This is a genomic window from Paraburkholderia bengalensis (assembly GCF_037126505.1).
Lineage (GTDB): Bacteria > Pseudomonadota > Gammaproteobacteria > Burkholderiales > Burkholderiaceae > Paraburkholderia > Paraburkholderia bengalensis.
In genome coordinates this window covers 56912-113327 of the sequence record NZ_JACFYJ010000011.1, presented here as the reverse complement: position 1 = coordinate 113327, position 56416 = coordinate 56912, and the positions used below count along the sequence as shown (strand labels likewise).

At 64.9% G+C, this 56416-nt stretch carries 51 protein-coding genes, 3 pseudogenes and 1 riboswitch (2 of these 55 cut by a window edge); of the genes and pseudogenes, 28 read left to right on the top strand and 26 right to left on the bottom strand.

Annotated elements, in window-relative coordinates:
• From H3V53_RS09970 to H3V53_RS09955, 4 genes and pseudogenes are all read left to right on the top strand, one after another.
• Positions 1-1609: pseudogene (locus H3V53_RS09970) on the top strand (NfeD family protein); it begins 183 nt to the left of the window's first position.
• A gap of 27 nt (positions 1610-1636) precedes the next feature.
• Positions 1637-2416, top strand: coding sequence for an SPFH domain-containing protein (locus H3V53_RS09965; RefSeq protein ID WP_054927027.1), 780 nt, complete (start codon positions 1637-1639; stop codon positions 2414-2416).
• A 145-nt stretch (positions 2417-2561) separates the two neighbouring features.
• Positions 2562-2813 carry a DUF4148 domain-containing protein gene (locus H3V53_RS09960; protein WP_054927026.1) on the top strand — a complete coding sequence of 84 codons (252 nt, stop codon included), beginning with the start codon at positions 2562-2564 and terminating at the stop codon, positions 2811-2813.
• A 373-nt stretch (positions 2814-3186) separates the two neighbouring features.
• The gene (locus H3V53_RS09955; RefSeq protein WP_054927025.1) at positions 3187-4488 is read left to right on the top strand and encodes a solute carrier family 23 protein; all 1302 of its coding nucleotides are present in this window, start codon (positions 3187-3189) and stop codon (positions 4486-4488) included.
• Positions 4489-4673: 185 nt separating this feature from the next.
• Here the strand turns inward: H3V53_RS09955 and H3V53_RS09950 are convergent, their stop codons facing one another.
• Together H3V53_RS09950 and H3V53_RS09945 are read right to left on the bottom strand one after the other, a co-directional pair.
• Positions 4674-4964: a DUF1488 family protein gene (locus H3V53_RS09950; RefSeq protein ID WP_054927024.1), complete on the bottom strand. Its 291-nt coding sequence runs from the start codon at positions 4962-4964 to the stop codon at positions 4674-4676.
• 281 nt (positions 4965-5245) lie between these two features.
• Positions 5246-5515 (bottom strand): DUF2964 domain-containing protein, encoded by a 270-nt coding sequence (locus tag H3V53_RS09945; RefSeq protein ID WP_336597806.1) that lies wholly within the window; start codon positions 5513-5515, stop codon positions 5246-5248.
• Between the two features lie 326 nt (positions 5516-5841).
• On the opposite strand from H3V53_RS09945, the gene H3V53_RS09940 reads away from it, so the two are divergent.
• A complete protein-coding gene (locus H3V53_RS09940; protein ID WP_336597805.1) occupies positions 5842-7854 on the top strand; it encodes a sigma-54-dependent Fis family transcriptional regulator in 2013 nt (670 codons plus the stop codon).
• Between the two features lie 187 nt (positions 7855-8041).
• The gene (locus tag H3V53_RS09935) at positions 8042-8401 is read left to right on the top strand and encodes a 2Fe-2S iron-sulfur cluster-binding protein (RefSeq protein WP_336597804.1); all 360 of its coding nucleotides are present in this window, start codon (positions 8042-8044) and stop codon (positions 8399-8401) included.
• A gap of 44 nt (positions 8402-8445) precedes the next feature.
• Here the strand turns inward: H3V53_RS09935 and H3V53_RS09930 are convergent, their stop codons facing one another.
• The 3 genes and pseudogenes from H3V53_RS09930 to H3V53_RS09920 all read right to left on the bottom strand — a co-directional run bounded on the left by H3V53_RS09930 (position 8446) and on the right by H3V53_RS09920 (position 10367).
• Positions 8446-8643 (bottom strand): DUF1653 domain-containing protein, encoded by a 198-nt coding sequence (locus H3V53_RS09930; protein WP_054927020.1) that lies wholly within the window; start codon positions 8641-8643, stop codon positions 8446-8448.
• Between the two features lie 71 nt (positions 8644-8714).
• The gene (locus H3V53_RS09925; protein ID WP_054927019.1) at positions 8715-9359 is read right to left on the bottom strand and encodes a PAS domain-containing protein; all 645 of its coding nucleotides are present in this window, start codon (positions 9357-9359) and stop codon (positions 8715-8717) included.
• A gap of 89 nt (positions 9360-9448) precedes the next feature.
• Positions 9449-10367: pseudogene (locus H3V53_RS09920) on the bottom strand (ornithine cyclodeaminase family protein).
• On the opposite strand from H3V53_RS09920, the gene H3V53_RS09915 reads away from it, so the two are divergent.
• From H3V53_RS09915 to H3V53_RS09905, 3 genes are all read left to right on the top strand, one after another.
• Positions 10266-10484 (top strand): hypothetical protein, encoded by a 219-nt coding sequence (locus tag H3V53_RS09915; RefSeq protein ID WP_336597820.1) that lies wholly within the window; start codon positions 10266-10268, stop codon positions 10482-10484. The pseudogene H3V53_RS09920 and the gene H3V53_RS09915 overlap by 102 nt on opposite strands.
• A gap of 285 nt (positions 10485-10769) precedes the next feature.
• Complete coding sequence (locus H3V53_RS09910; RefSeq protein ID WP_336597803.1) at positions 10770-11549, top strand: ABC transporter substrate-binding protein; 780 nt, start codon at positions 10770-10772, stop codon at positions 11547-11549.
• Positions 11550-11664: 115 nt separating this feature from the next.
• The gene (locus tag H3V53_RS09905; protein ID WP_336597802.1) at positions 11665-12909 is read left to right on the top strand and encodes an NAD(P)/FAD-dependent oxidoreductase; all 1245 of its coding nucleotides are present in this window, start codon (positions 11665-11667) and stop codon (positions 12907-12909) included.
• A gap of 65 nt (positions 12910-12974) precedes the next feature.
• Here H3V53_RS09905 and H3V53_RS09900 read toward each other — a convergent pair whose 3' ends face one another.
• Both H3V53_RS09900 and H3V53_RS09895 read right to left on the bottom strand, forming a co-directional pair.
• A complete protein-coding gene (locus tag H3V53_RS09900) occupies positions 12975-13181 on the bottom strand; it encodes a hypothetical protein (RefSeq protein WP_336597801.1) in 207 nt (68 codons plus the stop codon).
• 100 nt (positions 13182-13281) lie between these two features.
• Positions 13282-14232 (bottom strand): AEC family transporter, encoded by a 951-nt coding sequence (locus H3V53_RS09895; protein WP_336597800.1) that lies wholly within the window; start codon positions 14230-14232, stop codon positions 13282-13284.
• Positions 14233-14355: 123 nt separating this feature from the next.
• Between H3V53_RS09895 and H3V53_RS09890 the strand changes: the two genes are divergently transcribed.
• The gene (locus tag H3V53_RS09890) at positions 14356-15225 is read left to right on the top strand and encodes a LysR family transcriptional regulator (RefSeq protein ID WP_336597799.1); all 870 of its coding nucleotides are present in this window, start codon (positions 14356-14358) and stop codon (positions 15223-15225) included.
• A 56-nt stretch (positions 15226-15281) separates the two neighbouring features.
• Here H3V53_RS09890 and H3V53_RS09885 read toward each other — a convergent pair whose 3' ends face one another.
• A complete protein-coding gene (locus tag H3V53_RS09885) occupies positions 15282-16034 on the bottom strand; it encodes a CbtA family protein (protein ID WP_336597798.1) in 753 nt (250 codons plus the stop codon).
• Positions 16035-16055: 21 nt separating this feature from the next.
• Positions 16056-16280: a CbtB domain-containing protein gene (locus H3V53_RS09880; protein WP_054927318.1), complete on the bottom strand. Its 225-nt coding sequence runs from the start codon at positions 16278-16280 to the stop codon at positions 16056-16058.
• Between the two features lie 44 nt (positions 16281-16324).
• A riboswitch (cobalamin riboswitch) is annotated at positions 16325-16478 on the bottom strand.
• 86 nt (positions 16479-16564) lie between these two features.
• Between H3V53_RS09880 and H3V53_RS09875 the strand changes: the two genes are divergently transcribed.
• Positions 16565-17209 carry a histidine phosphatase family protein gene (locus H3V53_RS09875; protein WP_336597797.1) on the top strand — a complete coding sequence of 215 codons (645 nt, stop codon included), beginning with the start codon at positions 16565-16567 and terminating at the stop codon, positions 17207-17209.
• Positions 17210-17254: 45 nt separating this feature from the next.
• Here H3V53_RS09875 and H3V53_RS09870 read toward each other — a convergent pair whose 3' ends face one another.
• Positions 17255-17662: a hypothetical protein gene (locus H3V53_RS09870; RefSeq protein ID WP_336597796.1), complete on the bottom strand. Its 408-nt coding sequence runs from the start codon at positions 17660-17662 to the stop codon at positions 17255-17257.
• A 203-nt stretch (positions 17663-17865) separates the two neighbouring features.
• On the opposite strand from H3V53_RS09870, the gene H3V53_RS09865 reads away from it, so the two are divergent.
• The 3 genes from H3V53_RS09865 to infA all read left to right on the top strand — a co-directional run bounded on the left by H3V53_RS09865 (position 17866) and on the right by infA (position 19267).
• Complete coding sequence (locus H3V53_RS09865; RefSeq protein WP_054927076.1) at positions 17866-18084, top strand: hypothetical protein; 219 nt, start codon at positions 17866-17868, stop codon at positions 18082-18084.
• A gap of 508 nt (positions 18085-18592) precedes the next feature.
• Complete coding sequence (locus H3V53_RS09860; protein ID WP_054927077.1) at positions 18593-18877, top strand: hypothetical protein; 285 nt, start codon at positions 18593-18595, stop codon at positions 18875-18877.
• 135 nt (positions 18878-19012) lie between these two features.
• Complete coding sequence (gene infA / locus H3V53_RS09855) at positions 19013-19267, top strand: translation initiation factor IF-1 (RefSeq protein WP_054927080.1); 255 nt, start codon at positions 19013-19015, stop codon at positions 19265-19267.
• 178 nt (positions 19268-19445) lie between these two features.
• Here the strand turns inward: infA and H3V53_RS09850 are convergent, their stop codons facing one another.
• Positions 19446-20153 carry a GntR family transcriptional regulator gene (locus H3V53_RS09850; protein ID WP_336597795.1) on the bottom strand — a complete coding sequence of 236 codons (708 nt, stop codon included), beginning with the start codon at positions 20151-20153 and terminating at the stop codon, positions 19446-19448.
• Positions 20154-20332: 179 nt separating this feature from the next.
• On the opposite strand from H3V53_RS09850, the pseudogene H3V53_RS09845 reads away from it, so the two are divergent.
• The 4 genes and pseudogenes from H3V53_RS09845 (at position 20333) to H3V53_RS09830 (ending at position 26462) form a co-directional block, all read left to right on the top strand.
• Positions 20333-21603, top strand: a pseudogene (locus H3V53_RS09845) (cyanate transporter).
• 471 nt (positions 21604-22074) lie between these two features.
• Positions 22075-22650 (top strand): ANTAR domain-containing protein, encoded by a 576-nt coding sequence (locus tag H3V53_RS09840; protein ID WP_054927190.1) that lies wholly within the window; start codon positions 22075-22077, stop codon positions 22648-22650.
• A 10-nt stretch (positions 22651-22660) separates the two neighbouring features.
• Positions 22661-23770: a CmpA/NrtA family ABC transporter substrate-binding protein gene (locus H3V53_RS09835; RefSeq protein WP_336597794.1), complete on the top strand. Its 1110-nt coding sequence runs from the start codon at positions 22661-22663 to the stop codon at positions 23768-23770.
• A 148-nt stretch (positions 23771-23918) separates the two neighbouring features.
• Positions 23919-26462, top strand: a complete 2544-nt coding sequence (locus H3V53_RS09830; protein WP_336597793.1) for an adenosylcobalamin-dependent ribonucleoside-diphosphate reductase — start codon at positions 23919-23921, stop codon at positions 26460-26462.
• Between the two features lie 19 nt (positions 26463-26481).
• Here H3V53_RS09830 and H3V53_RS09825 read toward each other — a convergent pair whose 3' ends face one another.
• The 3 genes from H3V53_RS09825 to H3V53_RS09815 all read right to left on the bottom strand — a co-directional run bounded on the left by H3V53_RS09825 (position 26482) and on the right by H3V53_RS09815 (position 28719).
• Positions 26482-26733 (bottom strand): hypothetical protein, encoded by a 252-nt coding sequence (locus tag H3V53_RS09825; protein ID WP_336597792.1) that lies wholly within the window; start codon positions 26731-26733, stop codon positions 26482-26484.
• 65 nt (positions 26734-26798) lie between these two features.
• On the bottom strand, positions 26799-27545 hold the full coding sequence (locus tag H3V53_RS09820) for an SDR family NAD(P)-dependent oxidoreductase (RefSeq protein WP_336597791.1): 747 nt from the start codon (positions 27543-27545) through the stop codon (positions 26799-26801).
• A 58-nt stretch (positions 27546-27603) separates the two neighbouring features.
• Positions 27604-28719, bottom strand: coding sequence for a porin (locus tag H3V53_RS09815; RefSeq protein ID WP_336597790.1), 1116 nt, complete (start codon positions 28717-28719; stop codon positions 27604-27606).
• A 332-nt stretch (positions 28720-29051) separates the two neighbouring features.
• Here H3V53_RS09815 and H3V53_RS09810 point away from each other — a divergent pair, with 332 nt between their 5' ends.
• Entirely contained in the window at positions 29052-30173 is a 1122-nt protein-coding gene (locus H3V53_RS09810) for a CaiB/BaiF CoA transferase family protein (protein WP_336597789.1), read from the top strand.
• 60 nt (positions 30174-30233) lie between these two features.
• Entirely contained in the window at positions 30234-31379 is a 1146-nt protein-coding gene (locus H3V53_RS09805; RefSeq protein WP_336597788.1) for an acyl-CoA dehydrogenase family protein, read from the top strand.
• Between the two features lie 99 nt (positions 31380-31478).
• Here H3V53_RS09805 and H3V53_RS09800 read toward each other — a convergent pair whose 3' ends face one another.
• The 8 genes from H3V53_RS09800 to H3V53_RS09765 form a co-directional block, all read right to left on the bottom strand.
• Entirely contained in the window at positions 31479-32381 is a 903-nt protein-coding gene (locus tag H3V53_RS09800) for an SDR family NAD(P)-dependent oxidoreductase (RefSeq protein ID WP_336597787.1), read from the bottom strand.
• A gap of 36 nt (positions 32382-32417) precedes the next feature.
• Entirely contained in the window at positions 32418-32873 is a 456-nt protein-coding gene (locus H3V53_RS09795; RefSeq protein ID WP_336597786.1) for a MaoC family dehydratase, read from the bottom strand.
• Entirely contained in the window at positions 32870-34024 is a 1155-nt protein-coding gene (locus H3V53_RS09790; protein ID WP_336597785.1) for an acyl-CoA dehydrogenase family protein, read from the bottom strand. The genes H3V53_RS09795 and H3V53_RS09790 overlap by 4 nt, the downstream gene beginning before the upstream one ends.
• 15 nt (positions 34025-34039) lie before the next feature.
• Positions 34040-35239 (bottom strand): acyl-CoA dehydrogenase family protein, encoded by a 1200-nt coding sequence (locus tag H3V53_RS09785; protein WP_336597784.1) that lies wholly within the window; start codon positions 35237-35239, stop codon positions 34040-34042.
• A gap of 12 nt (positions 35240-35251) precedes the next feature.
• On the bottom strand, positions 35252-36433 hold the full coding sequence (locus H3V53_RS09780) for a lipid-transfer protein (protein ID WP_336597783.1): 1182 nt from the start codon (positions 36431-36433) through the stop codon (positions 35252-35254).
• Positions 36434-36684: 251 nt separating this feature from the next.
• On the bottom strand, positions 36685-37827 hold the full coding sequence (locus H3V53_RS09775) for an acyl-CoA dehydrogenase family protein (protein WP_336597782.1): 1143 nt from the start codon (positions 37825-37827) through the stop codon (positions 36685-36687).
• A 23-nt stretch (positions 37828-37850) separates the two neighbouring features.
• Positions 37851-39092 (bottom strand): thiolase family protein, encoded by a 1242-nt coding sequence (locus tag H3V53_RS09770; RefSeq protein WP_336597781.1) that lies wholly within the window; start codon positions 39090-39092, stop codon positions 37851-37853.
• Between the two features lie 61 nt (positions 39093-39153).
• A complete protein-coding gene (locus H3V53_RS09765; RefSeq protein WP_054926503.1) occupies positions 39154-39924 on the bottom strand; it encodes an enoyl-CoA hydratase-related protein in 771 nt (256 codons plus the stop codon).
• 181 nt (positions 39925-40105) lie between these two features.
• On the opposite strand from H3V53_RS09765, the gene H3V53_RS09760 reads away from it, so the two are divergent.
• On the top strand, positions 40106-42805 hold the full coding sequence (locus H3V53_RS09760; RefSeq protein WP_336597780.1) for a winged helix-turn-helix domain-containing protein: 2700 nt from the start codon (positions 40106-40108) through the stop codon (positions 42803-42805).
• A gap of 40 nt (positions 42806-42845) precedes the next feature.
• Here the strand turns inward: H3V53_RS09760 and H3V53_RS09755 are convergent, their stop codons facing one another.
• Positions 42846-44330, bottom strand: a complete 1485-nt coding sequence (locus H3V53_RS09755) for a DUF1254 domain-containing protein (RefSeq protein ID WP_336597779.1) — start codon at positions 44328-44330, stop codon at positions 42846-42848.
• Positions 44331-44353: 23 nt separating this feature from the next.
• On the bottom strand, positions 44354-45139 hold the full coding sequence (locus H3V53_RS09750; protein ID WP_054926501.1) for an SDR family NAD(P)-dependent oxidoreductase: 786 nt from the start codon (positions 45137-45139) through the stop codon (positions 44354-44356).
• 225 nt (positions 45140-45364) lie between these two features.
• On the opposite strand from H3V53_RS09750, the gene H3V53_RS09745 reads away from it, so the two are divergent.
• Positions 45365-47005, top strand: a complete 1641-nt coding sequence (locus H3V53_RS09745) for a sulfatase-like hydrolase/transferase (RefSeq protein WP_336597778.1) — start codon at positions 45365-45367, stop codon at positions 47003-47005.
• 59 nt (positions 47006-47064) lie between these two features.
• Entirely contained in the window at positions 47065-48216 is a 1152-nt protein-coding gene (locus H3V53_RS09740) for a formylglycine-generating enzyme family protein (protein ID WP_336597777.1), read from the top strand.
• 82 nt (positions 48217-48298) lie between these two features.
• On the opposite strand, the gene H3V53_RS09735 is transcribed toward H3V53_RS09740, so the two are convergent.
• Positions 48299-49987, bottom strand: a complete 1689-nt coding sequence (locus H3V53_RS09735; RefSeq protein ID WP_336597776.1) for an AMP-binding protein — start codon at positions 49985-49987, stop codon at positions 48299-48301.
• 244 nt (positions 49988-50231) lie between these two features.
• Between H3V53_RS09735 and H3V53_RS09730 the strand changes: the two genes are divergently transcribed.
• Entirely contained in the window at positions 50232-50777 is a 546-nt protein-coding gene (locus H3V53_RS09730) for a hypothetical protein (RefSeq protein ID WP_336597775.1), read from the top strand.
• Between the two features lie 152 nt (positions 50778-50929).
• On the opposite strand, the gene fdhA is transcribed toward H3V53_RS09730, so the two are convergent.
• Positions 50930-52129, bottom strand: a complete 1200-nt coding sequence (gene fdhA, locus H3V53_RS09725) for a formaldehyde dehydrogenase, glutathione-independent (RefSeq protein WP_054926497.1) — start codon at positions 52127-52129, stop codon at positions 50930-50932.
• Positions 52130-52325: 196 nt separating this feature from the next.
• Here fdhA and betI point away from each other — a divergent pair, with 196 nt between their 5' ends.
• The 4 genes from betI to H3V53_RS09705 all read left to right on the top strand — a co-directional run.
• On the top strand, positions 52326-52916 hold the full coding sequence (gene betI, locus H3V53_RS09720) for a transcriptional regulator BetI (RefSeq protein ID WP_054926496.1): 591 nt from the start codon (positions 52326-52328) through the stop codon (positions 52914-52916).
• Between the two features lie 27 nt (positions 52917-52943).
• Complete coding sequence (betB, locus tag H3V53_RS09715; protein WP_336597774.1) at positions 52944-54413, top strand: betaine-aldehyde dehydrogenase; 1470 nt, start codon at positions 52944-52946, stop codon at positions 54411-54413.
• Positions 54414-54424: 11 nt separating this feature from the next.
• Positions 54425-56143: a choline dehydrogenase gene (betA, locus tag H3V53_RS09710; protein ID WP_336597773.1), complete on the top strand. Its 1719-nt coding sequence runs from the start codon at positions 54425-54427 to the stop codon at positions 56141-56143.
• Between the two features lie 256 nt (positions 56144-56399).
• Positions 56400-56416, top strand: the beginning of a protein-coding gene (locus tag H3V53_RS09705; RefSeq protein WP_336597772.1) for a hypothetical protein. The gene runs 196 nt beyond the window's last position; 17 of the gene's 213 nt are visible here — the first part of the coding sequence; the start codon lies at positions 56400-56402; the stop codon falls past the right edge of the window.

The following is a 56416-nucleotide window of genomic DNA, read 5'->3' as shown; positions in this document are numbered from 1 at the left end:
ACGCGGTTCGCTTTATCGTTCGCTTCCTGGTTCGCTTCCTGGTTCGCATCGTCATTCGCATCGTCGCTCGCGCTCGCGTTGTGCGTTGCGATCTCGCTCGCTCCTGCCGCCGCTGCCGCGCCCGCCGCCATCGCGCCCGGCAGCGTGATCGTGATTCCCGTCGCTGGCGCGATCAGCCCCGCGAGCGCCGACTTCATCGTGCGCGGTCTCGCGCGCGCCGCCGACGACCACGCGCAACTCGCCGTCCTGCAACTCGACACGCCGGGCGGCCTCGACACGTCGATGCGGCAGATCATCAAGGCGATTCTCGCGTCGCCCGTGCCCGTGGCGACCTACATCGCGCCGGGCGGCGCGCGCGCCGCGAGCGCCGGCACCTACATCACCTACGCGAGCCATATCGCGGCGATGGCGCCGGGCACCAATCTCGGCGCGGCGTCGCCCGTGCAGCTGGGTATCGGCGGGCAGGACGCGCCCCATCCCGGCCAGCCGCCCGCGCTACCCGGCATGGCGCCTGCGTCGAACGCCGCCGCCTCGGGCGCCGCCGCGAAAGATGACGGCGCGTCTGCGCCGCTCGCGATGGACAGCCAGTCGACGGAGCTGCGCAAGCAGCTGCACGACGCGCAAGCCTACATTCGCGGCCTCGCGCAACTGCGCGGGCGCAACGTCGAGTGGGCCGAACGCGCGGTGCGCGAAGCCGTGAGCCTGTCCGCGCGCGACGCGCTCGACCAGAAAGTCGTCGATGTTGATCGCGCGCGATCTACCCGATCTGCTCAGGCAGGTGGACGGCCGCACCGTCGACACGGCGGCCGGCGCCAAGCGTCTCGCGACGGCGCATGCGCCCATCGTCACGCTCGAAGCGGACTGGCGCAGCCGCTTCCTCGCCGTCATCACCGATCCCAACGTGGCCTTGATCTTGCTGATGATCGGCATGTACGGCCTGTTCTTCGAGTTCGCGAATCCCGGCTTCGTACTGCCCGGCGTGGCAGGCGCGATCAGCTTGCTGCTGGGTCTGTTCGCGCTGCAGTTGCTGCCCGTCAACTACGTCGGGCTCGGTCTGATCTTTCTCGGTCTCGCGTTCCTGATCGCCGAGGCGTTCTTGCCGACCTTCGGCGCGCTCGGCTTCGGCGGCATCGTCGCGTTTGCGATCGGCGCGCTGATGCTGATCGACACCGACGTGCCCGGCTACGGCATTCCGCTGCCGATGATCGCCGCCGTCGTCGTGTTCAGTGCGCTCTTCATCTTCGGCGTGTCCGGCATGGTGCTGCGCTCGCGGCGGCGCCCCGTCGTGACGGGCGCCGAGGCGATGATCGGCAGCGTCGGCGTGGTGCTCGACGACGGCCTGCGCGCCGCCGATCCCGCCGACCCGGCCGATGCCACCGCCGTCACCGCCAATATGCCGGCGGACGCCCCGCGCGACAGCCTGTTGCACGGCGAGCCCGAGCGCGTCGGCTGGGCTCGCGTGCATGGCGAGCGCTGGCGCGTCTGCAGCGCGACGCCGCTGGCGGCGGGCCATACGGTGCGCGTCACGGGGCGGCGCGGCCTGATGCTGACCGTCGTCCCGATGATCGACGCGTCAACCGATGCGCCGCAACAGCACAAAACCGCATGACGCAGTGACCAAACAAGGAGAACGCACATGATCGGTTTCACATTCGGCTTCGGCAGCATTCTGATCCTGCTGGCAATCGTGCTGATCGCTTCGGCAGTGCGCGTGTTTCGCGAGTACGAGCGCGGCGTCGTGTTCATGCTCGGGCGCTTCTGGAAGGTCAAGGGTCCCGGGCTCGTGCTGATCATTCCCGTCGTGCAGCAGGTGGTGCGCATGGACTTGCGCACCGTCGTGTTCGACGTGCCGCCGCAGGACGTGATCACCCGCGACAACGTGTCCGTCAAGGTGAATGCCGTCGTGTACTTTCGCGTGGTCGATCCGGAGCGCGCGGTGATTCAGGTGGCGAAATATTTCGAGGCGACGAGCCAGCTGTCGCAAACCACCTTGCGCGCGGTGCTCGGCAAGCATGATCTCGACGAGTTGCTGTCCGAGCGCGAACAGCTCAATACCGACATCCAGCGCGTGCTCGATGCGCAAACGGACGCGTGGGGCATCAAGGTATCGAACGTCGAGATCAAGCACGTCGACATCAACGAGACGATGATCCGTGCGATTGCCCGTCAGGCGGAGGCCGAGCGCGAACGGCGCGCGAAGGTCATTCACGCCGAAGGCGAACTGCAGGCCTCGGAAAAACTGCTGCAGGCCGCGCAGATGCTCGCGCAACAACCGCAGGCGATGCAGCTGCGCTATCTGCAGACGCTCACGACCATCGCCGCCGACAAGAATTCGACCATCGTGTTTCCGCTGCCCGTCGATCTGCTCACGGCCGTGCTGGATCGCATGGGCAAGTCTTCGCAACATATGGGCTAAACGAAGCGTGGCCATCTGCATGAACCAGGCCTTCATTGCGCTCATTGATACAAAGTGAGCAACGCTTCATTTCACCTGCCAATCTTAATCATTGCGAATACAGAACCTAGAATAAAAGGGTCATCCTAACTTTCAGGGCTCTGCCATGAAACTGATTCCTCGTATGGTTCTTGGCGCGCTCATTGGCGCAGCAGCCATGTCTTCCGCGCTTGCGCAAACGGCCCGCGTCTACGATCAGAACACGCCCAAGACACGCGCCGAAGTAAAAGCCGATCTCGTGGAATGGCGTCAGGCGGGCTATGATCCCCTCGACTGGATCAACTATCCGTCCAACGCGATCGCAGCGGGCCGCATCGTCGCGCAACGGCGCGCGCAGGCTCAAGGCGTGCAGCAGTAAAGCCGACGTTTGTATCCGCGATGCGTGCTTTCCGCGCGCATCGCGTCGTGTGATCCCGCCGCTTCCCTTTCTCTCTTCTTCCCCTTTTCCCGATTCGCCTCGATCCGGCCCGACGCGCCGCGTCAGGTATCATCACGGCCCTTCACCCGCAGATAGCCGCTGATATCCGCCGATATCCCGCAGCAAGCGACGCGCATGGCGCGCCTGTGCTCCACCCGGGCGCAAGTGTTGCATCGGCTCAACGCGAGCGAGATGTAGTGGCGGCAAATGCGGAAATTCCGCACCAATCGTGATTAAATCCGCCCGTGGCGCGGCAAAGCGGCACACGACAAGCAGTGACCAACGACATTTCAAACGACGAGAGACTCGGCTCATGGACTCCGTAAAACGGTATTTCGGCTTTGACGAAGCAGGCACGACCCTGCGCGTGGAAGTGCTGGCAGGCATCACCACGTTCCTCACAATGGCCTACATCATCTTCGTCAATCCGGCGATTCTCGGCGATGCGGGCATGCCGAAAGAATCCGTGTTCGTCGCGACCTGCCTCGTTGCGGCGCTCGCGTCGCTGATCATGGGCCTGTGGGCGAACTATCCGATTGCGTGCGCGCCCGGCATGGGCCTGAACGCATACTTCGCGTACACCGTCGTCAAGGGCATGGGCTTTACGTGGCAGGCCGCGCTCGGCGCCGTGTTCATCTCCGGCTGCCTGTTCCTCATCGTCACGCTGTTCCGCGTGCGCGAAGTGATCGTCACGGGCATTCCGCATTCGATCCGTATCGCGATCACAGGCGGCATCGGCCTCTTTCTCGCCATCATTTCGCTGAAGACAGCGGGCATCGTGACAGGCAACCCGGCGACGCTCGTCACGCTCGGCAACCTGCACGATCCGCACGTCGTGCTGGCCATCATCGGCTTCTTCGCGATCGTCACACTGGACTTCCTGCGCGTGCGCGGCGCGATCCTGATCGGCATCGTCGGTGTGACGGTTCTCAGCTTCTTCTTCGGCGGCAACGAGTTTCGCGGCATCGTGTCCGCGCCGCCTTCGATCTCGCCGACGCTGTTCCACCTCGACGTCAAGGCTGCCCTGTCGACAGGCGTGGTCAACGTGATTCTCGTGTTCTTCCTTGTCGAACTGTTCGACGCGACGGGGACGCTGATGGGCGTCGCGAATCGCGCGGGCCTGCTCGTGCACGGCAAGATGCATCGTCTGAACCGCGCGCTGCTCGCGGACAGCACGGCGATTCTCGCGGGCTCGGTGCTGGGCACGTCGTCGACGACGGCGTATATCGAAAGCGCATCGGGGGTGCAGGCGGGCGGCCGCACGGGCGTGACGGCGATCACGGTCGCCGTGCTGTTCCTGATGGCGTTGTTCTTCGCACCGCTCGCGGGGGTCGTGCCCGGCTACGCGACGGCGCCGGCGCTGCTCTATGTGTCGTGCCTGATGCTGCGCGAAATGGCCGACCTGCCGTGGGACGACGCGACGGAAGTCGTGCCCGCCGCGCTCACCGCGTTGCTGATGCCGTTCACGTATTCGATCGCCAATGGCGTCGCATTCGGTTTTATTTCGTACGCGGGGCTCAAGCTGCTGACGGGCCGGGCGCGGCAGGTGAAGCTTGTCGTGTGGGTCATCGCGGCCGTGTTCCTGTTCCGCTTCTTCTATCTCGGCTCGGAATAACGCGCCGCGCGAAGCGCGCAGCAGGCATCGAACAAGAACGCGGCCCTCGAGGCCGCGTTGTCATTTGCACTTGTGGTTCATATGCAGATCGATGTGCGCTTGCAGCAGCCGCGATCGCGCACATGACAACGCCGCACGCGATCGATCACACATCGATCACGCATGATGAACGTGTGCAGATTGACTCAGTTGCGCCAGTTCGCTTCGTAGAAGCGGACGTAGCCGCTACGCAGCACGAGGCATTGCGCGCGCGTCTCCGACAGCAGGCGCCGCGTTGCCGCTTCGATCCGGTCCCGGTGATTCGAGAAGGCGCCCAGCATGTCTTCGATGCGCGGCGAGGCGGCGCCGAAGTGATCTTCGAGCGCCTCGGCGGTGATCATGCATTCCACCCGTTCTCCATCGACCATAGCCGGAAAAGCCAGAGTCAGCTCGCGCCCCGAATACTCGGGGGTCTCTTTCGGGAAAATGATCTGCATGGGAACACCTTGCTGGGACGACATCGCCGGGGAGGCCGCGCATGCCCCTGTTCACGCCTCCGTTATGGATCGCAGCGCGGGCTGTCGACTGCGCGCGCCCACCGTTATCGCGCGCGCCGCAGTTGATCTCAACACTGTAGACGACTTCCCGCGACCCGCAAGTTTTCTTTCGCCACACCCCAGCATGGTGCCGCCATGCACGCTCTGCTGGCATAGCAAAGCGCAACACATCGCGTTATGCGTGGCCCCAATTGCATGCGGCAGCGCAGCGTAGGACGCGCCTAAAACTGGCTCGGCAGATGATGAGCGTGATGCTTGTGCGATGCGGCATCGTCGGCGGGATGTGGGGGCCGCGTCCCGTCGGGAAGATCGCGCGGCCAGAGCGTGAGCATCGTCACGCACCCGGCGATGCCAATTGCGATCGCCACTACGCCCGCCCATATCTCGCGGTCCAGGTAGTACAGCGAACCGTGGATCGACAGACCGATGCCGCCGAGCGCGATAAACACCGAAAGCGTGGCGAGGACCACCCTCATTTCCATGCGCACCATGACGTTCTCCTCGAACTGGCGCTGGCCGGGGCAATCCGCTTGCGCGAGCCCCAGTGCGGCACGCGGCGCGAACGCATGCCTTCTACGATGATTGCACTTCTGCGCCAGAAGGCAAGCGGAACACGCGTCGCGCGTCCTCCTGTAAGATGGGCCGGATCAAACCCGCAAAGACGGGCGGCTCGCGGCCTCGCAGATGCCCGTGCGCATGCGCTGCTGCATCGCAATACGCCGCGACACGCGTTGCGCGTTTTGCGCGCACAAGGCTCTTCCCCGCCGAAGGCGCGCGCAAGCATTCCATCAGCGGAAAACAACAGCGGAGACAAGCAGTGACCCAACGTTTCGTCACGCCGTCCGTCACGGGCCGTGCCGACGCGCTCGCGCAGGCTCATGCGCGTTCGCGCGAATTCGGCCTGCGCGCGTCCGAGGCGCCCGACTTCCAACCGTTGCAGCCGCTCGCGCTGCGCGATCTCGTCGAACGCAACCGCTCGCTGTATGCGCATGCGTTGCCCGTGATGGAAACGCTGCACGCGCAGATCGTCGATACCGAAAGCATGGTGCTGCTCACCGACAGCAACGGCGTGATCCTGCACAGTCTCGGCGACAGCGATTTCGTCGAGAAAGCGAAGCGCGTCGCGCTGTGTCCGGGCGTGTCATGGTCGGAGGCGCATCGCGGCACGAACGCCGTCGGTACGGCGCTGGCCGAAGGCCAGCCGACCGTCGTCCACGGCAGCGAACATTTTCTGCAGGCCAATCGCGTGCTGACCTGCTCGTGTGCGCCCATCGCCGATCCGTTCGGCCGCACGATCGGCGCGCTCGACGTGAGCGGCGATCCGCGCGGCTTCCACAAGCACACGATGGCGCTCGTGCGCATGTCGGCGCTGATGATCGAGAACCAGCTGTTCGCCAACCAGTTCGGCGACGCCATGCGCGTGCGCTTTCATGCGCGCGGCGAATTCATCGGCACGCTGTTCGAAGGGCTGGCCGCGTTCGGCGACGACGGCCGGCTGCTCGCCGCGAACCGCAGCGCGCTATTCCAGTTCGAGCGGCCGCTCGACGCACTGCGCGCACAGCCGTTCGAGGCGCTTTTCGCCGTCGCGTTTCCCGCCGTGCTGCAGCAGGCGTCGCGCGCGCCAGGCGAATGCCTGACGCTCACGCTGCCAAGCGGCGTGCGCGTGCTGGCGCGCGCCGAATACGCGACGCGTCCCGCGTTTTCCGCCGATGCGCGCGGCCAGCGCGCGGCCATGCCGGTATCGGCACCCGCGCCGCGCAGGCCGCGCGCCGACCTCATTACCTTCGCCACGCTCGACACCGGCGACGCGCACATGGCCGCCGTGCTGAACCGCGTCGAGAAAGTGCGTGGCCGCGACGTGCCGTTGCTCGTGCTCGGCAAGACGGGCACCGGCAAGGAATGGCTCGCGCGCGCCATGCATGAAGAGTCGCCGCGGCGCGACGCGCCGTTCGTCGCCGTCAATTGCGCGTCGCTGCCCGACACGCTGATCGAGGCGGAGCTGTTCGGCTACGAGGACGGCGCGTTCACGGGCGCGCGCAAGCGCGGCAGCGCCGGCAAGATCGTGCAGGCCGACGGCGGCACGCTGTTTCTCGACGAAATCGGCGACATGCCGCTCGCTCAGCAGGTGCGCCTGATGCGCGTGCTGCAGGAACGCGCCGTCGTGCCGCTCGGCGGCACGCGCGCGGTGCCCGTCGATGTGCGCATCGTGTGCGCGACGCACCGCAACCTGCGCGCGATGATCGAACAAGGCACGTTCCGCGAGGATCTGTATTACCGGATCAATGGGCTCGTCGTCACGTTGCCCGCGCTGGCCGCGCGCACCGATCTGCCCGTGCTCGTCGAACGGATTCTGACCCGGCTGCGCAGCAGCGAACCGCGCGGCAGCGAAGCGGATAGCGAGCGGATGCCCGCGCGCGTGTCGGCGGCCGTGCTCGAATGCTTTGCACGCTGCCGCTGGCCCGGCAACCTGAGGCAGCTGGCCAATGTGCTGCGCACAGCGGGCATCATGGCCGAAGGCGCAGCGGAAATTGGCATCGAGCATCTGCCTGAAGATTTCCTGCACGACTGCGAGCCGCCGCAGGGCGAGCCAGCGCATGTCGAGCCGCTGCCCAGCGGGGCGCAACGCACGCTGTCCGCTGAAGCGCAGCGCTTGCCGTCTGTGGATGCGCATCCTGCGCCGTCCCAGCCCGCGCGCATGGAAGAACTTCAGGCGACGCTGATCGAGCAGACGCTCGCGCGCAACAACGGCAACGTCTCGGCCGCTGCGCGCGAACTGGGACTGGCGCGCAACACCGTGTATCGGTACATGCGCATGCGCGGGACGCGCTGACGCGTCCACGAAAGCGTGGGCCGCGACGGGTTTCGCGTCAGGCGCTGCATCGGGTGTTGCGTTAAGCTTCGCGTTCTCTCTACTACCGAGCCGGACCACGCATGGCTTCACCGTACGCACACCCTCGACGCCGTGCGAGCGCCGCCCACACGAAGCGGCGCCATTGCTCGTCGAACGAATAAGCGCCATGTCCTGCGATGAACTGCCTCGCAGCGAGCCGCTGCGCGAACCGGGTGAAACGGAACAGCGGACCTTCAAGGTGCGCGTGGAGCCGCTTGGCCGCACCTTCGATGCCCCCGATTCGCTGACCGTGCTGGAAGCGGCCGGCTTCGCGGATCTGTATTTGCCCCGTATGTGCCGCAACGGAACATGCCGCACGTGTCTGTGCAGGCTGGAGTCGGGACGCGTGCGCTACACGGTCGAATGGCCCGGCGTCAGCGCCGAAGAAAAAGTCGAAGGCTACATCCTGCCTTGCGTGGCGATTGCGCAGAGCGATCTCGTGATCGACGCGCCCGAAGCGGCCGAGGTTTCGCCGGCACGGCGCTGAACCCGCGCGCCGCTCGAACGTGCCGTCGCCGCTCAGCGCGGACGCTAGTTGATGGGCGCGAACCGCGGCACGCTCTGCCCTTCGTGCTCGATCATTTCAAAAAACACCGATGCGGGTCGCGTCCAGATCGTGCCGTTCGCGGCGCGATAGACGATCATCGTGACGCTCGGGTCCGATTCGAGTGTCGCCTCGCAGATCAATTCGTAAATGCCGCCTTTGTAGTGTCGATAACGCACGGTCACGGTTGAGTCCTCGAAGATGGATCGATTGCGAACGTCACAGTGAAACGAGGCAATGCAGAACGCCGCTCGCGTCAACTCGCGCTCTCTTTCATCTGCTTCAGGTGCTTATAGACGGTTGCACGTCCCATGCCAAGCACGTTCGCGACATAGTTCGCCGAACTCTTGCCGCGAAACGCCCCTTCCGCGTAGAGCGCCTCGACCAGCTCGCGCCGATGTTCGCGCGTGAGCCCATTCAGGCCAATCTGGCGGTCGCGCAGCCAGCCGTGCAGGAACGTGTTGATGCGCTCCTGCCAGTCGTCGCGGAACAGCTCCTCTGGCTGCGCGACGACACCCGCGCCCTTGATGAACAGATCGAGCGTCGAGCGAACGTCCTCGAACACCGCGATGTTGAAGTTGATGCACATCATGCCCGCGGGCTGACCGTTGTCGTCGAACAGCACGTTGCTCACGCAGCGCATGCGGCGGCCGTCCCAGTTCAGCTTTTCGTACGGGCCGATCACGCGCTCGCGCGCGGAGTGCTCCGTCTCTTCGAGCGCGGACTCGTCGCCGATCTCCCGCTTCGACAGGTTGTTCGCGAGATACAGCACGGTCTGGTCGTGCAGGTCGTGAATCACGACTTCCGCGTACGGAAAGAACAGCGCGGCAATGCCGTCCGCGATGGGCGCGTAACGGGTCAGCAGCAGGTCCTTGACGGGTGACGTTTTCTTCTTGCGCATCGGCGGGCAGTGGTTTCGCAGTGTCGCTCGTGATGCCGCTGCGTCGCGCGGTGCATTCGACGTCGAGCGGCGGCTGACCGACATTGTAGCTATTGCGCCTCGCCTCGACGACGCAGCAGATGACGATACAGCGCGTTGGCCATCGCGACGTCCTCGAGCCCGAGGCCGATCGAGCGGAAGAACGCGTGGCGTTCGTACGCGGGCGTTGCGCACTCGCCTGTCAGCAGCGACGGCAGATCGCCCTTCACCTGCGCCGACGACCAGCCGTGCTGCGCGGCCGCCAGCTTCATCTCGCCGGCGCTGGCGGGCGTCGTCGCGCGATAGTCGCAGTAGACGTCCATCTGCGGCAGCCAGGCCGGGTCGATTTCGTGCGCATTCGCGGCGTTCGTGCTGATCGACGTGATCAGCGCGGGCTTCGTCAACGCGTCGCGCGGCAGCACGGGCGCGCCCGACGACGTGCACAGCATCACCACGTCGGCATCCCGCACGCATCCCTCGACGCTCGCGCTGATCTCGACGCGTGCATCGGCGGATAGCATCGCCGCGCGCCGTGCGCCGTTCGATGCAAGCGCGGGCGAATACACGCGAACCGACTCCCAGGCGCGCAGCGGCGCGACATGCCGCACGTGCGCGAGCGCCACGCCCCCCCGCGCCGACGACGGCCAGCCGCGTTGCATCGGCGCGCGCCAGCTGGTCCACGGCGAGCGCCGTCGTGCCCGCCGTGCGCTCGGTAGTCAGCAGCGCCGCGTCGCACCACATCAGCGGCTGGCCGGTTTCCATCGACATCAGCGCCGTCCACGCGGTGATGATGGGCGCGCCGCCCGTCACGATGTACGGCGAGAGCTTCGCGCCAAACACCTTCGAATCGGCGAGCGCGCCGAGATAGGCGATGAAATCGCCGGCGCCGTGCGGAAAGAGCGTCAGCGTCTGCGGCGGCTGCACGGCATCGGCGCGAGCGAGCGCGCGAAACATCGCCGCCAGCGCGCCGCGCACGTCGAGTGCGGGCAGCGCTTCGCGGACAGCCTGTTCGTCGACGGCGAATGGCAAGGCGGAATTCATCGGTTCATCTCCAGAGGCGACGCGCGGCGCGTCGATACGGTTGTCGGGTGGGGCAATCCAGCTTGAGCACTTGATCGGATGCGACTCGTTTTGTGGATTTATAGTCTACTTGAGACTTTATCGGCGTGGACAAAAAATCTCGTTCGATGTGCCCGCGAGCCTGCGCCGACGCTCGCTTCATCGCATGATTTCCCGGTCTTTCCCGCTTGCATCAAGCGTTCGTACAGTGCGGAACGGTATTTTTGATCACTGGACTATCGTATTCCCTATAGTCCATACTGGACTTTCAGTCTATATTTCTTCGTGCGCCCACCGTAGCGCATGACCCGATCACCCACGACAGGAACCGTCATGAAACTGAAGCTCTCTTTCGCTGCCGCCGTCCTCGCGATCACGGCGGGCGCCGCCTGCGCGCAAGCGTCCGACACGCTGCGTTTCGGCATCGAAGCCGCCTATCCTCCGTTCGAAAGCAAGACTGCGTCGGGTCAGCTCGAAGGCTTCGACGTGGACGTCGGCAACGCCGTCTGCGCGAAGATGAAAGTGAAGTGCGTGTGGGTCGAGAATTCGTTCGACGGCCTGATTCCTGCGCTGCAGGCGCGCAAGTTCGACGTGATCAACTCGGCGATGAATATCACGGCCAAACGCAAGGAAAGCATTGCGTTTTCGCCGGCTATCTACATCGTGCCCATCGTGATGGTCGCGAAGCACGGCTCGGGTTTGCTACCCGATGTGAAGAGCCTGCAGGGCAAGCGCGTCGGCGTGCTGCAGGGTTCGTCGCAGGAAGATTTCCTGAAGAAGCACTGGGCGAATGCGGGCGTGCAGGTCGTGTCGTATCAGGATCAGGACCAGGTGTATGCGGACCTCGTCGCCGGTCGCCTGGATGCCGCCGTGCAGGAAGCGCAGACCGTGCAGGAAGGCTTTCTCAGCAAGCCTGCGGGCGCGGGCTACCAGATCGTCGGCGAGCCGCTGAAAGATCCGTCGACGCTCGGCGAAGGCACGGGCTTCGGCTTGCGCAAGAGCGACAAGGCGTTGCAGGCGAAGATCGACGCGGCGCTCGCCGAGCTGAAGAAGGACGGCACGCTGAGCGCGCTGTCGCAGAAGTACTTCAAGCGCGACATCATCGCGAAGTGATACGCTGCCGAAGCCGAACGGCAGGCGAGCCGGCATCCGCATGCGAGCGCTGCGTCGGGTGCCTTCAGTGTCACGCTCGTTCTGGCTTCGTCAATCAGGAGAATCGGGCAACGTGATGGATTTCGACGTCATCGTGCTGGGGGCGGGCATCGTCGGCGTGTCGTCGGCGCTGCATCTGCAGGATCGCGGACGGCGCGTCGCGCTCGTCGACCGGCGCGCGCCCGGCGAAGAGACGAGCTTCGGCAACGCAGGCCTGATCGAGCGCTCGTCGGTCGTGCCGTACGGCTTTCCGCGCAAGCTCGGCACGCTGCTGCGCTATGCGCGCAACCAGTCGACGGATCTGTACTGGGACTACAAGGCGCTGCCCGCGTACGCAACGTGGCTCGCGCGCTTCTGGTGGGAATCCGCCCCGCAGCGGCTCGCGGCCGCGGCGCGCGACATGATGCCGCTGATCGGCGCGTGCGTCGACGAGCACGACAAACTGATCGCGCGCGCGGGCGTCGGCGGGCTCGTGCACGACGGCGGCTGGATCGAGGCATTCCGCACGCGGGCCGCGTTCGATCACGAAGCGCGTGCGTCGGAACAGGCCGTGCGCGAGCATGGTTTGCACGTGAGCGTGCTCGACGCCGCCGCACTGCGCGCGCGCGAGCCGGGCGTGGGCGAAGGCATCTGCGGCGCGATTCACTGGAAAGACCCGAAGAGCGTGACGAATCCGGGCGCGTTGGTAAAGGGCTATGCGCGCCTGTTCGAAACGGGTGGCGGCACGTTCCTGACGGGCGATGCAGCGACCCTGCGCGCATCGGGCGACGCGTGGACCGTCTCCACGCACCAAGGCGAGATCAGCGCGAAGCAGGTCGTGCTGGCGCTCGGCCCGTGGTCGGACACCGTGTTCGAGCCGCTCGGCTATCGCATTCCGTTGCGCGCGAAGCGCGGCTATCACATGCACTACCGGCCCACGCGGCAGACGCTGTCCGTGCCGATCGTCGATACGGAACGCGGCTATGTGGTCGCGCCGATGGAAGGCAACCGCCTGCGTCTGACCACGGGCGTCGAGATCGCGCAGCGCGGCGCGCCGCCGACGGGCATTCAGCTCGAACGCATCGAGCCGCTCGCTCGCGCGACGTTCGGTCTCGGCGAGCGCGTCGACGCCGAGCCGTGGCTCGGCATGCGGCCCTGCACGCCGGACATGCGTCCCGTGATCGGCGCTGCGCCGCGGCATCGCGGGTTGTGGTTTGCGTTCGGCCACAACCATCATGGGCTCACGCTCGGGCCCGTGAGCGGCCGGCTGCTCGCCGAACTCATGACGGGCGAGACGCCTTTTACCGATCCGGCGCCGTATCGGGTGGAGCGGTTCGTCTAAGCCGCAGCGATCGGCGCGTGCGCTTCGCGCCCCGCCCCTCCCTGCTCCACTCGAAACGCCGCCGTTCATTCGCTCAACCGCTGCGCATCGTCGGCATGTGAAGCCGCCGTCGCGACGTTCTCCTCGACGAGCGTCGCATTCTGCTGCATCACCTCATCCGTCTGCGTGACGGCGAGGCTCACTTCCTTGATGCCGTTGCTCGGATGCTGCGACGCCGCCGCCGATTTCGCCGACGATCTTCGCGACGCGCGAAATCGCCGCTCTGATGCCACGGATCGTTTCGCCTGCGCCCGTCGCGATCTCTTCGCGCGTTCGCATCCGCAATCAGCACGCCGATTTCCTTGCCCAACGCCCCCGAACGCCTGCATCCCCTCAGCCCGGCGCGTGCATGAAGTACAGCAGCAGCGACAGCGACACGAGCGAGCCGACCGTCGACAGCAAAATCGTCTGCGACGTGATGTGCGCCTCACGCCGGTAGAACTCGGCCAGCATGTACGGCCCCGTGCCCGTCGGCAAGGCGGCGAGCAGGACGGCCATGTCGACCATCGGCGCGGGCAGCGCAACTACGCGTGCGGCGATCCACCATGCCAGCGCGGGCTGCGCGATCAGCTTGATCGCCGTCAGCACCAACGACGTCAGCGGCTCGCTCGCCGCTTCCTTCGCCGGCCGCTTTTCGGCGAGGAAGAGCCCGAGGCTCACCAGCGCGCACGGGCTCGCCGCGCCGCTCAACAGCTTCAGGAACGTCTCGACGCTCTGCGGCAACGATACGTCAGCGCCCGCCGCCAGCACGCCGAGAATCGGCGAGGCGATCAGCGGATTCTTCAACAACCGCCACAGCACCTTCGCCCCGAGCTTGTGCGGCGCGCGCTCGGTCTGCAGGCCGATTTCGATCAGCACGATCGCCAGCGCGAACAGCACACACGCGACGAGGATCGTCGCGATCGTCGTCGGCGTGAGACTCGCCTTGCCGAACGCCAGCAACCCGAGCGGAAAACCGATGTAGCCCGTGTTCGGATACGACGCAGCGATGGCGTCGACGCTGGCATCGGCAAGATGCCGCCCGCGCGCGAGGCGCACGGCCAGCACTACGGCGAACACGCCCGCGCAGGCAATCGAAAACGTCGCGATGAAGGCGGGCTGATCGAGTTGCCGCCATGTCGAATGGGCCATCGTGTCGAACAGCAGCGCGGGCAGCGCGAGCCAGACGACGAAGCGGTTCAGTTCCGATGCGGCCGTCGGGCCGAGCAGGTCGCGGCGGCGGCAAAAGAAGCCGGCGAAGATCAGCGCGAAAACGGGCAGCAGAATTTCAAGCGTAGAGAGCATGGCGGCGCCGTGACGGGTTGCGGGAGCGGATGCATAAGCGAATCGGGAAGCGCCCAAGCGTAAGCGTTTCCGGCGATACAATCCAATGCTGAATCCGGCCTTCGACCATACCTTTTTTGCATCATGCTCGACGTCAAACCGCTCCGTTATTTCGTCACGCTGGCCGAAACGCGGCACTTCGGCCGCGCGGCCGCGCGCCTCAATCTGTCGCAGCCGCCGCTCAGCCGGCAACTGGCGGCGCTCGAAGCGTCGCTGGGTGTCACGCTGATCGAACGCAGCCCGCGCAGCGTCACGCTCACGGCCGCGGGCGAACGCTTCTACGCGGACGCCAAGGCGATCCTCGCATCGATCGAACAGGCGGCGCGGCAGGCGCGCGCGGCAGCCGTCGGCGACAGCGGGCAGTTGACCATCGGCTTCACGATGTGCGCCGCCTACAGCGTGCTGCCTGCCTACGCGCGCGCCTATGGCGACGCGTATCCGGACGTGACGCTGAACCTGCGCGAAGTGGTGTCGAACGATCTCGCGCCGCAGGTGCAAAGCGGCCAGATCGACGCGGCGATCATGTTTCCAGGCGCGCCCGACAAGGCGCTCGACACGCGCGCGATCTTCACGGAGCCGCTGTGCGTCGCGCTGTCGCGCAATCATCCGCTCGCCCGCGCGCGGCGGCTCGATGTCGCGCGGCTCGCGCGCGAGCCCTTTGTGATGGCATCGGAAGCCGTCGCGCCGAGCCTGCGCGCGACCATCGTCGATCACTGCGCGCGGGGCGGCTTCGCGCCCGACGTGCGCTTCGAGGTGCAGTTACAGCAAACGGTGTTGAGTCTCGTCGACGAAGGCGTGGGAATCGCGCTCGTGCCGAAGTCGATGAGCCGCGCGCAGCTGGCAGGCGTCGTGTTCAAGCCGCTCGCCGACGCGCCGTTGATTTCCCAGATGCTCGTGTGGTCGCCCGCGAACCGCAATCCGTGTCTGGCGCGGTTCCTGGCTTTGGCCAACTGAAGGAGGATGCGCGCCCGCGTCGGCAAGTGGGCGCGCACACAGGGATCGCAGAGGGATCAGAGAAACGCGCGGTCGCGCGCCGCCGCGTTCGACGCCCGCGCAATGCGTTCGCTGCGCTCGACCATCGCGCCGAACAGCAGACCGATCACGGCCCACATGATTGCCTGCATGCCGAGCGCCGTGATGCGGAACTTCCACAGCACGACGGCTGGGAACGCTTCGGGTACTTCGTTGACCGTCGGCAGCGCAAGCTGGATCGCAGCGATGATCGCGACGAACACCATGCCGCCGGCGATCGACGCATTCCACTGCCCGAGCCGCGGCAGCAGATGCTTGCGCACTTTCATCGAGAACACCATCACGACGAGCGACGTGACGATCATCAGGAAGAACAGGCCCGTGCGTGAGCCGATCGTCTCCGGATCGCCGACCGACGGCGGATTGGCCGGATACTTGAGAGTCGGGACCAGCACGACGGCAACAAACGCGCCGACTGCGAGCCACGCCGACAACGCGCGCGCGCCGATCCGCCCGACGCGCCCGTACAGATACGCGAACGTCAACGCGAACAGTCCGCCGAACGCCATGCCGTAGGCGACCACGCCCGTCAGCAGACCGAGGCCCGCCTGCGTGCCGCGGCTGACGATTTCTTCTTCATGCTCGCCGGCGTGCTCCGCCGCATGCGTTTTTTCTTCGAGCGAGATCGCCGTTTCGACGAGCGGCTCGCCCGCGACGCGCGCGAACGCGAACGTGAGCAGGCCCGCGACGATGCCTGCGAGCATGCCTCGCATCAACAACTTGCCAACCATGGTGATGACTCCCTTACGCGATCAGTGGCAAGGAAAGCCGAGCAGATGGCGGCCGTCGTGCACGAACTCGTGCACGTACATGCCGGGAAACAGCGACGTCGCGCCCTGTTCGGCGCCGACGAAATAGAGCGCGAGCAGCATCAGCAGGCCGCCGAAGATCACCCACGGCAGCAGTTCGCGCAGCGGAACGGGCGTGATGGCGGGTTGATCGGCCTCGCGGGCGTGGTCGAACACGGTGTCGTTCATGGCGAACATCTCCTGGGGTTGCGCGCCCCGATAGTCGATTGATGAGGGAAGTCGAAGCTTGGGTCTGGCTTCCGGCTCGTATGCTGCACATTCGTGATGCATTCACCGCCGATTACAGTGGCGCGACCGCGCCGGGCTTGCACCGGCTTCCGCGCTTCGAGTGGCGACTATTCTACGCGCTAAACTGCGATTCTTTCCTGCTGCCCTGCTTCTTCCTGGATGGTCTTTGCTCGATCTTGCTATGCCTTCCCGCTTCGCTCCTTCTTCCCGACCACGAGCCGCCGATGCGCATACGTCTGTTGATGATCAGCCACCCGGCGACTGCCGCGCAGCGCAAGGGCACATTTCCCGACGGCGACGATCCCCTCGATGCGCGCGCCGTCGAAGAAGCGGCAGCATGTCGTGCTGCAAACGCGGATTGGCTCGCCGCCGAGGCCGCGTTCGCGAGTCCCGCACGATGCGCAACGGAAGCGGCGCGGATATTCGGATTCGCCGCCGTCACGCGGGAGCCGGCCCTGGCTGATGCGGACTACGGACGCTGGCGCGGCCGCCGCCTCGTCGACATCGCGCGCGACGAACCCGACGCGCTCGCCGTCTGGACGCGTGATCCGTCGGCCGCGCCGCACGGCGGCGAATCGTTCGATGCGTTGACGCGGCGCGTCGGCGGCTGGCTCGACGCGCTTTCCGAGCACGGGCATCGCGGCACGCTGATCGCCGTCACGCATGCGCCCGTGATCCGCGCCGTGCTCGTGCACGTGCTGCACGCGCCGTCGACAGCGTTCACGCAAATTGACGTCCCGCCCCTCGCCATCGTCGAATTGCAGCGCGGCGAGCGAGGCTGGACGTGGCGGGCCACGGCCCCGCACGCGTCTCCGCATGCGCCCCCTCATGCGCCCCCTCGCACGCCCTTTCCGACGCCCGACGCCTGAAGCACGCGGCGCGCGCGAAGCGCGAACAGTCATCCGCCCGCGCGCTCACAACGCGGGACACGACAACACCTGCTGCGGATTGAGCGCCGTGCCCGGCAAGCCGTTCGCCGCGGGCGTGCCCTGCATCGGCGTGGCGATCAGGCGCACGGCGTCCGTGCCCGCGCTCGCGAGCACGTAACGCTCGGGGCGCCCCTGCGGCTGCCAGTACGCGCGATAGGCCCCGCCATCCGATAGCACATGCAACGTGCCCGGCACGGTCTTGCCGCCCGCGATGAAATCGACGGGCTCGCCGTCGCGCAACGCAAAGCCGCTTGCAGCCGGCACGCCAGATGCAGCCGACGCAGCCGGCCCGCCCGCACCCGACAGCACACCGCAGGATCCATCGCCCGTTGCGGCGATCGCCAGTTGCGCGACGGTCCATACCGTGAGGGGCGCCATCGTTCTGAATGTCATTGGATGCCTCGTGTCGGCTGAAAGCTCAGGCGTGGTGAGTCCGCCAAGCGCGATTTGCAAAGCGCGGGTTGCAAACGGCATACCACCGCCCGCGATCTGCGAGCGCCGCGAAGCCGCGCGAATTTTGACCGCCTGGCAACGCGCTTTTTGATGTGCGATAAGAGTTGGGTTCCTATCCAGCGTTCACCGAAAAGAGGCAACCGATGGCCACGCTCGAAGCGTTTCGCACCGTGCTCGACGATGCACGCACGCCCGAGATCATTCGCAATCACATCATTGATTCGCTGCAATATGCGCTGCGCAATCATGGGCAGATTTTCACGTCGAAGGAAGTGGAATGGCTCGCGAAATGGGACGACGCGCGCATTCCGCTCGCCGCTGCTCGCGAACTGCAAAAACGCATGACGCACGAAGCGGAATGAACGCCCGTGGACAGGTAGGCCCGCCGCGCCGCCCGTCGAACTGGATTGCTCCCCACAAGCGGGCAAACGGAAGTTTGTGCTACACAAGGCCCTGTTTTTAGGGCATAATATTGCTACAGCAGCACTCTGCCATTTCCTTCCGGCACCTTCTTAACCGCAGCGCGTTCTACCGGTTTCGCCGGTTTTCAGCTTCACCGCTGCATGGATTGCGTCTCTGCCGTCCCCGCCGCCGCGCAATGTCGGGCAGCGGTAACCCGGCGGTCATCGTCACTTCGGCCATAGTTGAACCCGACCAGGTGACATTCGTCATGCGTTCGGTGCCTGTGCGGCATCAGCGTATTTCTCCATCGGTACCGCGTCGTTCGCGGCTGCGTTCGGGTCCACGCGTAGGACTCGCGCCAAACCATTTCCATTGCGGCGTGCGCGAACGTGCCCGCCGCCGGCTGCCTTGCTGTTGCGTCGCTCGTGATGCGCGCGCGCCGGCAGCCTGTATCACAGGACTTTGCACATGACTCAAGGCATCAAGACCTACAAAGGTTACGAAATTCATCCGCTCGTCTATCCGCGCCGCACGTCGAGCGGCGTTACCCATCGCAATTCGCTCGATAGCGGCTACGACGCATCGGTGCGCATTTGCCGCGTCGGCGCGAAATCGATCGACGACGGCCGCGTCTTCCGGCTCGCGCACTTCCGTCCGTTCGAAGGCGCGGGCAAGGCCCGCATGGCGTGCATGGAACACGCAACCAACGTGATCGACGGTCACGTCGACGGACAAAGCGTCGCCGATCTCTGATCGCGTGCGTCCCGCCGTGTGGCATGGGACGCGCTTCACGGCTTCACCCGCATCGCCGCGGCAGCGCTTGTGCTGCCGCGCAAGATATGCTGCGCGCCGCGCGCAGCCCGTTCCCTCAACGACCCAGGAGTTTGCATGGCGAAAGAAGAACTGATTGAACTGGACGGCATCGTCGACGAAGTGCTGCCTGACAGCCGCTACCGCGTGACACTGGATAACGGTGTCGTCGTGGGCGCGTACGCTTCGGGCCGCATGCGCAAGCATCACATCCGTATCCTCGCGGGCGACCGCGTCACGCTCGAATTGTCGGTCTATGACCTGACCAAGGGACGCATCAACTTCCGTCACAAAGACGAACGCAGCAGCGGCACGGCAATGCGCCGCCGCTGACGCGCGAATAATCGACGCGTGTCGAGTCCGTTGCGCAGAGCGCGACACGCAACACAGATCTGCGAAAGAGACGCGGCATGTGCAATGCATGCCGCGCGGCTCGTTTCCGGCAATTCCCTGCGCTTCATTCCCTGCGTTTCACTCGCTGCGGCTCCCCCCGCAATTCATATCCCGTCGTTCACGCCCTAAACACAGCAGCCACATCGTCACTCGCGCCCGGCTGCATGCGTGTTATCACGCGCTCTTCCAGCTCCGCAAGATGCGCGCGCATGGCCTCGAGCGCGACGGACAGAACGCCGTCACTGAGCGCGTCGATCAGTCGGGCATGTTCGTCGGCTGAGCAGGTCGTGCCCTTCGACGGATCGTAAAGGGCCTTGTACAGTTCCGTCTTCGCGACGAGTTGCGCGACGAACGCTTCGAGTTCCGCGCTGCCCGCGAGCTGCGTCAGCAGCACGTGAAACCGGCCCGCGAGCCGCACCTGCTCGTCGATGCGGCCATCTTTCAGGGCCTTTTTCTCGCTCGCGACATGCGCCTTCAGCAGCCGCTTGTCCTGCGCCGACAGCGCGCCGCATAGCGCGGTGACGATGCCCGCCTCGACGACCTGCCGCGCGCGATACACCTGCCGCACGTCCTCTTCCGACGGCGACGGCACGAACGCGCCGCGATTCGCTTCGAGCACTAGCTTGCCTTCGAACCCGAGCCGCGCGAGCACCTTGCGCAGCGCGCCCCGTGTGCAGCCGAACGCGGCCGCGAGATCGCGCTCGACGAGCTGCGCGCCCGGGCGCAAGCGCCCTTCGAGCAGCGCCGTGGTGATCGACGCGTAAATGCGCGCTTCGACGCTATCTTCGTCGGCGGCGGGCGGCGGTGTGGTCGGGCGTGTGGCCATGTCGTTCGTACGGTTGAGACGGGCTGGGTGAGCGGCCGTATTGTAGCGACGGCCGGCGGCGCGCGCACGACGCCCAAAAGTGTTCACACGAATACCCGTCATAGTTTCCTGCGGGATTGTGGTTAACCAATTTAGTTAATATGGTTAACCATACGCTTTACAACCCACAAGGCCCTCCCGTGAATCCCACTCCCGGCACCGACTCCGTCCGCCCCATCCATCTCTCGCAGCGCGCTGCCACCTCGGGTTTGGCCTCGGCAGACGTGGCGTGGCTGGCGGCGATCGTCGCGATCGGCATCAATCTGCGGCCGCTGCTGACGTCCGTCAGCCCGCTGATGACGACCATCCGCGCGGCGACGGGGCTGAGCTTTTCGGGCGCATCGCTGCTGACCAGCTTGCCTGTCGTCGCGATGGGGCTCGGCGCGTTCGGGGCGGGCATGCTCACGCGCGTGCTCGGCGAGACTCGCGGCGTCGCGCTGGGACTGCTCGCGATTGCCGTCGCCTGTGGCGCGCGCCTTGCCGCGTCGAGCGGAGCCGCGCTGCTGGCGACCGCGCTATTGGCGGGAATCGGCGTCGCGGCCATTCAGGCGCTGTTGCCCGGCGTGATGAAGCAATGCTTCCGCGCGCGGGTGCCACTCGCGATGGGCCTTTTCTCCGCGTCGATCATGGGCGGCGGCGGACTCGGTGCCAGCCTGAGTCCGGTTGTCGCGAAGGCGTCCGGTTCCTGGCACGCGGGTCTGGCCCTGTGGGCCGTGCCAGCCGCGCTCGCGTGCGCTGGCTGGTTGGCGCTGCAGCGTCGCGCGTGCCGTCCGGACGACGCCGCCACGGCGCCAGCGTCCACGCCGGCATCCGCACCTGCGCCGCCAGTCGCGATGTGGCGCAAGCGCCGTGCGTGGGCGCTCGGCCTGCACTTTGGCCTCGTCAACGGCGGCTACACGACGCTGGTCGCGTGGCTGCCCGCCTACTATCAGCAGCGCGGCGCGAGCGTCGCCCATAGCGGCTCGCTTCTGGCGGCCATGACCGTCTTCCAGGCCGCAGCCGCGCTGTTGCTGCCGCTCGCCGCCGCGCCCTTCCGCGATCGCCGGCCGTGGCTCGTCGCGGGACTGGCCGCGCAACTGACGGGCATCGTCGGATTGCTCGCGTATCCGGACGACGCGCCGCTCGCGTGGGTGGCGATCGCGGGCGCGGGCCTTGGCGGCACGTTCTCGTCACGCTCGACGCGCTCGATCATGCCGACGATCACCGCGTTGCCGGCAGGCTGGTCGCGTTCATGCAAGGCGTCGGCTTCATCGTCGCGGCGATGTCTCCCGTCGTCGCCGGAAATCTGCGCGACCTGACGGGCAGCTTTTCGGCCGCGTGGATCATGCTCGCGTCGTGCGTGTCGGCGATGATCGCGCTGACATTCGCCTTCTCGCCGCACAGCTACGGCAGATGGCTTAGCTCGCGGTAATCGGCATCGCGCCGTAGACGCGCACGGCGCGCGCGTCAAGCCGGTGCAACACGCGGCGTCTTGCACTGTCGCAGTGCGCGAGGCCGTCGTCACATCCTGCCGTCAGATCCGAGCGCCCGCGCGACGCCCTTGATCGCAGGCGCAAACCACATGGCACGCAAGTTGCGTGCACCGCGCTTGCTCCTTGCAACGACGCACGGCAGCGACAAACGGCCGACGCCAAACGCGTCAGCCAACGCAAATGAACAAGGCGGGCCGCCGCGCGCGGGCCGCCCGAGTCGGGCAATGACGTTCGACGTTCATCGCATCGGGCCACGCGGTCCGGTCACGAGACGACGCCATCACTACGATCATGAGCGAACCCCGACACGACATCGCCGGCCGCGCCGCAACCGGCATCTGCATGCCCGGCGCATCGCCGGCGCGACCCATGAATCTGCACAACCCGCTCCACCCGACGCCGGACCATTCATGCTGCGCGTCTTGCTCGTAACCGACACCGACAAGCCGATCGGCGAGCTGCGCGACGCGCTCGCGAAGCTCGGCTACGACATGCTCGCCGCGACGGCTTCGCCGCATGCGCTGCACAAGGCCGTCGAGAGCCAACGGCCCGATGTCGTCATCATCGATACGGAATCGCCGTCGCGCGACACGCTCGAACAGCTTGCCGTCATGAACGCGACGGCGCCGCGCCCCGTGCTGATGTTCAGCAACGACGCAAACCAGCAACTGATCCGCGATGCCGTCGGCGCGGGCGTGACGGCGTATCTCGTCGAAGGGCTCGCGACAGAGCGCCTCGCGCCGATTCTCGAAGTGGCGCTCGCGCGCTTCGCGCAAGAATCGCAATTGCGCGAGCGGCTCGCCCAGGCCGAAAGCGAACTCGCGGAGCGCAAGCTGATCGACCGCGCCAAACGCCTGCTGATGGACTCGCAAAAGATGACCGAACATGCCGCCTACGCGGCGATGCGCAAGCGCGCGATGAACCAGGGCGTGAAGCTCGCCGAGATCGCGCGCCAGATGGTCGCCGCCGCCGACTTGCCAGATTGAAGCGCTGCTCATGAACACTCCCGCTCACCTCTCTTCTTCCCCCGAATCGGGCAAGCTCGAAAAGACGCACTTGCGGCTTGGCTTTGTCGCGTTGAGCGATGCCGCGCCGCTCGTCGCCGCGAAGCTGCTCGAATTCGGCCACGCGCACGGACTGACCATCGAGTTGCTGAAGCAGCCGTCGTGGGCCGCGATACGCGACAAGCTGCTATCCGGCGATCTCGATGCCGCGCATGCGCTCTATGGTCTCGTCTACGGCGTGCAACTGGGGCTGGGCGGTCCGCAGACGGACATGGCCGTGCTGATGGTGCTCAACCGCAACGGCCAGGCGATCACCGTGTCGAACCGGCTCGCGGCCGCGCTCGACGAGCACCCGACGTTGCCCGCCGCGCTCGCCACGCTCGGTCACAAACCCGTTTTCGCGCAGACCTTCCCGACGGGCACGCACGCGATGTGGCTGTATGCCTGGCTCGCGTCGCAAGGCGTGCATCCGTTGCGCGATATCGAAAGCGTCGTGATCCCGCCGCCGCAGATGGTCGAGGCGCTCGAACAGGACCGGCTCGACGGCCTGTGCGTCGGCGAGCCGTGGAATGCCGTGGCGCAGGAACGCGGCGTCGGCAGGACGATCGCGTACACGAGCGAGGTGTGGGCCGATCATCCCGAGAAAGTGCTGGCGAGCCGGCGCGATTTCGTCGAGCGCTATCCGAACACGGCGCGCGCGCTCGTGCAGACGATGCTCGAAGCGTGCCGCTGGCTCGATGGCGACGAACATCGCATGGAAATCGCCCGCTGGCTCGCCGCCGATGCGTTCCTTGGCGTGCCTGCTGCGTCGATTGCGCCGAGACTGCTGAACGCCGGCGCCGACGATCGCCGCAGGCCAGTGCGATTTTTTGAGGACGGAGCGGTAAATTATCCGCATCCGTCTGAGGGTGCCTGGTTTTTCGAGCAGTACGCGCGCTGGAAAATGACCGATTGGCGCAGCGATTTCCTGCAGATTGCGAGCGAGGTGAATCAGACCGCGCTGTATCGCCAGGCGGCCGCCACGGTGGGCGTCGGCGTGCCCGCGCAGCCGCCTGTTGCAAGGCTGATCGACGGCGCCTCCAGCCCGGGCGGGCAAACGTGATGCCGATTGCGTTGCGCTGATGCGCAACCGGCGGGCCAGCTTCGACCGGTTTGCGCCCCCACGCCGAGTGCGCTAAGGTGACCGTCACGCGACGCAGCGCCGCGCATTTCGCGCGTCACGCTGGAGCGCCGCCCGCCCGAGGCTGCTCATGGCTGACACCGATAACGAACTGTCCGCTCCGGATTCCACCACTGTCGCGCCACAGCAATTCTCGCTCGACGTCCTGCTGGAAAAATACGCAAAAGGCGACGAACGGACAGCCGATGACGTGTACCGCCGCGTCGCGCGCGGCGTCGCGCTCGCCGAGCCCGAAAGCTTGCGCCCCGCCATCGAAGCGCGCTTCGTCGAGAACCTGCAGAACGGCGCGCTCGGCGCGGGCCGCATCATGAGCGCGGCGGGCGCGGGCATCGCGGCGACGTTGATCAACTGCTTCGTGCAGCCTGTCGGCGATGCCATCCAGGGCGTCGACGAACAAGGGCTGCCCGGCATCTATGTGGCGCTGCTGCAGGCGGCCGAAACGATGCGGCGCGGCGGCGGTGTCGGCTACAACTTCTCGGCGATCCGGCCGCGCGGCGCGCGCGTCAAGACAACCAGCTCGTCGGCGTCGGGGCCGTGCAGCTATATCGACGTGTTCGATGCCTCGTGCCGCACCGTCGAGAGCGCAGGCTCGCGGCGCGGCGCGCAGATGGCCGTGCTCGACTGCACGCATCCCGATCTGCTCGAGTTCATCGAAGCCAAGCATTCGAAAGGCCGCTGGAACAATTTCAATGTCTCCGTCGCGGTCACCGACGAATTCATGCGCGCCGTCGAAGCCGATGACATCTGGCAACTCGTGCATCGCGCGGAGCCGACGCCCGCGCTGCGCGCCGCCAACGACATGCGCCAGCGCGACGACGGCATGTGGATCTACAGCGAGCGCCGCGCGAAGGATATCTTCGATCGCATCATGCGTTCCACTTACGACATCGCGGAACCGGGCGTCGTGTTCATCTCGCGGATGAACGACGACAACAATCTGCGCGCCGTCGAAGCGATCCGCGCGACCAATCCGTGCGGCGAGCAACCGCTGCCCGCGTACGGCTGCTGCAATCTCGGTCCGCTGAACCTCACGCGCTTCGTGATCGATCCGTTCGCGCAGCGGCGCGGCGGCACGCCGTCGTTCGACTGGGACGCGCTCGCGCAACGCACCCGCACGCATGTGCGCTTCCTCGACGACGTGCTCGACGTGACGCTCTGGCCGCTGCCGCAGCAATACGACGAGTCGCGCGCGAAGCGGCGCATCGGCGTCGGCTTCACGGGCCTCGGCGATACGCTCGTGATGATGGGCCTGCGCTACAACTCGCAGGAAGGGCGCGACTTCGCCGTGCGCATCGCGCGGCTGATGCGCGACGAAGCGTATCGCGCGTCCGTCGAACTCGCGCGCGAGCGCGGCGCGTTCACGCTCTTCAACGCGAAGCAGTATCTGGAAGAAGGCACGTTCGCGTCGCGGCTGCCCAACGACATCAAGGACGCGATCCGCAAGCACGGCATCCGCAACAGCCACCTGCTGTCGATCGCGCCGACGGGCACCGTCAGTCTCGCGTTTGCGGACAACGCGTCGAATGGCATCGAACCGGCGTTCTCGTGGACCTACACGCGCATGAAGGTGATGGCCGACGGCAGCCGCGAGCAGTTCGCCGTCGAAGACCACGCGTACCGGCTGTATCGCGAGCTTGGCGGCGACGTCAGCCGTCTGCCCGATTATTTCGTCAGCGCGCTGGAGATGTCAGCGCGCGACCATCTGGACATGATGGCGGCCGTGCAGCCGTACATCGACACGTCAATATCGAAGACCGTCAACGTCCCCGCCGACTATCCGTTCGACGCATTCGAAAGCCTCTATTTCGACGCGTGGAAGGCCGGGCTCAAGGGACTCGCCACGTATCGGCCAAACGAAACGCTCGGCGCCGTGCTCAGCGTGTCGCGCGAGCCGGCCGCGACGGCCGACGATGCGCTCGCGGAAGTCGACCTCGACCCGTTGCGCATCGCGATCGATCATCGGCCGAAAGGCGAGTTGCCCGCGATCATCGAGAAAGTGGAATACCTGACGGCAGGCGGGAAGAAGTCGCTGTATCTGGCCGTGTCGTTCATCGAAGTGACGGGGCGCGTTGGCGGCGAGGAAGTGACGATCGAGCGCCCCATCGAGTTTTTCATTCCCGCCGGACAGCGCGACGAGTCGCAGCAATGGATCACCGCGACCATGCGCTCGCTGTCACTCGCCGCGCGCGGCGGCTTCGTCGCGCGCAATCTGCAGGACTTGCGCAAGGTGTCGTGGGATCGCGGACAGGTGCGGCTCGGCGAAGTGCAGCGGATGGATGGGCACCGTTCACCGCGCTGGCACGATTCGGAAGTCGCGGCATTGGCGTATGCGCTTCAGCAGATTTTGCACCGCCGCGGCTTTCTCGATGCCGAAGGCAACCAGGTGCCGTCGCGCCTGCTCGCGCGCTTGCCGCACGGCCAGGCGAATCAGAATGCATCGACTGCGGACAATGCGCTATCGACCATCGACGACACCACGGAAGCAGCACGCGGCGCGCAGGAACTGCGCACGATGCACGGCCGTACCTGCGGCAACTGCGGCGCACATGCGGTCATCCGGAAGGACGGCTGCGATTTTTGCACCGCGTGCGGGGAGATCGGCGCGTGCGGTTGAGCGGCGCGCCTTGCAGACGTTAGCTCAGTCCGAAATCGCGGCGGCTCGCAGGAAAGCCGCCGCTGGCGGGCGGAAACACGCACCATGAGCCGTCATCGTGCCGGAAGAACACGAACGAGTACAGACCGGCCACATGCGTCGCCTCGATACAGACATAGCGCCATGAATTGCTGCGCGAATGACCAAACCGCGTGACGCGGATGCATTCGCGCGAAGCGGAACCCAGCCACTTTTCAACCTGACCGCGCAGCGATCTTTCCCGAGCGCCCATCACCTTCTCCATCGCCACCCTTCGGCTTTCGGCCGCACGGGCGCATGCTTCACTTGCACAACCCGTCAGCGCGTGCCGCAATCGATATCGATCGTCATCGCGTTCAGATAAGCGTTTTCGATGACGTGCCGCACGAGTGCCGCGAACTCGTCCGCGTTACCCATGCGGCGCGGGAACAGCATCTTCTCGATCAATCCGTCCGACACCTTCGCGGGCATGCCCGCCGACATGCCCGATTCGAACAGGCCTGGCGCAATCGACACCACGCGGACACCGTATTCGGCGAGGTCGCGCGCGATTGGCAACGTCATGCCGATCACGCCGGCCTTGCTCGCGCTGTAGGCGGCCTGCCCCATCTGCCCGGCGCGCGCCGCCCCCGACGACGTGTTGACGATCACGCCGCGTTCGCCCGTCGCGGCCGGCTCGTTGCGCGTCATGGCGAGCGCTGCGTGGCGGATCACGTTGAACGTCCCCGTCAGGTTGACGGCGAGCACCCGGTTCCACAGATCGAGCGGAAACAGTTGGCCTTTCGAAATCGTCTTGCACGGGCCGAGCACGCCCGCACAATTGACGGCGACGTGGACCCCGCCATGGAGCGACACGACGGCATCGATCGCCGCCTGCACACTTGACTCGTTCGCGACATCGACGGCAATACCCGTTATATCGGGGCCGAGCACGTCATCGAGCTTGCGCTGGTCCAGATCGAACCCGACCACTGTCGCTCCCGCCACCCGGAGACCCTTGCAGGTCGCCAGACCGAGTCCCGATGCCGCGCCTGTCACGACTGCCACCTTGCCTCGCAGATCCATTCGTTATCCTTCAGTTCAGCTGGTTGTTCACCGACACCATCGCGACAGGCGAGCAAGCTCAGAAGCGGTGCGTCATACCCAACGCCACGAGTTCCTGCGACGCATTCGGCCCGCTTGCCACGACGCCCGGCCAGCTCATCATCGCCGCGCCGTTGTTCTTCATGTAGCCCGCGCGCGCGTAGAGCGTTGTGCGCTTGGACAGGTTGTGATCGGCGCCGACCTGAATGCCCAGCGTGTTGTCATGCACGCCGCGCGCCTTGCGCTGGATACCCGCAATCTCAAACGTATCCGCGGCGGTGGCCTGGACCGTCGCGCCGACTTCCGCGATGCTGTACGAGTTCGCTGCACCCAGCCTGGCAGCGAGAGAACCTGCGGGCGCATCGATCGAACGGTTGTAGGTGTAGTTGGCCTGCAGATTGACGATGCCGAAGCGATACGCGAGCGCGCCCGTGAAGCGCTCGGTCGACATCAGATTGAGGGCGCCCGGCAGTCCCGGCAGCGTTTCAGTGCCGCCGTGCTGCTTCTGGTACGCAACGCCGACGAATGCGCCCGCCCCCGCATACGTCACGGCGAGGTCGAACATGTTGCCCGTAGAGATGGGCACCGGCTGGGACGACGTGGCCGCGAAACCGTACATCGCATACAGCTTCACGCCGCCCATGACGGGCGACTGATAGACGATCGAGTTGCTGCTGCGGCCCGTTGCGGCGATAGTGGCGATCGTGTGCCTGTCGAGCGTACTCGCGGCCGCCGACAGCGGCGACATCACCTCGTTGCCGCGGAACGGATCGGTGGGATAAACGGCCCAGAACGTGGGCTGATACTGGCGCCCGAACGTAAGCGAACCGTAGTCGTCGTGCGTGACGCCCACCCACGCCTGACGATAGAACAGCGATGAGCTGTCGACGAAGAACCCACCGTTATTGATCGTGTAGCCGTTCTCGAGCTGGAATGCCGCTTTCAGACCGCCGCCCAGATCTTCGCTACCCTTGAGCCCGAAGTTCGAGCCGCTGTTGCCGCCGCTGCGCTCCGAAAAACCATGCAGCGCGCCGTTACCCAGATACTGGACGAACACGTCTGCTACGCCATACAGCGTCACGGACGACTGCGCCGCGGCGCCTCCCGCCGCGATCAGCAATGAAGCACCGCAAATACTTTTCCCAACCCAACGCATGCATGTCTCCTTCATTTTTTTTTCGCGCCTCTAAGGGCACCGATCGTGCAATTTCATGCGTGATCGCAATCCGAACTCAGGCTCACATCCAGGCCTTGCGATCTTCAGAATGACCAGGCGTCGAACCGAAGCGACTGATCGTTTTTAGCGAGAGGATTGAGAGCAATACGACTGATCTGCTCTCTTGATGTACGGCACTTGAATGACCGCACAACTCCCGCACGACAAAGAATAGGCGCGGTCGTTTTGCGTTTCCCCCCCTCAAGAATAGGGGGCGTCGCAGGTATTGCTGCTCTCTATCATTGGCTCGACGAAATGGATCAGGACAACCAATGACATCGATAAAAAAAGGCCCGCTTGCCGGGCTCAAAGTGCTGGAAATAGCCGGAATCGGGCCCGGTCCGTTTTGCGGCATGCTGTTCGCGGATCTGGGCGCGGATGTCGTCGTGGTCGAGCGCCTCGAAGCGGATAAATCGGACGCCAATGCACTGGATCTCGGCAATGTGCAACTCGCGAATCGCGGCAAGCGCTCCGTCGCAGTCGACCTGAAAACGCCTGAAGGCGTCGATACGGTGCTGCGGCTCGTCGAACATTGCGACGCGCTGGTCGAAGGCATGCGTCCGGGCGTGATGGAGCGTCTCGGGCTCGCTCCCGATATCTGTCTGCAACGTAATCCGCGGCTCGTCTACGGGCGCATGACGGGCTGGGGCCAGCATGGTCCCCTCGCGCATGCCGCCGGTCACGATCTGAACTACATCGCCCTGTCGGGTGCGCTCTGGTATGCGGGGCAACCGGGCGAGGCGCCCCTCACACCGCCCAGTCTCATAGGCGATGTCGGCGGTGGCGCGATGTACCTTGCCGTCGGTCTGCTGGCGGGCATCCTGAACGCGCGCGCGACAGGCACGGGACAAGTTGTCGATGCGGCGATCGTCGATGGCAGCGCGCACATGATGTCATTGCTGCTGGCGCTGCAGGCATCCGGTCAAATGCGCGCGCAACGCGGTCAAAGTCTGCTCGACGGACCGCACTGGTACAACACCTATCGCTGCGCCGACGGTGCATTTATCTCCGTCGGCTCGCTGGAGCCGAAGTTCTATCGGGAGTTGCGGGAAAAGTTAGGCCTCGAAGCCGACGGCGCGTTCGACAAACCCTATGACCCGCGCGCGTGGCCGCAACTGCGCGAGCGCTTTGCCACGCTGTTCGCGAGCCGCAGTCGCGCCGAATGGTGCGCGCTGCTCGAAGGCACCGACGCGTGCTTCGCGCCCGTCCTGAGCCCGGACGAAGCAGCCGATCATCCGCATTTGCGAGCGCGCGGCGTCTATACACGCGAAGGCGGCGCGTTACAGCCGAACCCCGCGCCGCGATTCTCGGCGACGCCCGCGGGCGCGCCCGGTCCGATCCCGCGCCGCGGGCAGCATAACGACGCCGTGCTGCGCGACTGGGCCAACGGCTGATCCGCAAATGCCCCGCGCCTCTCGCCCATCCCACCCGACATCTATCAACGCGGGCCCACCATGACAGACATGACGAACGCATTTCTGACCGAACAGCAGACGCTGATACGCGACACCGCGCGACGCGTCGCGAGCGAAATTGTCGGCCCGACGGCCGCGAAGCGCGACCTGGAATCCGCGTGGCCGCGCAACGAACTTCGGGCGCTCGCCGAACTTGGATTTCTGGGCATGCTGATTCCCGAGCAATATGGCGGCACGGGCGCGAGCGTGCTCGACTTCTGCGTGGCCCAGCATGAGTTCGCCAAAGTCGACGCCGGGCTCGCGACCATCGTCCACGTGCACAACTTCACGGCGATGTGCATTGCCGAACATGGCAGCGACGAGCAGAAGCAGCGATACCTGCCTGCGATGGCAAACGGCACATCGATCGGCGCGTTCCTGCTGACCGAACCGCATGCCGGCTCCGACACCGCGGCGCTGCGCACAAGCGCGCGGCGCGACGGCGACCACTATGTGCTCAACGGCACCAAGCAGTTCATCTCGAACGGCAGCGAAGCGGGCGTCGGCATTGCATTCGCGATCACGGACAAGACGGCTGGCAAGCGCGGCGCCAGCACCTTCATCATCGACCCGAGCACGCCCGGCTACCATGTCACGCGCATCGAGAGCAAGCTCGGCCAGCATACCGCCCACACTGCGCAAATCGCGCTTGAAGACTACCACGCGCCGGCTGCGAATCTGCTTGGCGGCGAAGGCGACGGATATCGCACGGTCATGACCGGGTTGAGCGACGGGCGCATCGGCATTGCGTTTATCGCGGCGGGTGTGGCGCGTGCAGCGCTCGACGCGGCCGTCAAATATGCGCGCGAACGCGAAGCGTACGGTGCACCGCTACTGAAGCTCCAAGGCGTGGCCTTCGACCTCGCCGACATGGCAGCCCAGGTCGAGGTGGCGTGGCAATACTGTCTGCACGCCGCGCGCCTTCGCGATGCCGGCGTCGACTGCATCAAGGAAGCATCGATCGCGAAACTGTTCGCCAGCGAGATCGCCGAGAAAGTCTGTTCTGATGCGCTGCAGATACACGGCGGCTACGGCTATCTGACCGACTTCCCCGTCGAGCGATACTTGCGAGACGTACGCATCACGAAGATCTATGAAGGAACGAGCCACATCCAAAAGCTGATCATTTCACGTCATCTGGACTGACGCGAAACGGGCGCATCGCGCGTCGTTTGCAACAGAAAAAACCGCCGCGATTGCGGCGGTCGAATTGACGAGACGAAACTGCGCAAAAAGCGCCGCGCCCTACTGGCCGCAGGCTAGCTTCAGAAACGCCTGCACTTGATGTCCCGACTCGTCGTAGGCACGCGCGCTATTCCAGTTCGCGATCTCGCTAAAGTGTGCCGCAATGCCTTCCGGCGTCACATCCTGATCGGCGAGCAGCAGCGGTTCCGTCTCGACGATCGTCGCTGCCGCGAACGCACCCCCACCTGCCGCGATGATCGTCTTCGACGGCGCACCGTCGCTGGCGAGAAACAACACCGCGGGCGTCACGCGTTCCGGCTGGATACGCTGCAGCATGGCTTCCGGCAGGATGTCCGCTGTCATGCGCGTCGCGGCAACCGGTGCAATCGTGTTGATACGAATGTTGCTCTTGCGGCCCTCGGTAGTCAGCGCATTCATCAGGCCGATCACCGCCATCTTCGCCGCGCCGTAGTTCGCTTGCCCGAAGTTGCCATACATGCCCGAAGACGACGTCGTCATCACGATGCGTCCATAGCTCTGCTCGCGCATGATGTCCCACACGGCCTTCGAACAGTTGAAGGCGCCCATCAGATGCACGTCGAGAACAGCCTTGATATCGGCCATCTCGAGTTTCGCAAAGCTCTTGTCGCGCAGAATGCCGGCGTTGTTCACGAGAATGTCGACACGCCCAAACTCGGTCACCGCGCGTTTGACCATCGCTTGCACCTGATCGAAGTCGGCGACGTTCGCGCCATCCGCGATGGCCGCGCCGCCCGCCTTGCGAATCTCGTCAACCACGGCAAGCGCCGCTTCCGATGATCCACCTGTGCCGTCTCGCGCACCGCCGAAATCGTTGACGACGACCTTCGCGCCGCGCGCCGCAAACGCCAGCGCGTGCGCGCGGCCGAGGCCCGCACCGGCGCCCGTCACGATCGCGACCTTTCCGTCAAAGCGAATACTCATGCTTGAATCTCCAGACTTGTTGTCGTTAAAGCGAATTCAGGGGAAGAACCGCGTGATCTGCTCCGCGATGCAGGCGGGCTTGTCCGCGCCCTCGCATTCCACGGTCATCTCGACCTTCAACTGCGCGCCGCCGTGACTGATCGCCGTCCAGTCGATCAGCCGGAAATGCGCGCGCAGGCGACTGCCCACCGGCACGGGCGAAATGAAGCGCACTCTGTCGAGCCCATAATTCAGGCCGCTTTTCGTTTCCTTGATCTCGAAGGCGGTCGCGAAAAATGCCGGCAGCAGACTGAGCGTCAGGAAGCCGTGTGCGATGGTCCCGCCGAACGGCCCTTGCGTTGCGCGTTCGACATCGACGTGAATCCATTGATGATCGCCCGTCGCGTCCGCGAACTGGTTGACGCGCTGCTGATCGATCAGCAGCCAGTCGCTCACGCCAATCGATTCGCCGACGAGCGGCTGCAGATCAGCAATCTTCCCGAAACTCTTCATGCGTGGTTTTCCTTATGAAGCAGATCTTGTTGCAGTTGCGCTGCGCAAAACGCGTCGTGCGCGTCGCCGTTGCCGAACAATGCTTCAGCGACGACGGCACGCTTGTAGTAGTGGCCGACCTGGCATTCTTCCGTCATACCCATGCCGCCATGCAGCTGGATGGCTTGGGCGCACACGAAGCGCGCCGCGCGGCCGATCAGCGATTTCGCCTGCGACACGGCGCGCAGGCGCGCGGGCTCGTCGTCGTTTTCGAGCGATGCGATCAACGCGTAGAGCATCGAGCGGGCGATCTCCTTGTCCGCAGCCATGTCTGCGATACGGTGTTGCAGTACCTGGAAGCTCCCGATGGGCACGCCAAACTGCTTGCGCACTTTCAGATAGTCAGCGGTGAGTTCAATCGCCTTTTCCATTGCGCCGACGAGTTCCGCGGACAGCACAGCCGTCGCGTGCGCGAGGCCGTGTCGCAATGCCGTCAGGCCTTGGCCGGGCTCGCCCAGCACGGCGTCGCGCGCGATTTGCGCACGATCGAAGGTCAGTTCGGCGGCGAAGCTGCCGTCATGCAACGGCAACGCGCGACGCGTCAGGCCAGGCGTATCGGCATGTACCAGAAACAGCGTGATTCCGTCGGCATCGGGCGTCAGCGCCGACACGATGAAGACATCGGCGTCGGCGCCCCCGAGCACCAGCGTCTTGCGACCGTTGAGCGCATAACCATTCGCGACGGGCTGCGCGCGCGATTCGACCGGCTCGGCCAGGCCATGCGACTGTGGCTCGCTATACGCAAGCGCGAACTTGCGCGATCCATCGGCGACCGACGGCAGCCACGCCTCGCACTGCGACTTCGTGCCGGCCGCGAGCAGCGTTTGCGCAGCCAGGACCGCGCAGCCGAGCCACGGTTCCAGCACGAGGCCTCGGCCCAGTTCGCCAGCGATCAACACCGTGTCGATCAGCGTCCCGCCGAGCCCGCCGCACGATTCGGGCAGCGCCGCAGCCAGCCAGCCGTTCTCGGCGAAGGTCTGCCAATGCGCCGCGTGTGACGGCGAACGCGCTTTGATGAGTGCCGCGCGTGCATCGAAGCTATATTCCCTGTCGACGAAACGACGGACGCTGTCCTGCAGCAGTTGCTGCTCTGCATTGAGATTGAAGTTCATGATCGGTCCGGCCGCTCAGAGTTGAAAAAGCATCTTCGCGATGATTCCGCGCTGGACCTCGCTCGTGCCGCCATAGATCGTCGACGCGCGACGGAAGAACATTTCGTTCGCGATGCCCCGGCCGGTTTCCTGAAACGGCATGGGCTCGCCTTCGCATGCGTGGTGCGGCTCGGGATAGGCGACGGCGCCATAATCGCCGAGCGCCTCGACCATGAGCGAGCTGATGCGCTGCTGCAACTCGGTGCCGCGAACTTTCAGCATCGAGCCCAACGCGTGCGCAGCCGGACTATGGTCCTGCTCCAGGGCCGCGACGCGCTTGACCATCATGGCGATCGCGCTGACCTCGGCTTCCATGCGGGCGAGCCGCAGCGCGAATTCGGGCCGCGCGATCAGCGGCTCGCGGCCCACCCGTTGAATTGCCGCGAGTTGGCGCAGCTGCATCAGATAGCGGCGCAACAGCGGCAATTCCGCCGCGCTCGCGTGCTCGTTGTTCAGGAGGAACTTCGTGATGGTCCAGCCATCGCCCTCCGCACCGATGCGGTTGGCAACGGGCACGCGCACGTTATCGAAGAACGTCTCATTCAGGTGATGGCAATCGTCGATACTGCGGATGGGGCGCACGGTGATGCCCGGCGTTTTCATATCGACCAGCAGAAAGCTGATGCCCGCCTGCTTCTTCACCTCGGCATCGGTGCGCACCAGCAGAAAGATCCAGTCGGATTCGTGTGCATAGCTGGTCCAGATCTTCTGGCCGTTGACGACATAGAAGTCGCCCTCGCGCTCCGCGCGCGTGCGCAGCGATGCAAGATCCGAACCCGAGCCCGGCTCGGAGAAGCCCTGACACCACAGACGCTCGCCGCTCAGTATATGAGGAACGTGCGCCGCCTTTTGCTCTTCCGATGCGAACGCGTTCAACACCGGCCCCAGCAGTTTGTGCGCGAAACCGTCTTGTGTCGGCGCGCCGGCCGCCACGCATTCTTCGTCGAACACGAGCCGCTGAAGCACAGACCAGCCCGTGCCACCATCCTTCTTTGCCCAGTACGGCGCACCCCAGCCTTGCCTGTGCAGGATCTGTTGCCAGCGCATGAGATCGGGGCGCATCGAGCGCACGCTGCCCACTGGTTTGCCCGCCAGTTCTCGCGGCAGGTTGTCGCGCAGGAACGCGCGCACCTCTGCCCGGAAGGCATCGAGTCCCGCATCGGGTTGGAAGTCCATCGGCGTCTCCCGTCAGTTGCGATACATCGTGACGACACACGCGCCGCCAATGCCGACATTGTGCTGCAACGCGATACGCGCGCCGTCGATCTGACGTTCGCCCGCCGTGCCGCGCAGTTGCTGGACCAGTTCCGTGCACTGCGCAAGGCCCGTGGCGCCGAGCGGATGCCCTTTCGACAACAGACCGCCGGATGGATTGACGACGTAGCGACCGCCATAGGTGTTGTCGCCGTCGTCGATGAACTTCGCCGCGCCGCCTTCCGGGCACAGGCCGAGCGCTTCGTAGGTAATCAGTTCGTTGTGCGCGAAGCAATCGTGCAACTCGACGACGTCCACGTCTTCCGCACCGATGCCTGCGCGCTCATACGTCTGGCGCGCCGCGTTGCGCGACATGCTGAAGCCGGCGACATCGCGCAGATCGTCGCCTTCGAGCGACTCCGGGCCGTCCGTCGTCAGCGCCTGCGCGGCGATCCAGACGCGCGTATCGAGGCCGTGCCGGCGCGCGTAGTCTTCGCTGCACAGCACCGCCGCCGCCGCGCCGCATGTGGGCGGGCAGGCCATCAGGCGCGTCATCACGCCGGGCCACATGATCTGGTCGGCCAATACGTCTTCCGGCGTGACGATCTTGCGGAACACGGCGAGAGGATTCTTCGCGGCGTGCCGGCTCGCCTTGGCGCGAATCTTCGCGAAGCTCTCGAGCGGTGTGCCGAAGCGTTTCATATGCTCCATACCCGCGCCGCCGAAGATGCGCAGTGCAGGCGCAACCTCCGGCGGCACGCCGAGGCGGTCGCACTGCTTCAGGAAGAGTTCCGAAGGCAGCGGCCGATCGTTGAAGTAGCTGCCGAGCGCGCCCGGATTCATCTGCTCGAAGCCGACCACGAGCGCGATGTCGAGCGCGCCTGCTTCGATCGCCTGGCGCGCCAGGAACAGGCCCGTCGATCCCGTCGAGCAATTGTTGTTGACGTTGATGATGGGCAGCCCCGTCATGCCGACGTGATACAGCGCGCGTTGTCCAGCCGTCGAGTCGCCATAGACGAAACAGGCATAAGCCTGCTGGAGCGACTGATAGGTGACGCCGGCATCGGCCAGCGCGAGCCGCGCAGCCTGCGCACCCATCAGGTCATAAGTTTCGCTGGCGCCCGGCTTGGTGAATGGAACCATGCCCACTCCCGCGACGACGACTTTGCGCGTCATATGTTCTCCTTCCATTGTGATGAACGCCGATTGGGCGAACGTTATGCATTTATCATAGGCAAGCGTGCCGAATGCCGCGCCCCTCGTTTGAAGGGGGAACGCAGCACCCGACACTGCAACCCATTCTCACTGCAATGGGCGCATCCGCAAAGAAAAAGTGGTTCTTCGTGAGCCAGGACGAAGAACCCTAAAGGGCCAGTCAGACAGACACACAACCGGCCACACGCAATACTTGCTACATTCCCACGTTCTTACGCAAACGCCGCCACACCCGTCAGCGCGCGCGCGATGATCAACTGCTGGATCTCCGTCGTGCCGTCGGGAATCGGGATAATGATCGCTTCGCGCAACAGCCGCTCGACATTGAACTCCTTCGTGATGCCATTGCCGCCATGCAGCTGCACGGCGTCGCGGCACACCTTGACGGCGGCCTCGGTCGCGAACGCCTTCGCCATCGACGATTGCATGTCGCAACGCACACCCGCGTCGATTAGTCCGAATACGCGCTGGCACATGAGGCGCGCGGCGTCGACCATGATCGCCATGTTGGCAAGTTTGGCCGCGATCAACTGATGTGCGGCGATCACCTTGCCGAACTGCTTGCGCTCCTTCGCATACGCGATCGATTCCTCCAGCGCCGCGCGCATGATCCCGACCGACAGCGTGCCGACGTGTGCGCGCGCATTCTCGAACACCTTCATTGTGTTGCGCAGGCCGTCGCCTTCCTCGCCGATCAGATGGGTATCCGGCACGCGTGCATCGGTAATGAAAATCTGTGCCGTTGATTGCGAGCTCAATGCGATCTTGTCGATGTTGCGTGATTCGTAGCCATGCTCGTTACGGTCGATCAGGATGTGCGACAGGCCCTTCTCGCCACGAACCGTGCAAATCAGCACGTCCGAATACACGCCGTTCGTGATCCAAGTCTTTTCGCCATTGACGACGAAGTGATCGCCGTCGCGCACGGCCCGCGTCTTGAGCTCGGCGACGTTGGAACCGACGTCGGGCTCGCTGATTCCGATCGAGCCGAAAATCTTGCCGGCCAGCACGCCTGGCATGTACTTGTCGCGCACTTCCGGGCGAGCCTTGGTCAGCATCATCGCAAGGCCCATGTTGAGCATGACGCACAAGGCGATGTCGCATGAGCACGCCACCAGTTCCTCGAACAACATGCCTTGCATGGTGAACGTCCAGCCCATGCCGCCGTATTCGACGGGGATCGTGCAGCCGGGCAGGCCGAACTCGGCGATACGCTGCGTGAGTTCGCGCATCTTTTCTTTCGGAATGAAGCGGTCGCGGTACTCTCTGGCAACGGGCTTGACTTCCGCCTGCAGGAACTTGCGAAAGCTCTCGACGGCCAGATTCTGCTCTTCGGTGGGCAATTGATAAGGCATGTTGTTTTCCTTGTTCGATTCGATCAGGCGCGTCCGAAGATGCCGATGTGATCAATGCTCTCCTCGACGCCCCACAGGCCGCCGCCATTGCCCTGAATCGCGAAACGTGCGCCCTCGACCTGACGCGGACCGCATTCGCCCCGCAGTTGCTGAACCAGTTCGAAAATCTGCCCGAGGCCCGTCGCGCCGATGGGATGCCCCTTCGATTCGAGTCCGCCTGAAGGGTTGATGGGAAGACGCCCGCCCAGCGCGCTTTCGCCACGCTCGGCCATCACGCCGCTCTCGCCCGGCTTGCACAGCCCGAGGTTTTCGCACAGCGCGATTTCGCCGATTGCCGACGCGTCGTGCAGTTCGGCGACGTTGATATCGCCCGGTCCAATGCCTGCTTCTTCGTAGGCGAGCTTTGCAGCGTGGACCGTGATGTGATTGGCCAGATCCGCTCCCTCGCGTTGCGACGCCGAGCGCACGATGGTGGCGAGCACGCGCACCGCGCGATTACGGTCAAAGCCGTAACGCCTGAGCGCCGACTCCGTGCAGAGAATCGCCGCCGCCGCGCCGTCGGAAATGGGCGAGCACATCGGCAATGTCAGCGGATACGTGATGGGCGGCGCCGCCATGATCTCTTCGACCGACATCGCCGTGCGATATTGCGAGCGCTCGTTATGCACCGAGTGCCCGTGGTTCTTCGACGACACGGCCGCGAACTGGCGTTGCGTAATGCCGTGCTTCTCCATCAGCTGACGCCCGATGCCCGCGTAGACATCCATGAACACGCTGTAAGGCTTGTCGGACTGAGTACCCGGCGGCACTGCAACGCCCTTGCCGAGCTCGACCATCTGCGCGGCATTTGCTTCCGCCGTCTCGACGTCCCACGCGGAATCGAACACGGCGAACATGCGCGCCTTGTCCTGCGAGACCATTTTTTCCGCGCCCACGGCGAGCACCACGTCGGCCATGCCGGCGCGCAACTGCGTCACTGCGAGGTGGAACGCGCTGCTCGCCGACGCGCACGCAGCTTCGATGTTATGAATCGGAATGCCGCCGAATCCAAGCGGAATCAGCGCCACCTGGCCGCGAATCATGTGCTGACCCTGCATGTGGCCTTGCGTCGTGTTGCCAAAGTAAGCGGCTTCGATCCACTTGCGCTCGCAGCCGGAATCTTTCAGCGCGTCCTCGACGGCCCAGGCCGTCAGTTGCTTGACCGACTTGTCAAGATGCCGGCCGAACGGCGTCATGCCAACGCCGACGATATAAATGTTTTCCATGTTGTTAGTGTCGTGTTCGTGTTGATGTTGTTGTCAGCAGCTTTCGGTCAGCGGCTTCCGATCAGCAGCCTTTGAATTGCGGCTCGCGCTTTTCCGCGAACGCGCGCAGTCCTTCCTGCACGTCGTATGAGCGCTGGTGGTTGCGTAGTTCCAGCAACTCGTGACGCAAGGCATCGGCGGCCGTCTTGTCGGCGGCCTCGTTGGCCACGCGCTTCATGCGCGCGAGCACCAATGGGCTTTTCTTGGCCAGCCGGTCGGCGAGCGCCTGCGCGCGCGGCTTCAATTCCGCGTCGGCCATTACTTCGTTGACGAGACCATATTGCTTCAGATCGGCGGCGCTCATCGCGTCGCCCGTGAACAGCAGATATCGCGCGACGTTCACAGGCACCTTGCGCGGCAAGATGGCCGCGCCGCCCGCGCCCGGAAACACGCCGAAGTTCGAATGCGCGTCGCCAAGACGCGCAGACTGCGCCGCCAGCACGAGGTCGCAGGCAAGCACCACTTCGAGCCCGCCCGCCAGCGCGAGACCGTTGACGGCCGCGATGACCGGTTTCGGAAACGCGCGCAACGTATCGAAGAACTCGACGATCAGCTCGAGAAACTCGCGCTTGCCCGGCTGCGGCGCCTCCGCCGCCTCGATCAGATCGGCACCGGCGCAGAACGCACGGCCATTGCCCGTCAGCACGACGACGCGCACAGCGTCGTCATCGCGCCATGCGTTCAGCTGCGCGGTCAATCCCGTTGCCAGCTCGCGATTCAGACTGTTCATTGCGGCGGGACGATCCAACGTCAGCCAGCCGACCGAGCCCACCAATTCCTGCGTATAACTCATCTCCCCTCCGGATATAGGCAAACGCCCTTTCTTGACGCTACGCTTCCGATAAGTTAGGTTCAGCTATCCTATTTATCACCCCTCGTTCAGAGGGGGCCGAAGCCGTCCGTCGACGAAGCCGGCAACGGCAGGCGCAGACGGCCTCCCGCCTCACTGACACATCGCATCCACAGCCGAACTCTTGATTACGCCCTTCACTAAACATCTCGTATCGACCCGTTTTTCGCCGCCCCGCATTGGCGCGCGTCATGTCGCGCGCGCGAACCTGCTCGCGCATCTGCAGCGCATGCAGCAGTGCCAGCTCGCGCTCGTGACGGGCAGTGCCGGTTACGGCAAGACGACCTTGCTCGCGCAATGGCGTCAGGCTTGCCTGAAGGCCGGGGCGGAAGTCGTGTGGCTGTCGCTCACCACCGACGACAAGGGCTATATCGATTTCTGCACCGCGCTGTTCGCCGCGTTGCGGCGCGGCGGCATTTGCGCCGAGATGGATCTGCCGCTCGAGGAGGCGAGCGCGGCGGCAATGGATGCGTCGATTGCCGCGATCGTCGACGCCGCCGTCGATCTTCCGAAAGACCTCGTCCTGCTGATCGACGACTACCATCACGTCGAAGCGCCGCTTGCGCACAAGTTCATGCAGAAGCTGCTCGATCACGGGCCGGGCAACCTGCATCTGGTGATCGCGTCGCGCGTCGCGCCGCCGCTGAGCCTGAGCCGGCTGCGGATGATGGACCAGATCGTCGAAGTAGACAGCGCGATGCTGCCGTTCGATCTCGCCGAAACACGCACGTTTGTCGACGAGAACCTCGGCGCGGGCAAGCTCAACGCGGACGACCTCGCAATGATCCACGAGCTGACGAGCGGCTGGCCGTCGTGCATCCAGCTGACGGTCATCATGCTGAAGAACCGGCCCGAAATGCGCGCCGCGCTGCGCGACCTCGTGTGGCGCTCCAGCGATCTGCAAACCTATTTGAGCGAAGAGGTCATCGCGCATCTGCCGGCGTCGCTGACGGAGTTCGCCGAGACGTTGTCGGTGTTCCGCCGCTTTTGCGCGCCGCTCGCGCAGTTCGTCACGGGCAACGACGATACGGCCGAGCTGCTCAAGCGCATGGAAGACGAGAACCTGCTGATCATTCGCGTCGATTCCGATGACCGTCTGAGCTGGTTGCGCTTTCATCCTCTCTTCGGCGAGTTCCTGACGACGCGTCTCGCACGCCGCGACCCGGCGGCCGTGCGCGAGCTGCACCGGCGCGCGAGCCGCTGGTTCGCCGATCACAGCCTGCTCGCCGAATCGGTGCGCCACGCCAGTGCCGGCGAGGACGTCGAATTCGCCGCGTCGGTGATCGAGCGCGCCGCGCCCGCCACGTGGAATCTCGAATATCTGAGCCCCACGCTTCATCTGCTCGAGCATTTGCCGGAAGAGACCTTGTTGAAGCATCCGCGACTGCTGTTCATCGCCTGTCTCGCTGTCGCGCTGACCACGCGGCCAACGAAGGCGAAAACGTGGTTGGCGCAGTTGCAGGCGAGCGCATTGCCCGACCACCCGGAGATTGCGCGCAGTGTGCCGCTGATTCAGGCGGCTATCGCGTTCCAGGACGACGACACGCAACAGATGATCGACTTGCTGGAACCGCACCGCGACGCGGCGCTTGAGAATCCGTTCCTGCAATACATGCTGGTCGCCGAACTAAGCGCCGCCTACAGCGCGGCGGGGCGCTATGCCGACGCCAAGCGCCTGTTCGAAACCCATCCGATCCCGCCCGCCGACGAGGACAACGACATGGCGCTCGTCGCGCAGGCGACGCGCGCCACCGCGCTGCTGCTCGAAGGCAACGTGCGCGAAGCGGAGCGCGTGGGCTCGGCGCTGCTGGCGCGCTCGGTGCAGGCCGTCGGCCGTCATTCGATCAGCGCGAATATTTGCGCATGCGTGCTGGCCGACGCCTATTACGAACTCGACCGCATCGACGACGCTCGCGAAACGATCGCGAATCGCCGCGGGCTGCTGCAGTCGTCGGGCCCGGATGTGACGATCCGCACGTCGCGCTGCCGCGTGCGGCTCGACATGCTGCAAGAGGGCGCCGACGTGGCGCTGGCGTTCGTGCAACGGCAAATCGCGCATCTGCGCAGCATGCGCCAGATGCGCGGCGTCGCTCATATGCTGGCTGAACAGGTCCGCGTGCTGCTGGTCAAGGACGATCGTCTGCGCGCGCGCGAAGCGTTGGCATCGCTCGAAGAGATCGCGTTTGCGCATTCTGCCGAGCACGGACTCAAGGCTGAAATCCCCGCGCTCGCGGCGCTCGCGAAGGCACGCGTACTGCGCGACGACTATCCCGATGAAGCGTTACGTGCGCTTCAAATCGCGCGCGGACACGCCGAAGTGTTCGGCCGCGGACGATTCGCGGCGCTGACGGATCTGCTGAGCGCGCTGATCCATGCGGAGCAGAAGCAAGACGAAGCGGCGCAGGCCTGCCTGATTCGAGCCCTCGATGCCGCACAGCGGTTCGGCATCGTGCGCACGATCATCGACGAAGGCGCGCCCGCCGCGAGGCTGCTCGCCAGCATGCTGCGTGACGGCAAGCTGCACGGCGCAACGATGCAGTATGCCGCCACCCTGCTCGACAAGTTTCCCGATGCGGCCGTGCCGAACGCAGCGGGCTCGCGGCGGGGAGCGGCGGCATCGAAGTTGCAGCCCGTCTTGACGCAGCGCGAAGTCGAAGTGCTGACACTCGTCGCGCAAGCCATGTCGAACAAGCGCATCGCGCTCTCGCTCAATATCACGCTCGAAACCGTCAAGTGGAATCTGCGCAATATCTTCGCCAAGCTTGGCGTGTCGAGCCGCTATGACGCGATGGTGTGGGCGCGCAAGCACAACCTGATCGACTAGCTGCCCCGCGCGCACCTCAACGCCGCTGCCGCCACAGTCATCAGGATGCCTTGCTCACGGGCGGTGGCGTCCATTCATGCCGCGTCGCGTTCTCTTCAGGCCAGTAGTTGCGCAGAATCAGCGAGAACGGCGCCCCTTTCGGCGCAGGCAGCCAGTTGGCCTCCTTGTCCGCGCCCGGCGATTCGGCCTGCAGGTAGAGCGTCAGCGAACCGTCGCTGTTGTACTTCATCTGTTTGTTCCGCGTGCCCAGCGTGTATCGGTTCAGTGCGTTGGGCGCGAAGAAATGATGGCCGTCGTATAAGGTCAGTGACCAGAATGCGCGTGTCGGCGGCAACGCTCCCTTTTCGAACGTGATGACGTACGCGTTGTCGCCGGACAGGCGCGCGCCGGATGCATCGAGATCCTGGTAGTAGTACTTCGTCTCTTTCGGCGCGTTGACCATGATGTTCGATCGCGCGACGGCCGTGCGCGTGAAGTAGTCGGTGCCGAACTGCGCGCCGTTGCCGATGGTCGTCCAGTTGTTCGCCAGTGGCACACCCCAGTTGCGGAATTGCAGCAACGGGTCGACCACTTCCTTGTCCGCTTTGTCGGCTTCGTCGATCATCGCCTTCTTCAACGCAGGGTCCTGGCGAGCGGCCGCGATTACGGCCAGCACCTGCGCGTAGCGCGCCTCTTCTCCCGGCAGCGGCGGCGCGTCAGCGAGTACCGTGGGCAACTGGTCGAAGAATGCGCCGGGACGCACCCAACGCGTTTCGCCATCGCTCATCTGGGATGGCTGCGCGAACTTGCGCAGCGTGCGCCAGTCGTGCTGCTTGATCTTGCCGTCGTATTCGGCGAGCGGATAGACGTCTATGTCCGCGATGAGCGGCTGGAGGGCCGCCTTGTCTTCCGCCGTGTCCGCCTGGAAGATGCGCGGCACGATCATTGCCGTCGACGTGCTGGCTCGGAACACCTGCACGATGCCCTTCGGAACCTCGCCCTTCCAGTCCCGCCCGACGACCATGTAGAAGCCGGGCTTGCTGCCGTACATCGAGCCCAGACGGGCGAAGCCGTCGGTGCGGAGGTCGGCCATCTGATAGACCCACGCGTTCTTGCCGAAATCCGGCACCTGGATCACGACGGGACTGACGTCGAGCGCGAGAATGCTTGCGCCATAGATGAGGTCCTGGGTCGGGCAAGCGACCCAGCGCTGCCCGGGCTCGATAGCGTCGCTCAGCATCGCCAGCCGGTTAAGCGGCGCGAGCGGCAGCACACCGCCGACCAGCCCGGGCTCGGCCGCCTTCTGGAACGCGAGGCGCCGGTTGTAGAGGTTCACCATCGGCCAGGCCCAGAACCACGCGTCGCGCGCGACGAGCCGCGCGTAGGGCTCGGTGATCCGCACTTGCGCATCGGGGCCGGGCGGCGTCGCTGCCGACGACTGGGGTGCGCCGGCCGTGGCGGCCAGCGCGGCGGGAGCAAGCAGCCCGAACAATGCGGCCAGTCCAAGCGGCAATGCCAGTGCAAACATCTTCGAAGTACGCTGCATGTTTTTCCTTTTGCTCTGTCAGGTCACACGACGGCGCTTGCGCCGCCATCCACTGCGAGAATCTGTCCTGTGATGTGCTTGCCTGCGCCGCTCGCCAGCAGCAGCGCGGCGCCCTTGAGGTCGTCGTCGTCACCGAGACGGCGCAGCGGCACACGGGCGCACATCGTCTCGACGCCGATGCGGTCGAGCGATCCCTGCGTCATCTTCGACGGGAAAAACCCGGGCGCCAGCGCGTTGACGGTGATGCCGTGCTCGCCCCATTCCGCGGCAAGCGTGCGCGTGAAATTCACGACGGCGCCCTTGGACGTGTTGTAGGCGATGGTTTCCATCGTGCCTGGCGCATTGCCGGCAAGCCCCGCGATCGACGCCACATTGACGATGCGGCCGCAGCGACGCGGAATCATGGAGCGCTTGCCGATCGCCTGCGTCAGCAGAAAGAGGCCGCGCACATTCAGGTTCATCACCTTGTCCCACGCCTGAAGCGGGTAGTCCTCGGCGGGCGCACCCCATGTGGCGCCCGCGTTGTTGACGAGGATGTCGACGTGTCCGAGCCGCGCCAGCGCACCGTCGGCAAGGCGCGCGATGTCTTCGTCGTGCGCGGCGTCGGCGGCGATCCAGTCAGCCTCGATGCCGCGCACGCGCAGATGCGCGACGGCTGCATCCAGTTCGTCGCGCTTGCGGGCGGCAAGCACGAGTCGCGCCCCTTGTTCGCCGAGCGCTTCGGCGATCTGCAGGCCAAGCCCGCGCGAGCCTCCCGTCACGAGCGCCGTCTTGCCTTTCAGGTCAAAGAGTTTCGCTATCGAGGACATCGGTGTCTCCCTGTCGTTGTCGAATCGTTCCGATGAGCGAGCGCCCGCGCCGTTGAAGAACACGCCTCGCCGCATCGAAGCGCACCCATGTTAGGCGCGCCTGCCCGACCTTCCCCCCTTCCTTCGGAGGGGGCATGCCGGCTAACGCACTTGATATTCTCGAAGAGACCTTCGGACACGCACCGCTCTCGTGCGCCACGCCGCCATGACATGACAAGGAGACCCATGCGCAGCTTCATATCTGCTGTCCTGATTGCCTTCATCGCACCCTGCGCGCTCGCCGCCGCGACCGTGACGGGGCCGACGAAAGTCGAAGGCATGCCCGGTTACAACCAGCCGAATCAATATCTGGCGCGACGCGCCGTCAAGCTGGCCGACAACATGGAACCCGTGATCGACAACGCGGACCAGAGCAGCGAAGCGCGGCAAAAGCTCGCCGCGCTGCAAGGCAAAACGGGCAAGCGTCCGAACATCGTCGTGTTTCTGCTGGATGACGTGGGCTACAGCGATTTCGGCTTCAACGGCGGCGGCGAAGCTGTCGGCAACGCAACGCCTGATATCGACCGGGTCGCCGGTCAAAGTCTGGTTCTCAGTTCCGCCTATTCGCAGCCGAGTTGCTCGCCCACGCGCGCGACCATCATGACCGGGCAGAATATGGCGCATCACGGCATCCAGGTGCCACCGATGTACGGCCAGCCGGGCGGCCTCGCGGGCTTGACGACGCTGCCGCAGTTGCTGTCGCGCCTCGGGTATACGACTCAGGCCGTGGGCAAATGGCACATCGGCGAGAACGAAGGCTCGCAGCCCCAGAACGTTGGCTTTGACGACTTCCGCGGCTTTCTGTCGGTATCCGACATGTACACCGAATGGCGTGATCCGCAGTTCAACCCTGAGATTGCGCTGAGCCCCGACCGCTATCGCTACATACTCAATCTGCCGTTCAACAAGAGCGACGTGCACGCCGTGAAAGGCGGCAAGATCGAGAGCCTCTATGAAATCAACACCGAGACCATCAAGGATCTCGACCAGAAGTGGCTCGACTACACGGTGGGTTTCCTGAACCGGCAGAAACAGGCCGAAAAGCCCTTCTTCCTGTACTACGCGCCGCGCGCGTGCCACTTCGATAATTACCCGAACAGCTACTATCTCGGCCGCTCGGCATCGCGCACGACTTACGGCGATTGCATCGTCGAGGTCAACGACATCTTCAAAAAGCTGATCGATACGCTCGAGGCCAACGGCGAACTGGACAACACGGTCGTCTTCTTCGCATCCGACAACGGTCCGGAAGAAGAGGTGCAGCCCGCCGGCCGCACCCTGTTTCGCGGCGGCAAAGGTTCAACGTGGGAAGGCGGTGTGCGTTCGCCGTTCTTCGTGTACTGGAAAGGCATGATCTCGCCGCGCCGCTCCGACGGCCTGTTCGATTTCGCCGACATCTTCAACACGTCGCTGTCGCTTGCGGGCCAGCCGGGCGCGAACGTTGCCAAAGCCGTGTCGCCCCAGACTTATATCGACGGCATCGATCAGAGTTCGTTCCTGCTCGCCGACAAGGGCGTCTCGAACCGGCGCAGCATCTTTTACTTCTGGAACGACGAGTTGTCTGCGGTTCGCGTCGACGAATTCAAGTTCATGCAGAAAGTGCAAGTGGCCGATTCCGTCACCCGCCGCGGCTACAACGGCGGCTTCTCAGGCACGCTTCAGCCGACGTGGACGGGACTGGTGTTCAACCTGTACGCCGATCCGAAGGAAGAGGAATCGATCGCGATTCGTCATATTCCCGTCAGCGTGCCGCTCGTCGCAGAGTTGCGGCGCTATCAGGCGGTGTTGAAGCAATATCCGCCGCGTCACGAAATCTCGCTGAAATAACGCATTGCTGCGCCGGCATTCCTTGCGAATGCCGGTGCGCTCGCCCGACAAAGGTGAACATGAAGCCGGCAAGACAACAGAAGCGCCTGATGGTTGCGGCGGCATGCGCCCTCGCGCTGGCAGGCTCAGGCATCGGCGCCTATCAATACCATCACAGAAGCCCTGCTCCCCTTACGATCGGCGACGGGCGTACAGGACCCGTGGACATGGTCTGGATAGTGGGCGGCGAGTTCATGATGGGTAGCGAATACAGCCGCGCGCAGCCGAACGAACGGCCAGCGCACGCCGTCCGGCTACATGGCTACTGGATCGATCGCCATGACGTGACCAATGCCGATTTTGCGCGCTTCGTCGCTGCGACGGGATACGTGACGACCGCAGAACGCAAACCTCGCTGGCAAGATCTGCAAGTGCAGTTGCCGCCGGGAACGCCCCGCCTGCCTGACAGCGCGCTGGTGCCCGGCGCGCTTGTCTTCACGGGCACCGATGCGCCCGTTGCGTTGAACGACTACTCGCGCTGGTGGAAGTTCGTGCCGGGTGCGAACTGGCGTCATCCGACGGGCCCAGACAGCGACATCACGGGCAAGGACACCCACCCTGTCGTACAGGTATCGTACGAAGACGCGCAGGCCTACGCGCGATGGGCGGGCAAGCGGCTCCCCACAGAAGCCGAATGGGAATATGCGGCACGCGGCGGTCTCGAACAGGCCGACTACGCGTGGGGCAAGGAATTCGCGCCTGACGGCAAAAAGATGGCCAACACGTGGGACGATGCCGCGCATCCATTCCCGGTGACGAATGCAACCGCGGCAACCGCGCACGAGACAGTCCAGGTCGGCACATCGCCCGTCGGTCGATACGCGCCAAACGGCTATGGACTGTACGACATGGCCGGCAACGTCTGGCAGTGGGTAGCCGACTGGTATCGCGCGGACGCATTCCAGATCGAAGCGGCGAAGACGCGAATCACAGATGATCCACGCGGACCGTCGGACAGCTATGATCCCAACAACGGCCCAACCGCCCGCGCACCCGCGCGCGTGACGCGCGGCGGCTCGTTCTTGTGCAGCGAAACGTACTGCATGAGCTATCGCGTCAGCGCGAGACGCGGCACGGACCCGATGAACGGCATGTCACATCTGGGGTTCCGGCTCGCGATGGATCAGGACGCCTGGCAAAAGACCGAGCGCAATTCCGTTTCAAGCCAATAGCGGCCGCGCTGCCGTGGAGCGCGGCGCGCGTGCAGCAACAGAGCGTGATCTGCGTCTCCGGCTCTGTCGCTGCGCTCCCCCATCATTCGTCTTCGAAGACGACGGGGTCGCCGCGCTCTGCCCACTTCGTCGCCAGCGGCATGTAGCGCTCTTCGATCACGCGGCGGCGCATCTTCATCGTCGGCGTCAGACAGCCGTTGTCGGCGGTCCACGGTTCTTTCACGATCACCACGAACGCCAGCTTTTCGTGATTCTCGAGCCGCGCGTTCGTGTCATCGAGCAATGCCTTGATCTGCAGACGCAGAGCTTCGCGGCTGCGGGTCTCGAGTAGTTCTTCTCGCGCCACGGCCGATAGCAGCATCAGCACGAACGGCTGCGGATAGCCCGCGCCCGTCACGCACACCGACTCCACCTTCGGATGACTCAACAGGTTTTCGATCGGCGCGGGTGCGACGTATTTGCCCTTGCTCGTCTTGAACAACTCCTTGACCCTGCCCGTGATCTTGAGCCGGCCCAGTTCGTCCAGCTCGCCGCAATCGCCCGTGCGGAAGAAGCCATCCTCCGATTTGCTCTGCGCCGTCAATTCCGGCTGACGGTAGTAGCCGAGCATCATCGTGGGCGATTTCATCAGGATTTCGCCATTGTCCGCGATCCGGCATTCGACACCGGGCATCGCCTGACCGGAGTAGCCGGCGCGCACCTGGCCCGGCCTGCTGTAGTGCGAGTACGAGAAGTTCTCCGTCATGCCGTAGACGTCGAGCAGTTCGAGGCCCAGCGCGCGATACCACTGCGTGATTTCCTCCGAAAGCGGCGCGGAGCCGGTAAACGCGAGGCGCGTTGCATCCAGCCCGAGCATCGCGAGAATGTGCTTTCTGAGCGCCTCGCCTTCCGGCGACGCCGTGTGGACCAGCGCATGCTGACTCGCCGGCAGCCGCCCCATCACGCTTTGACAGAAGCGCGTCCACAGACGCGGCATCGAAATGAACACGGTGGGCCGGGCACGCTGCAAATCCTGCGCGAAGGTCGCGAGGCCCTCGTTGAAGAACACGCGAAAACCGTGGCAGAGCGAATTGGCCTCGACGAACGAACGCTCAGCCGTATGCGCGAGCGGCAGATACGACAGCACGCGATCTGTCGTACCGAAACCGCAGAACGCGCCACTTTCGACCGCGTACGCATACATGGCGCCGAACGAATGCATCACGCCTTTTGGCTGGCCCGTGCTGCCCGACGTGTAGATGATCGTGGCGAGATCGCCGGGTGGCGGCAAAACGATGTCCTGCATCGGCGGGTGCTGCGCGACGACTGTCTGCCACGACGCGGCTTCGGGTAACACCGGCGACATCGGCAGCACGATCAACGGCGCACGGGCACGCATCGCGTCGCGCAGGCTACCCCAGCCTTCCGCTGTGTCGTCGTGCTTGCCGACGAAAATCAGGCGCACGTCGCAGTGTTCGAGGATATAGCGCGCCGTCTCGGCGCTGGTGCCCGGATACAGCGGCACCGACACATGACCGGCGAGCCAGATCGCGAGGTCGGCGATGACCCAGTGCGCGCTGTTCTTGCCCGCAATCGCAATCGCGCTGTGCGGCGGCATGGCCTGTGCGCGGAGCCAGGCGGCCATGCGCCGCGCCTGATTCCCCACTTCGCGCCACGTATAGTCGACGGTCTGCCCATCGGGCGCGGACTCGGTCAGATAGATTGCATCCGGCTGCACCTGCTCCCAGTGCAGGAAGCGATGCAACAGCGTGCTCGAATAGGTGCCGCTCATGACTGTCTCCACTTCTTGTATATCGGCTCGGACGTTTTTTGCATTCCGCACTTTACTCGGGGCCGGCCCGCGCCAACACCTGCGCCGCACCGGCACTCAATACCTCGGATGCCACAATACGCACTTGCGCGCGCCCGTTCCCCACCCATTTGTAGGGGGCGCCGCAGCACCCGCATTGTGCGCGACCATCCGCAAGTGAAACCTTCGCCGGACTAAAATGGTCTTATAAGAGCCCGTCGAAGCCATGATGACCGGTCACGTGACTATTTCCGTCGATTATTGGGTGTTGCTCGCAGTGCGCCGCAATCCGTGCCTGTGGCTCGCGGCTGCTGCGCTCGCACTGCTTTGCTGCACGTCTTTTGCAAAGCCACCGCTCGCGAAAAACCACGCGCGGCCCTTAGGCGACAGCCGGCCGCCGTCCGTCCTCTTTTATTCGTATCCGCCCATTCCGTCGACGGCGTATGCGCCGCAGCGCCACGTGCATCACTACGTGCTCGACAATCCGCTGCATATCGGCGGTTTCGCTTACGCCGCGCGTGGCCGGGTCGGCGAGGCCTCGGGATATGAGCGCTTCCGCTATGGCGCGAGCGTGGACACGCCGCAGTTGCCCGCACTCGGCGCTGCGCAGGCAGGACCAGGCCAGGGTTTGCCCGCATATCCGATAGGCGCTGATCCGACCGTCGGCTCGTCGGCCGACAGCGACGACTGGACCTTCCACGCCAATCCGCTGTTCAACCTGAATCATTCACACGAGCGCGGCGCGACCTTTTCCATCCGGCACGACTTCTAGCTCTGCGCACCGGCGCATGCGCGGACAAAAAAATGCCGCGCCTCCGATGAAGAGAGGCACGGCATCGTCCAGTACAGCATCCGCGAATCGTGCGCGGCGGACCAGAGGAGACTTCGACAGCTACCTGCGTGTGGCGGACCGTCCGGTCGGCATCACGCAGCCTTCAGCAAACCATGCGGATCGAGGACGAACTTGCGCGGCGCGCCGCCATCGAACTGCCGATAACCATCGGGCGCGGCGTCGAGCGACACGACCGTCACGTTGACGATATCCGCGATCGGCAGACGGTCCCACAAGATCGCCTGCATCAGATTACGGTTGTACTTCATCACGGGGGTCTGGCCCGTGTGGAACGAATGCGACTTCGCCCAGCCCAGCCCGAAGCGGATGCTCAGGCTGCCTTTGCGCGCGGCGGCATCGACGGCGCCCGGATCGTCGGTCACATAGAGGCCGGGAATGCCGATCGCGCCCGCCGGCTTCGTAATGTCCATCAGCGAATTGAGCACCGTGGCGGGCGCTTCTTCGCGCGCGCCGCTGCTGCCGTGGCCGTGCGCCTCGAAGCCCACGCAGTCGACGGCACAATCCACTTCGGCCTTGCCGAGAATCTGCGCGATCTGCTCGCCGAGCGTCGCGTCCTTCGACAGATTGACCGTCTCGAAGCCGACCGCGCGGGCATGCGCGAGGCGTTCCTCGTTCATGTCGCCGACGATCGTGCAGGCCGCGCCGAGCAGTCGCGCCGACGCCGCGGCCGCCATGCCGACGGGGCCCGCACCCGCGATGTAGACGGTCGAGCCCGGCTTCACGCCCGCCATCACGGCGCCGTGATAACCCGTCGGCAGGATGTCCGACAGACACGTGAGATCGCGGATCTTTTCCATCGCGCGGTCGCGGTCGGGGAATTTCAGCAGATTGAAGTCCGCGTACGGCACCATCACGTACTCGGCCTGGCCGCCGATCCAGCCGCCCATGTCCACATAGCCGTACGCGCCGCCCGCGCGCGACGGATTCACGTTCAGGCACACGCCCGTGTGCTGCTCCTTGCAGGTCTGGCAGCGCCCGCACGCGACGTTGAATGGCACGGAAACGAGATCGCCGATCTTCAGCGTCTCGACGTCGCGGCCCACTTCGATCACTTCGCCCGTGATTTCGTGCCCTAAAACAAGGCCCACTTCAGCGGTCGTGCGGCCGCGCACCATATGCTGGTCCGAGCCGCAAATATTCGTCGACACCACCTTCAGGATCACGCCGTGACCGATTGCGCGCCCGCGCGGATCGACCATCTTCGGGTAATCGATCGGCCGCACTTCGACCTTGCCCTGTCCCAGATACACGACACCGCGATTGCTGCTCATCGTCTCGTCTCCATGTCCGTTGGAATGCGCAAAAAGGCGCTGGTTCGAGGTTAGTCCCTTTGCCCCGCCGCCCAATGTCCAAAAACCGACACATGCTTTTCCAAAACCGACAAGGCCCGCTCGAGCCGTTTTTGTTGATTGAACGTTCAATAAAAAACAACTAGAGTGATGGCTTTCGGATGCACTGAGTGCCACCATGCCCAAAGTCGGAATGCGCGAAGTGCGTCGCGCGCAACTGATCGACGCCACGCTGCTCACGATCGACCAGTCCGGTCTGTCGGGCACGACGCTCGCGTCTGTCGCGCAGCGCGCGAACATATCGACGGGTATCGTCAGCCACTATTTCGGCGACAAGGACGGCTTGCTCGAAGCGACGATGCGCCACATCCTGCGCGACCTGTGGGCGGCCACGACGCGCCGCCGCGTTGCCGCGAAAGCGCAGCCGCGCGCCCGTTTGCGCGCAATCGTCGCGGCGAACTTCGACGTCTCGCAGTTGAGCGGACCCGTGATGAAGACATGGCTCGCGTTCTGGAGCGAAAGCATGCACGAGCCCGCGTTGCGGCGTTTGCAGCGCGTGAATACCCGGCGGCTCTATTCGAATCTGTGCGCCGAATTCGCGAAGGCGTTGCCGCGCGCGGCCGCCCGGCGCGCGGCCAGCGGGCTCGCCGCGATGATCGACGGCCTGTGGCTGCGCGGCGCGCTGTCGGGCGATCCGTTCGACACCAAGGCCGCGCTGCGGCTCGCGAACGACTACATCGACCTGCTGCTCGCGCGCAGCGACGCATAACAAGTCCGCATTTCAAGGAGAAACCCGATGCCCGCATACGGCCTGCAACGTCTTTACATCGGCGGCGAATACGTCGATGCCACCAGCAGCGTCACCTTCGACACCTTCGATCCCGCCACGGGCGACAAGCTCGCCACCGTCCAGCAAGCGGGCGAGGCCGATGTCGAGCGCGCGGTGCAATCGGCGCGCGAAGGCCAGCGCGCGTGGGCCGCGCTGACGGCGATGCAGCGCTCGCGCATCCTGCGCCGCGCCGTCGAGTTGCTGCGCGTCGCGCACGACGAACTCGCCGAACTCGAAATGCGCGACACGGGCAAACCGATCGCCGAAACGCGTGCCGTCGATATCGTCACGGGCGCCGACGTGATCGAGTACTACGCGGGCCTTGCCACGGCTATCGAGGGCCAGCAGATTCCGCTGCGCGCCGAATCGTTCGTCTATACGCGGCGCGAGCCGCTCGGCGTGACGGCTGGCATCGGCGCATGGAATTATCCGATCCAGATCGCGTGCTGGAAGTCCGCGCCCGCGCTCGCCGCCGGCAATGCGATGATCTTCAAGCCGAGCGAGATCACCCCGCTGTCGGCGTCGAAGCTCGCGGAGATCTATCTCGAAGCGGGCGTGCCGCCCGGCGTGTTCAACGTCGTGCAAGGCGATGGGCGCGTCGGCGCGATGCTCGCCGCGCATCCGGAGATCGCGAAGATTTCGTTCACGGGCGGCGTGGAAACGGGCAAGAAAGTGATGTCCACGGCGGGAGGGTCGTCGCTGAAGGAAGTGACGATGGAGTTGGGCGGCAAGTCGCCGCTGATCGTCTTCGACGATGCGGATCTCGACCGCGCCGCCGATATCGCCGTCACGGCGAACTTCTTCAGCGCAGGCCAGGTATGCACCAACGGCACGCGCGTGTTCGTGCATCAATCGGTGCAGCAGGCATTCGAGGCACGCGTGATCGAACGCGTGAAGCGCATCCGCATCGGCAAGCCGTCCGACCCGTCAACCAACTTCGGTCCGCTCGCGAGTGCCGCGCAACTGGACAAGGTGCTCGGCTACATCGACAGCGGCAAGCGCGAAGGCGCGCGGCTCGTGACAGGCGGCGCGCGCATCGTCGATGGCGACTTCGCGCTCGGCCAGTTCGTGCAGCCGACGGTGTTCGCCGACTGCCGCGACGACATGAAAATCGTGCGCGAGGAAATCTTCGGTCCGGTGATGAGCCTGCTCAGTTTCATCAGCGAAGACGAAGTGATCGGGCGCGCCAACGACACGATCTATGGCCTCGCGGCAGGCGTCGTCACGGAAAACCTGGCGCGCGCCCACCGCGTGATTCACCGTCTCGAAGCAGGCATTTGCTGGATCAACACGTGGGGCGAGTCGCCGGCGGAAATGCCTGTGGGCGGCTACAAACAGTCGGGCGTGGGCCGCGAAAACGGCATCACGACCCTCGAGCACTACACGCGCATCAAGTCCATCCAGGTCGAACTGGGCCCGTATCAGCCCGTGTTTTGAGGGAGCGCAGCATGGCAGCGAAAGAGTACGACTACATCATCATCGGCGCGGGCTCGGCGGGCAATGTGCTCGCCACGCGCCTGACGGAAGACCGCGATGTCACTGTGCTGCTGCTCGAAGCGGGCGGCCCCGATTACCGTTTCGACTTTCGCACGCAGATGCCCGCCGCGCTCGCGTATCCACTGCAAGGGCGGCGCTACAACTGGGCCTATGAAACCGACCCAGAGCCGTTCATGAACAACCGCCGCATGGAATGCGGACGCGGCAAGGGCCTGGGCGGCTCGTCGCTGATCAACGGCATGTGCTACATCCGCGGCAACGCGCTCGACTATGACGGCTGGGCCGAACGAAAAGGCCTTGAAAACTGGACCTATCTGGATTGCCTGCCGTATTTTCGCAAGGCCGAAACGCGCGACATCGGCGCGAACGCCTATCACGGCGGCGACGGTCCTGTGCACGTCACGACCAGCAAGCCCGGCGTCAATCCGCTGTTCGAAGCGATGATCGAAGCAGGCGTGCAGGCGGGCTATCCGCGCACCGACGACCTCAACGGCTATCAGCAGGAAGGCTTCGGCCCGATGGACCGCACGGTGACGGCCAATGGCCGCCGCGCGAGTACGGCGCGCGGCTACCTCGATCAGGCCAGAGCGCGCGCGAATCTGACGATCGTCACGCACGCGACCACCGACCGCATTGTGTTCGGCGGCAAGCGCGCGCAAGGCGTGGTGTATCTCGACGGCGACGCGCACATCACCGCGCATGCGCGGCGCGAAGTGCTGCTCTGTGGCGGCGCGATCGCGTCGCCGCAAATCCTGCAGCGCTCAGGCGTCGGACCGGGTGCGTGGCTGCGCGAGTTCGGCATTCCCGTCGTGCTCGATCTGCCCGGCGTCGGCAACAATCTGCAGGATCACCTCGAAATGTACATGCAGTACGAGTGCAAGGAGCCCGTCTCGCTCTACCCTGCACTGCTGCTGCGCAATCAGCCAGCGATCGGCCTCGAATGGATGCTGCGAGGCACGGGCATCGGCGCGAGCAATCATTTCGAAGCGGGCGGCTTCATCCGCACACGCGACGACGACCCATGGCCGAACATCCAGTATCACTTCCTGCCCGTCGCGATCAACTACAACGGCACCAACGCGATCAAGATGCACGGCTTCCAGGCGCACGTCGGCTCGATGCGCTCGCCAAGCCGCGGCCGCGTGAAGCTCCGCTCACGCGATCCGCGCGAGCATCCGTCGATCCTCTTCAACTACATGTCCGAGGCGCTCGACTGGCGCGAGTTCCGCGACGCGATCCGCATCACGCGCGAGATCATCGCGCAGCCCGCGCTCGACCGTTTCCGCGGACGCGAGCTGAGCCCCGGCGCCGGCTTGCAGACCGATGCGCAGATCGACGCGTTCGTGCGCGAGCGCGCCGAAACGGCCTACCATCCGTCGTGCTCGTGTGCGATGGGCTATGACGACATGGCCGTCGTCGATGGCGAAGGACGTGTGCATGGCCTCGAAGGCCTGCGCGTGGTCGATGCATCGATCATGCCGCGCATCACGACGGGCAATCTGAATGCGCCGACCATCATGCTCGCCGAAAAAATCGCTGATTGCATTCGCGGGCGCGCGCCCCTCGCGCGCTCGACGGCGCCCTACCATGTGGCGAACGGCGCACCAGCGCGCGGCGCGCAAAACGTTGCGCCAGCACGGCCGAGGAGCATCGCCGAACAGGCGCAATGATGGCGATGCCCTGCCTCGCGCCGATGCTTTCCAACGGCTGTATCGGGCTTACCCGCGCGTAAGCCTGTTACGGCCGTGCGTCGCCGATGTCGCCCGCTGTGGCGCTCACACGTTGCCTGCGCGCGTGCGCGAGCGCCTTTCGCTGCTGTCAGCGCTGTAACGACGTAACGTGGTGAAACACTTCCGTAGTCAAACTGTCGTGCCGTCCGATTAGCATGTGCGAACTGCTCGCTCACTTGTCCACGGAGGTGTCCTGATGTTGAGCCCTCACGA

Bases quoted from the DNA above. Each gene is read 5' to 3' on its own strand.
- H3V53_RS09965 (WP_054927027.1), top strand. From the start codon at position 1,637: ATGATCGGTTTCACATTCGGCTTCGGCAGCATTCTGATCCTGCTGGCA.
- H3V53_RS09960 (WP_054927026.1), top strand. From the start codon at position 2,562: ATGAAACTGATTCCTCGTATGGTTCTTGGCGCGCTCATTGGCGCAGCA.
- H3V53_RS09955 (WP_054927025.1), top strand. From the start codon at position 3,187: ATGGACTCCGTAAAACGGTATTTCGGCTTTGACGAAGCAGGCACGACC.
- H3V53_RS09950 (WP_054927024.1), bottom strand. From the start codon at position 4,964: ATGCAGATCATTTTCCCGAAAGAGACCCCCGAGTATTCGGGGCGCGAG.
- H3V53_RS09945 (WP_336597806.1), bottom strand. From the start codon at position 5,515: ATGGTGCGCATGGAAATGAGGGTGGTCCTCGCCACGCTTTCGGTGTTT.
- H3V53_RS09935 (WP_336597804.1), top strand. From the start codon at position 8,042: ATGTCCTGCGATGAACTGCCTCGCAGCGAGCCGCTGCGCGAACCGGGT.
- H3V53_RS09925 (WP_054927019.1), bottom strand. From the start codon at position 9,359: ATGCGCAAGAAGAAAACGTCACCCGTCAAGGACCTGCTGCTGACCCGT.
- H3V53_RS09910 (WP_336597803.1), top strand. From the start codon at position 10,770: ATGAAACTGAAGCTCTCTTTCGCTGCCGCCGTCCTCGCGATCACGGCG.
- H3V53_RS09905 (WP_336597802.1), top strand. From the start codon at position 11,665: ATGGATTTCGACGTCATCGTGCTGGGGGCGGGCATCGTCGGCGTGTCG.
- H3V53_RS09895 (WP_336597800.1), bottom strand. From the start codon at position 14,232: ATGCTCTCTACGCTTGAAATTCTGCTGCCCGTTTTCGCGCTGATCTTC.
- H3V53_RS09890 (WP_336597799.1), top strand. From the start codon at position 14,356: ATGCTCGACGTCAAACCGCTCCGTTATTTCGTCACGCTGGCCGAAACG.
- H3V53_RS09885 (WP_336597798.1), bottom strand. From the start codon at position 16,034: ATGGTTGGCAAGTTGTTGATGCGAGGCATGCTCGCAGGCATCGTCGCG.
- H3V53_RS09880 (WP_054927318.1), bottom strand. From the start codon at position 16,280: ATGAACGACACCGTGTTCGACCACGCCCGCGAGGCCGATCAACCCGCC.
- H3V53_RS09875 (WP_336597797.1), top strand. From the start codon at position 16,565: ATGCGCATACGTCTGTTGATGATCAGCCACCCGGCGACTGCCGCGCAG.
- H3V53_RS09870 (WP_336597796.1), bottom strand. From the start codon at position 17,662: ATGACATTCAGAACGATGGCGCCCCTCACGGTATGGACCGTCGCGCAA.
- H3V53_RS09865 (WP_054927076.1), top strand. From the start codon at position 17,866: ATGGCCACGCTCGAAGCGTTTCGCACCGTGCTCGACGATGCACGCACG.
- H3V53_RS09860 (WP_054927077.1), top strand. From the start codon at position 18,593: ATGACTCAAGGCATCAAGACCTACAAAGGTTACGAAATTCATCCGCTC.
- infA (WP_054927080.1), top strand. From the start codon at position 19,013: ATGGCGAAAGAAGAACTGATTGAACTGGACGGCATCGTCGACGAAGTG.
- H3V53_RS09850 (WP_336597795.1), bottom strand. From the start codon at position 20,153: ATGGCCACACGCCCGACCACACCGCCGCCCGCCGCCGACGAAGATAGC.
- H3V53_RS09840 (WP_054927190.1), top strand. From the start codon at position 22,075: ATGCTGCGCGTCTTGCTCGTAACCGACACCGACAAGCCGATCGGCGAG.
- H3V53_RS09835 (WP_336597794.1), top strand. From the start codon at position 22,661: ATGAACACTCCCGCTCACCTCTCTTCTTCCCCCGAATCGGGCAAGCTC.
- H3V53_RS09830 (WP_336597793.1), top strand. From the start codon at position 23,919: ATGGCTGACACCGATAACGAACTGTCCGCTCCGGATTCCACCACTGTC.
- H3V53_RS09825 (WP_336597792.1), bottom strand. From the start codon at position 26,733: ATGGGCGCTCGGGAAAGATCGCTGCGCGGTCAGGTTGAAAAGTGGCTG.
- H3V53_RS09820 (WP_336597791.1), bottom strand. From the start codon at position 27,545: ATGGATCTGCGAGGCAAGGTGGCAGTCGTGACAGGCGCGGCATCGGGA.
- H3V53_RS09815 (WP_336597790.1), bottom strand. From the start codon at position 28,719: ATGCGTTGGGTTGGGAAAAGTATTTGCGGTGCTTCATTGCTGATCGCG.
- H3V53_RS09810 (WP_336597789.1), top strand. From the start codon at position 29,052: ATGACATCGATAAAAAAAGGCCCGCTTGCCGGGCTCAAAGTGCTGGAA.
- H3V53_RS09805 (WP_336597788.1), top strand. From the start codon at position 30,234: ATGACAGACATGACGAACGCATTTCTGACCGAACAGCAGACGCTGATA.
- H3V53_RS09800 (WP_336597787.1), bottom strand. From the start codon at position 32,381: ATGAGTATTCGCTTTGACGGAAAGGTCGCGATCGTGACGGGCGCCGGT.
- H3V53_RS09795 (WP_336597786.1), bottom strand. From the start codon at position 32,873: ATGAAGAGTTTCGGGAAGATTGCTGATCTGCAGCCGCTCGTCGGCGAA.
- H3V53_RS09790 (WP_336597785.1), bottom strand. From the start codon at position 34,024: ATGAACTTCAATCTCAATGCAGAGCAGCAACTGCTGCAGGACAGCGTC.
- H3V53_RS09785 (WP_336597784.1), bottom strand. From the start codon at position 35,239: ATGGACTTCCAACCCGATGCGGGACTCGATGCCTTCCGGGCAGAGGTG.
- H3V53_RS09780 (WP_336597783.1), bottom strand. From the start codon at position 36,433: ATGACGCGCAAAGTCGTCGTCGCGGGAGTGGGCATGGTTCCATTCACC.
- H3V53_RS09775 (WP_336597782.1), bottom strand. From the start codon at position 37,827: ATGCCTTATCAATTGCCCACCGAAGAGCAGAATCTGGCCGTCGAGAGC.
- H3V53_RS09770 (WP_336597781.1), bottom strand. From the start codon at position 39,092: ATGGAAAACATTTATATCGTCGGCGTTGGCATGACGCCGTTCGGCCGG.
- H3V53_RS09765 (WP_054926503.1), bottom strand. From the start codon at position 39,924: ATGAGTTATACGCAGGAATTGGTGGGCTCGGTCGGCTGGCTGACGTTG.
- H3V53_RS09755 (WP_336597779.1), bottom strand. From the start codon at position 44,330: ATGCAGCGTACTTCGAAGATGTTTGCACTGGCATTGCCGCTTGGACTG.
- H3V53_RS09750 (WP_054926501.1), bottom strand. From the start codon at position 45,139: ATGTCCTCGATAGCGAAACTCTTTGACCTGAAAGGCAAGACGGCGCTC.
- H3V53_RS09745 (WP_336597778.1), top strand. From the start codon at position 45,365: ATGCGCAGCTTCATATCTGCTGTCCTGATTGCCTTCATCGCACCCTGC.
- H3V53_RS09740 (WP_336597777.1), top strand. From the start codon at position 47,065: ATGAAGCCGGCAAGACAACAGAAGCGCCTGATGGTTGCGGCGGCATGC.
- H3V53_RS09735 (WP_336597776.1), bottom strand. From the start codon at position 49,987: ATGAGCGGCACCTATTCGAGCACGCTGTTGCATCGCTTCCTGCACTGG.
- H3V53_RS09730 (WP_336597775.1), top strand. From the start codon at position 50,232: ATGATGACCGGTCACGTGACTATTTCCGTCGATTATTGGGTGTTGCTC.
- fdhA (WP_054926497.1), bottom strand. From the start codon at position 52,129: ATGAGCAGCAATCGCGGTGTCGTGTATCTGGGACAGGGCAAGGTCGAA.
- betI (WP_054926496.1), top strand. From the start codon at position 52,326: ATGCCCAAAGTCGGAATGCGCGAAGTGCGTCGCGCGCAACTGATCGAC.
- betB (WP_336597774.1), top strand. From the start codon at position 52,944: ATGCCCGCATACGGCCTGCAACGTCTTTACATCGGCGGCGAATACGTC.
- betA (WP_336597773.1), top strand. From the start codon at position 54,425: ATGGCAGCGAAAGAGTACGACTACATCATCATCGGCGCGGGCTCGGCG.